We start from the raw sequence: 57,513 nt of genomic DNA on the forward strand, positions 1-57,513 counted from the left end.
GCGTTCACGATCAAATCGTCCAGGCTCGGCGCAGGGCGACGAAACAGATTCACAGCTCACCCCCAATAGCAACCGGGCCTTGGTCGACGCCCCGTACAAACACACCCTTGAGGTTTTTTGCCTTGCCTATGTAAATGCTATCAACATAAACGCTGTTCATTGCCCGATCCGGCCCTGTAAGCCCTGCGAATAGGCGCTAGACTAGGCGTCCGAGGGGCCATCGGCCATTTCGATTTTCCAGCTTTTTCGATAAGTAAGTCTTATGGATTTCAAGCAACTGCGTTATTTCGTCGCGGTGTATGAGGAAGGCCACGTGGGCCGTGCCGCCGAGCGTTTGTCGATCTCGCAACCGGCCTTGTCGCAACAGATTCGCCAGCTGGAGCAGAACCTGGATGTCAGCCTGTTCGAGCGCAGCAGCAAGCGCCTGTTGCCGACACTGGCGGCACACACCTTGTACAACCACGCCTTGCCGCTGATCGACGGCATGCAGCAAGCCGTCGAGGCCTTGCGCAACTTCAAGGGCCAGGCGATGCGCACCTTGGCCATTGGCGTGCTGCAAACCGTGCACACCAGCCTGGTCCCGCAGATGCTCGAGCGCGTGCGCAAAGCCCAACCGCATCTGGTGGTGCAGATCTATGAGTTGACCGGGATTGAAATTGAGCGGCGTTTGCTCAACGGTTCGCTGGATATCGGCATCAGCTACTTGCCTCCCCGTCAGCCGGGGTTAACCGGCGTGTTGCTGTACGAAGATGAACTGAAGGTCGTCATCCCCGAAGACCATCCATTGCGGGAATTCAAGAAAGTCTCGCTGAAACAGGCGGCGGAGTTGCCGATGCTGCTGTTGGGGGAAGAGTTTCAGGTGCGCCAGATCTGGCAAGGCCAGTTATCCAATTTAGGACGACGGCCACAAGTGCAGGCGGAGTTGAATACGATGGCAGGGATTCTCGACAGCCTGCCTCATACCCAGCTCGCCACCGTATTGCCGGGGCGCTCCCAGGATGAACACAACAGCAAGGCACTGCTGTGGAAGCCCTTGAGTGAACCCAGGGTGCCGCTGAAAGTGGGGTTGGTGTGCCGCGATGTGCAGCGCCAACAAGCGACGGTGGCGTTGTTGCGCACCCTGCTCGAAGACGTAATGAATGCCCCACAGGCAGGCGCCTGACTTTTTCGCGGGCAAAAGAAAACCCCGCCGAAGCGGGGCTTTGCAGACTGTTTCCCTGACATCCATTTCACTCCGCCATCCTGGCAGAATCCTACGTGTCCGTGTTGTTGCTTTGCGCTTCCTGCGCGACGTCCATGTGAAGTAGATTATCCGTGGATCCAATTTGGCGATAGAGGACGAATAGCAGCACGTCATGTAAGAGAATGCTTACACGCCCTCCAAGCCCTTAGAACAGTGCTTCATCCAGCAAAAACAATGATTCGCTACCGGCTTTTACCGACGCACTCAGTGAATGAATGCGCGGCAGCAGGCGGGCAAAGTAGAAGCGCGCGGTACCCAGCTTGCTGGCGTAGAAGTCTTCTTCAGCCTCTTTGCCCAGCGCGGCCTTGGCCATGCGCGCCCACATATAGGCATAGGCCATGTAGCCAAAGGCGTGCAGGTACTCAACCGACGCCGCGCCGATTTCATTCGGGTTGGTCTTGGCGCGGTCCAGCACCCAGGCGGTCAACTCATCCAGGTTATCCACGGCAGCGCTGAGCGGTTGGGTGAACTCGCTCAACTCGGCGCCTGAAGCCGCGATGAACTGGCGGATCTCGTCAGCGAACAAGGTGTAGAACGCCCCGCCGCTGCCAACGATCTTGCGCCCCATCAAGTCCAGCGCTTGAATGCCGTTGGTGCCTTCGTAGATCTGCGTGATGCGCACATCCCGCACCAACTGCTCCTGGCCCCACTCGCGGATGTAGCCGTGGCCGCCAAAGATCTGCTGGCCGAGCACGGTGGTTTCCAGGCCAAGGTCGCTGAGGAAGGCCTTGGCAACAGGTGTCAGCAGCGCCACCAGGTTGTCTGCACGTTCGCGAGCGGCGGCATCTTCACTGAACTTGGCGATGTCCAATTGCGTGGCCACATAGGTGGAGAACGCACGACCACCTTCGTTCGAGGCTTTCATGGTCAGCAACATGCGGCGCACATCCGGGTGCACGATGATCGGGTCGGCCACTTTGTCCTTGGCCTGGGCGCCGGTCGGCGAGCGGCTTTGCAGACGGTCGCGCGCGTATTCAATCGCGTTTTGATAAGAGCGCTCACCCGACGCCAGGCCCTGGATACCCACACCCAAACGCTCGTAGTTCATCATGGTGAACATCGCCGCCAACCCACGGTTCGGTTCGCCCACCAGGTAACCCACGGCTTCATCGAAGTTCATCACGCAGGTCGCGGATGCCTGGATGCCCATCTTGTGTTCGATGGAGCCGCAGCTCACCGGGTTGCGCGCGCCCAGGCTGCCGTCGGCATTGACCATGAACTTCGGCACCAGAAACAGCGAAATGCCCTTTGGCCCGGCCGGTGCATCCGGCAGTTTGGCCAGCACCAGGTGGATGATGTTGTCGGTGAGGTCATGCTCGCCGCCGGTGATAAAGATCTTGGTGCCACTGATGGTATAGGACCCGTCCGCCTGAGGCTCAGCCTTGGTGCGGATAATGCCCAGGTCAGTCCCGGCGTGCGCTTCCGTCAGGCACATGGAACCGGCCCACTCACCCGAATACATTTTCGGCAGGTAGGTAGCCTTGAGCGCTTCGCTGGCGTGGGTGTTGATGGAGACGCAGGCGCCGGAGGTCAGCATCGGGTACAGGCCAAACGCCAGGCTCGATGAGTTGATCATCTCTTCAACCTGCGCCGAGACGGCCTTGGGCATGCCCATGCCGCCGAAGATCGGGTCGCCGCCGACGCCCACCCAGCCACCTTCGGCGTAGGTCTTATAAGCCTGTGGGAAACCATCCGGCGTGCTGACGGCAGTGTCCGCCCAACGGCAACCTTGCTCGTCGCCATTACGGCTGAGCGGCGCGATGGATTTGGCCGTGACCTTGCCGGCTTCTTCAAGGATCGCCTCAACGGTTTCGGCATCTACGGTGTCTGCCAATGCCGGCAATTGGGCCCAGGTGTTGGCGACCTCAAAAACTTCGTTGAGGACGAAGCGCATATCACGCAGCGGCGCTTTGTAATCAGCCATGGCAAACCTCGTGAGAACAGGAAAAGTGATTCGATAGGATCGGTTTTACAGGCTTCGAGTGTAACCGAACAACATTTGAGACACATAGGGTCCGTTAGTGACCATTAGGTATTTAATGGTCACATCACGAATCCAATATGGACTTCTGTGGGAGCTGGCTTGCCTGCTATGCGGGCACCTCGGTTTATCAGTTACACCGAGTTGATGCCATCGCAGGCAAGCCAGCCCCACATTTTGACCGCAGTGAATCAATCGCGCCTAAAGCGCAAACAACTGCGCAGGCAAGCTCATCAGGCACTCACTGCCCGCCTCCACAGCGGCGCGGTGCGTTGCAGTACGCGGCAACAAGCGCTTGAAGTAGAAATCGCAGGTGGCCAATTTGGCTTGGGCGAACGCTGCGTCGTCATGCGATTGGGCCGCAATGGCCATGTGCAACCACAGGTACGCCAGAATGATGTAACCGCTGTACATCAAGTAATCCACCGCCGCCGCGCCCACTTCATCCGGGTTTTTCATGGCAGCCACGCCGACCTTCATCGTCAGCTCGCCCCATTGCTGGTTCAGTTGGTTGAGCTGCTCAACATGGGCCTTGAGCTGCGGGTGCTCGGCATTCGCTGCGCAGAACTTATGCACAAGTTTGGTAAACCCGCGCAGCAACTTGCCCTGGCTGCCCAGGACCTTACGGCCCAGCAAGTCGAGCGCCTGGATGCCATTAGTGCCTTCATAGATCGGCGCAATCCGCGCATCACGCGCCAGTTGCTCCATGCCCCATTCGCGAATGTAGCCATGGCCACCGAACACCTGCATACCGTGGTTGGTCACCTCCAGCCCGGTTTCGGTCATAAAGGCTTTGCAGATAGGTGTGAGGAACGCCAACAGATCTTCGGCCTCCTGGCGTTGGGCGGCGTCACTGCTCAAGTGCGCGGTGTCGAGCAGTTGGGCAGTGAAGTAGGTCAGCGCCCGATTGCCTTCATTGAAGGCCTTCATGGTCAGCAACATGCGCCGCACGTCGGCGTGCACGATGATCGGGTCAGCGGCTTTATCCGGGGCCTTGGCGCCGGTCAGCGAGCGCATTTGCAGGCGGTCGTTGGCGTATTTGATCGCGCCCTGGAAACTCGCCTCACCATTGCACAAACCCTGCATGCCAGTGCCCAGTCGCGCGTGGTTCATCATGGTGAACATGCAATTGAGGCCTTTGTTCGCCTCGCCAATCAAAAAGCCCTTGGCGCCGTCGAAGTTCAGCACGCAGGTGGCCGAGGCCTTGATGCCCATCTTGTGCTCGATGGAACCACAGTGCACCGCGTTGCGCTCGCCTGAATCGGCATGGAACTTGGGCACGATAAACAACGAGATACCTTTGGTGCCCGCCGGGGCGTCCGGCAGTTTGGCCAGCACCAAGTGAATGATATTGGCGCTCATGTCGTGCTCGCCGGCCGAGATAAAGATCTTGCTGCCGGTGACCGCGTAACTGCCGTCCGCCTGGGGCACGGCGCGGGTCTTGATCAAACCCAGGTCAGTGCCACAGTGGGCTTCGGTGAGGCACATGGTGCCGGTCCATTCGCCGGCGGTGAGTTTGGTCAGGTAGGTGGCTTTCTGTTCTTCAGTGCCGTGGGCGTGAATCGCCGACATTGCACCGTGGGTGAGACCCGGGTACATGCCCCAGGAGGTGTTGCTGGAGCCGATCATTTCGCTGAGCACCAGGCCCAGGGACAGCGGCAAGCCCTGGCCACCGTAGACCGGGTCCGCCGCCACGCCATGCCAGCCGCCTTCCACGTAGTGGGCGAAAGCTTCCTTGAAGCCCTTGGGCGTGGTGACCACGCCATTGTCGAAGTGGCAGCCTTCTTCATCGCCACTGCGATTGAGCGGCGACAGCACGTTTTCGCAGAATTTGGCGCCTTCTTCGAGAATCGCGCTGACCATATCCGGGCTCGCGTCGGTGGCGCCCAAGGCGGCGTAGTGGCCGTGAAAATCAAACACGTTGTCGATCAGAAAGCGCATGTCGCGCAGGGGAGCTTTGTACTCAGGCATGGCAATGTCTCCGGCAGCAGATACTTTCAACCTACTGCCGGTCATCGCCTCGAACAATCACTGTAGAACCGCTGAATACACCGCCATCACTCAACCGGCAGCGCTCTCCATGCGCACCGCGCCGCGCCGGGTTTGCCCGGCAGCGACCACGCAGTTACGCCCCGCGCCCTTGGCCGCGTAGAGCGCCTGATCGGCGGACTTGAGCACTTCTTCAGGCGTGCGCTGCTCGACCTGGCGCTCGGCCACGCCGATGCTGACCGTCACCGACACACTCGAGGCGCCACTGCCCACCCGGCGTTGGCGGCCCTGCTGGTCGTCGTGGGGACGGTCCGGGTTGCGCAGCTTGATGGCGTAGTTGGCGATGATCTCGCGAATCTCTTCCAGGTGCGGCATGCACTCGTCCAACGTCTTGCCGGCGAACACCACGGCAAACTCTTCCCCGCCATAACGATAGGCACGCCCACCGCCATTGACCTTCGACAATTTGCTGGCCACCAGCCGCAGCACTTGGTCACCGACATCGTGGCCGTGGGTGTCGTTAAAGCGCTTGAAGTGATCGACGTCGCTCATTGCCAACACATAATTGCGCCCCAACCGTTGCATGCGCTCATTGAGCGCGCGCCGCCCCGGCAAGCCGGTGAGTTCATCGCGAAAGGCCATCTGATAAGCCTCGTGCGCCACGCCGGCGGCAATCATCAGCATTACCTGGCTGCACATGATGTTCAGCGTGAACGGCAGGATAAAGGTTTGCGGCAACATCCAGAACAGCCCCAGCAAACCCACCAGTTGCGCCGCGTGCAAGGGCCGCGGCTGATACCAGTACTGCGCCGCCAGGGTGACAAAACCAATCAGGAACATCGGGTACGACAGCTGGATCAGGCTCATCCAACTGCCATGCAGCGCCGGCCAGCGAATCTCCGCCAGCCAGTTCAGCAAGGCTTGGGGGAAACTCTGCTCAAGCGCCAGGGCTACGCTGCCAAACGCAAAAAGCACGGCGCAGCGCGCCACAAAGTCGCGGAACAGGTGGGTTTTCTCCTGCCACAGCGCGTAAATGCTGAACAGCAACGGCAACAGCAAGCAACACAGATGGAACACCACCGCGGCGTCTTCACGGACGCGGCCGTTATCGCGGTAATAATCGGTCTGGGTGTCAAGCAGGAAGTAAACGACGTACACCGTGATCATCAGAAACAGCTCACGCTGGCGCCGATACACCGCGCAGTACGCGCCGCCGAGCAACAGCACCAAGGTCGGCAGCACATTGAACAGCGAGGTAAAGAACACGCTGAGGTCTTTGACATACGCAGCCGAGAGCCCGGCCAGCAACAGCAGCAACGAAGGGAGAAAATGACTGAACCGTACAGCGGACACGCGTGACAAGGGTAAAGCTCCGACCCGCCCAGAAAGATGGCACAGTGCCTTCACTGAGCACAGTTAAGCACATTCAATGTGACCTGTATCACATTGCCATCACTGTAACGGCAGCCAGGCGCAATCCCTGAGTGCTGTGCTGTGTTTTTTATCGCCGCACATAAAAAAACCGCCGCTTCCAAAAGAAGCGGCGGTTTTCAGGAGACCGGCAGGGCTTAGTAAGCCAGGCCGAAGTCTTCTTCTTTCATGTCCATCAGGTTGTTGGCGCCCGACAGCATGGTGACCTTATGGGTCTGGGTACGCGGCAGGATGCGCTGGAAGTAGAAGCGCGCCGTCTGCAGCTTGGCGGTGTAGAACGCCTCTTCGGTGGTGCCGGCAGCCAGTTTTTCAGCAGCCAGGCGTGCCATGTCGGCCCAGAAGTAAGCCAGGCACGCATAGCCGGAGTACATCAGGTAGTCCACCGAGGCGGCACCGACTTCTTCACGGTCTTTCATCGCGGCCATACCGACCTTCATGGTCAACTCGCCCCACTCTTTGTTCAGTGCCGCCAGCGGTGCAACGAATTCCTTAACGGCTTCGTTGCCTTCGTTGGCCTGGCAGAACTTGTGCACGATCTTGGTGAAGCCCTTGAGCGCTTCGCCTTGAGTCATCAGCACTTTACGGCCCAGCAAGTCGAGTGCCTGGATGCCGGTGGTGCCTTCGTACAGCATCGAAATGCGGCTGTCACGAACGTTCTGCTCCATGCCCCACTCGGCGATAAAGCCGTGGCCGCCGTAGATCTGCACGCCGTGGTTGGCCGATTCAAAACCGACTTCGGTCATGAACGCCTTGGCGATTGGGGTCATGAACGCCAGCAGGCCGTCGGCTTGCTTCTTGGCTTCGTCGTCGGTGCCGTACTTGACGATGTCCACTTGCTTGGCGGTGAAGTACACCATCGCACGGTTGCCTTCAGCGAAGGCTTTCATGGTCAGCAGCATGCGGCGCACGTCAGGGTGCACGATGATTGGGTCAGCGGCTTTGTCCGGCGCTTTCGGGCCAGTCAGCGAGCGCATTTGCAGGCGGTCGCGAGCGTATTTCAGGCCGCCCTGGAAGCCGATCTCGGCGTGGGACAAGCCTTGCAGCGCGGTGCCCAGGCGAGCGGTGTTCATAAAGGTGAACATGCAGTTCAGGCCTTTGTTCGCCGGGCCGATCAGGAAACCGGTGGCCGCGTCGAAGTTCATCACGCAGGTGGCGTTACCGTGGATGCCCATCTTGTGTTCCAGGGAACCACAGGTCACCGCATTGCGCTCGCCGATCGAGCCGTCTGCGTTCGGCAGGAATTTAGGCACGATGAACAGCGAAATACCCTTGGTGCCGGCCGGTGCGTCCGGCAGGCGGGCCAGTACGATATGGACGATGTTGTCGGCCATGTCGTGTTCACCGGCCGAGATGAAGATCTTGGTGCCGGAGACTTTGTAGGAACCATCAGCCTGAGGTTCGGCCTTGGTGCGCAGCATGCCCAGGTCGGTGCCGCAGTGCGGCTCGGTCAGGCACATGGTGCCGGTCCACTCACCCGAAACCAGCTTGGTCAGGTAAGCGTCTTGCTGTTGCGGGGTGCCGTGCTCGGAGATGGTGTTCATCGCACCGTGGGACAGGCCAGGGTACATGCCCCACGACCAGTTGGCGGCGCCGACCATCTCGCTCACGGCCAGGCCCAGGGATTCCGGCAGGCCTTGGCCACCGTGCTCCACGTCGTGGGCCAGGCTTGGCCAGCCGCCTTCGACGAACTGCTTGTAGGCTTCTTTGAAACCAGTAGGGGTTTTTACGCCTGACTCGCTCCAGGTACACCCTTCGATGTCACCCACGCGGTTCAACGGTGCCAGCACTTGCTCACAGAACTTGGCGCCTTCCTCAAGAATGGCGTCAACCATGTCCGGAGTAGCGTCCTGGCAAGCCGGCAGGCTCTGATAGTGCGCTTCATAACCGAGCAGTTCGTCACGAACGAAGCGAATATCACGCAAGGGGGCCTTGTAGTCAGGCATAGCGATAAACCTCTGCTGATGTATCTGGGATGAACAACCGCGTGGATTTGTTATGGCGGTCAAACAGGTGTTTGAAACATACGTTTACGACCTGAGGTTGTCAAGCATCGCGCCGAAGCCGTTTGTCATGACGCGCATCAATGCCACGCACGGCAAGGCCTGCGGCGGGATGCCACGCTTAAAAGGAGTTTAGAAGTTCAACGAGATGACACAGGACAATGTGGGAGCTGGCTTGTGTGGGAGCTGGCTTGCCTGCGATACAGGCGCCGCGGTATATCAGGAAGATTGAGTCGATGCTATCGCAGGCAAGCCAGCTCCCACAGAAGAGCCGGCGTGTGCCGATAGAAAGTTAAGCGTAGGTATCGATCAACGTGCCAAGCATTTCATCCGAAGCCTTGGCAACTTTCGCGCCCAGCTCCACTTGAAACTTGCCTTGGGCCATTTCGACCATGTTGCTCGCCGAGTTGGACGGCTGGGCGCGATCGTTGGCTTGTAGACGATCACTTTGTGCGTCCGAGGGCTGGGTCGTCGCGGCGCCGGCAATTTTGCCGGCGGCCTGGTCGACGCGGTTCTGCCCGGCCTGAATAGTGCTCAGCCCCGAATAAAACGCGCTGCTTCCAGAGATTTCCATGGCGTAAGCCTGCCTTTAGAGAATCGTGAACTTGAATTGAAGCAGACATCCTGGCAAAACGCCCGTCAAAAACACTAATGGCATAATGCCTTAGCGATAGCCAAAATCAGTCAAGCAGGTCCAACTCCAGGTACTCGGCCACCACTTTCGCGCTGGCCTGCTTGAGCTTTGGCACCCGCCCCAGGCACGGCGCAGGCAACCGCTCAGCCAGGGTGGCGAGGTTCTCTTCCAGACGAGAGGTCTTGGGGTCGATGATATTTGCCACCCAACCCGCCAACGGCAAACCGTCCCGCGCGATGGCTTCGGCGGTGAGCAGCGCATGGCTGATACAGCCCAGACGCACGCCCACCACCAGGATCACCGGCAGCTTGAGCGCCATGGCCAGGTCCGACAGGTTGTCCTGATCGGCCAACGGCACCCGCCAGCCGCCTGCGCCTTCGATCAAGGTGAAATCGGCGTGTTGCGCGAGTATGTGCTGCATCGGTTTCAACAGTGATTGCACCGTGAGCGCCACACCCGCCTCCCGCGCGGCCAGGTGCGGCGCAATCGCGGGTTCAAAGGCCACCGGGTTGACCTCGGCATAGGTCAACGGCAGCGAACATTCGGCCAGCAGTGCCAAGGCGTCGGCGTTGCGCAAACCTTTTGGGGTGAGCTGGCAGCCTGAGGCCACCGGTTTTCCGGCGGCGGTGCTTTTACCCGCCAGCCGCGCGGCATGCAGCAGCCCGGCGGCGATGGTGGTTTTGCCCACATCGGTGTCGGTGCCGGTGATGAAATAAGCGGCGCTCATAACGGTTTCTCCAGTACGGCATACACCACTTGGTACGTGGCGGGCAGGCCCTGGGCCTGGCGGAACTGCTCGTAAGCGTGCACCAGTGCAACAATCCGCGCGCGCCCCGTCAACCCTCCCGGGCGACCGGGGTTGAGGTTATGCGCGCCCAACGCCTTGAGTTCGTGGGTCAGGCTGCGCACATCCGGGTAGTGCAACACGTGAGGCTGGCGCTCCAGGCTCAGCACCCGCAAACCGCTGGCAGCACACAGCTGTTGGTAAGCCTCGAAGGTGCGGAAGCGGTTGACGTGAACCAGGCCATCCGCCGCACGCCAGCTTTGGCGCAACTCGTCCAGGGTGCCCACGCACAGGCTCGCAAATGCGAAGACGCCCCCGGGTTGCAGCACACGACAGGCCTCACTGAGCACCGCGTCGAAATTCGCGCACCACTGCACCGCCAGGCTGGAGAACAGCAGCTGGAAGCTCTCAGTTGCAAGCGGCAAGCGTTCTGCATCCCCCGCAATAAAGTGCTGCGCGCCCCCTAAAGGCCGCGCATGGTTGAGCATGCCCTCGGCAATATCCAGCGCTACGCCTTGGCTTGCTGGCAACAGTTCGCCCAGTGCACGGCTGAAATAACCCGTGCCGCAGCCCACATCCAGCCAGCGTCTGGCCGCGATGGCAGCTGGCAGGCGAGACAACAGCTCATGCCCGACTGCGCGCTGCAACTCGGCGACGCTGTCGTAGCTGGCTGCTGCGCGGGAAAACGAGGCCGCCACCTGGCGCTTGTCCGGCAAACCGCCCGGCAGTGGGGGCTGGGATAAATCAGTCATCAACACACTCATGCAAAAAAGCCTGGATGGCCCCCGCTACACCGTGAGGGTCTTCCAGAAGAAAAGCGTGACCGGCCTGTTCAATCAGGCCGATTTCTACATCGGGCAGCAGGGCCAATAGATCACTCGCGGCTTCAGCGGGCACTAAACCGTCCAACCCCGCAAACAGGTGCAGTTGCGGGCCACGAAACGCCTGCAAAGCGGCGCGGGTATCCAGTTGAGCAAGCAGTTCCAGGCCCGGCATCAACACACTCGACAACGTATTCGGCGCCCCACTGACCAACAGGCGCGACAGCCCGCGCGGGTCGGCAGCGCCCTTGGCACACAGCAGGCCAAAGCGTTTGAGCGTGACCTGAGAATCGGCATGGCAACCCGCGAGGAACGCATCGAACGTCTCGGCAGGCATCGCACTGGGCCAGCCTTGATGGGCGACAAAACACGGGTTGCTCGCCAATGTCAGCAGCCCGCAGCAGCGCTCGCCGCGCCGCGCCGCCAACTCGGAAGCGAGCATGCCGCCCAGGGACCAGCCGCCCAACCAGGCGTTGTCCGGCAGTGTGGCGTCGAGTTCGTCGAGCCATTCATCCAGATCGCTGGAAGCCAGCACCGGCAACGGTTCGATATGCACTTGCAGGTGTTCGTCCAAACCCTGCAAGGCGCCAGCCAAAGGCTCCAGCGGTGAAACGCCGAGCCCCCAACCGGGCAGTAATACCAGTCGATCACGCATGGTCGGGCTCCGTAATACTTAACAACCGGAAACACGCTTCCAATGCGCTTAACAATAGCTGCACCTGGGCCGCGCTGTGGGCCGCTGTCAGTGTCACGCGCAAACGCGCACTGCCGGCCGGCACGGTCGGTGGGCGGATGGCTGTCACCATCAGGCCGCGCTCGCGCAGCATCTGCGACAGGCGCATGGCGGTGGCGCTGTCGCCAATCAGGATCGGCTGGATCGGCGTGAAGCTGTCCATCAACCGCAGGCCAAGCTGCTCGGCGCCCTGGCGGAACTGGCGGATCAGGCCATTGAGGTGCTCACGCCGCCAGTGCTCGGTGCGCAGCAGCTCCAGGCTTTTCAAAGTGGCGCAGGCCAATGCCGGTGGCTGGCTGGTGGTGTAGATGTAGGGCCGGGCGAACTGGATCAGGCTTTCGATCAGCTCTTCACTGCCCGCCACAAACGCTCCGGCGGTGCCGAACGCTTTACCGAGGGTGCCGACCAATACCGGCACGTCTTCCTGGCTCAAGCCGAAATGCTCGACAATTCCGCCGCCCGTAGCACCTAACGGTCCGAAGCCATGGGCGTCATCGACCATCAACCAGGCGCCTTTGGCGCGTGCCTCACGGGCCAGCGCAGGCAGGTCGGCCAGATTACCGTCCATGCTGAACACACCATCGGTGACCACCAGCGTATTGCCGGTCGCCTTCTCCAGGCGTTTGGCCAGGCTGCTGGCGTCGTTATGCAGATAGCGGTTGAAACGCGCCCCGGACAACAGGCCGGCGTCCAGCAGCGAGGCGTGGTTGAGCCGGTCCTCCAGCACCGTATCGCCCTGCCCCACCAACGCGGTGACCGCGCCCAGGTTGGCCATATAGCCGGTGGTAAACAGCAGTGCACGCGGGCGTCCGGTGAGGTCGGCCAGTGCTTCTTCCAGCTCATGGTGCGGCGTGGCATGGCCGATCACCAGGTGCGAAGCGCCACCGCCCACGCCCCATCGGGAGGCCCCGGCGCGCCAGGCTTCGATCACTTGCGGGTGATTGGCCAGGCCCAGGTAGTCGTTATTGCAGAATGCCAGGAGCGGTTGGCCATCCACCACCACTTGCGGGCCTTGCGGGCTCTCAAGCAAAGGGCGTTGGCGATAAAGGTGTTCGGCCCGGCGGGCAGCGAGGCGCGCGGCGAGATCAAAAGACATGCAGGCCTCGGCAGTTCAGGTTGAACCCGATCCAATGTGGGAGCTGGCTTGCCTGCGATGACGGCAGCACATTCAGTATCAATGTGCCTGGAGGACCGCTATCGCAGGCAAGCCAGCTCCCACAGTTGGATTGCGTTTCAAATGTGGAGAGAGGCGTTAAACCACCGCGTTATAGAACTGCTCGCTGCTCTTTTGCTCCACCAACGCCTGCTCAATCGCTGCCTGATGCACTTCATCGGCGTGCTCTTCACGCGCCTCCGGCAAGATTCCCAGGCGCGAGAACAGTTGCATGTCCTTGTCGGCCTGCGGGTTGGCGGTGGTCAGCAACTTGTCGCCGTAGAAGATCGAGTTGGCACCGGCGAAAAACGCCAGGGCCTGCATCTGCTCGTTCATCGCTTCACGGCCGGCCGACAAGCGCACATGGGATTGCGGCATCAGGATGCGCGCCACGGCGAGCATGCGGATAAAGTCAAACGGGTCGATGTCTTCGGCGTTTTCCAGCGGCGTACCGGCGACCTTCACCAGCATGTTGATCGGCACCGACTCCGGATGTTCCGGCAGGTTGGCTAGTTGGATCAGCAGGTTGGCGCGGTCGTCGAGGGACTCGCCCATGCCGAGGATGCCGCCCGAGCAGATCTTCATCCCCGAATCACGCACATAGGCCAGGGTTTGCAGGCGCTCTCCGTAGGTGCGGGTGGTGATGATGCTGCCGTAGAACTCAGGCGAGGTGTCGAGGTTGTGGTTGTAGTAGTCCAGGCCGGCTTGGGCCAGGGCTTCGGTCTGGTCCTGGTCGAGACGGCCGAGGGTCATGCAGGTTTCCAGGCCCATGGCCTTCACGCCTTTGACCATCTGCAGCACGTAGGGCATGTCTTTGGCCGACGGGTGCTTCCAGGCGGCGCCCATGCAGAAGCGCGTCGAACCGATGGCTTTGGCGCGAGCGGCCTCTTCGAGGACCTTCTGCACCTCCATCAGCTTTTCTTTTTCCAGACCGGTGTTGTAGTGGCCCGACTGCGGACAATATTTGCAATCTTCCGGGCAGGCGCCGGTTTTGATCGACAGCAAGGTCGAGACCTGCACGCGGTTGGCGTCGAAATGCGCGCGGTGCACGGTCTGCGCCTGGAACAACAGGTCGTTGAAGGGTTGCACAAACAGCGCTTTGACTTCGGCTAAAGACCAATCGTGACGCAGGGTGGCAGAGGTGCTGGCGCTCATGGGCGATTCCTTGATTATGCTTGGGCTTACGCTGTGGGAAGGGCAATACCGGCAATACCCGCAATACCCACAGTCAGTCACGACACGGATGCTCGGCATATTTAAGGAAGATTCATGCACTGTCAACTCAGATACAAACATCAGGTTTACATCTGGTTAGAAAACAACCAAACCTGTTTAATTTGCGATGAAGCAACAAACTCCAACCACACTGTGTGCAACGCCTGCGAAACCGAGCTGCCCTGGCTGCTGGAGCATTGCGAGGTGTGCGCCCTGCCCCTGCCGATGGAGGGTTTGATTTGCGGCCCCTGTCAAAAAAAGCCGCCTGCCTATAAACAGGTGATCGCACCCTGGACCTACGGTTTCCCCGTCGACACCCTTATCAGCCGCTTCAAACACCAGTCGCGCTGGCCACTGGGTCATCTGCTCGCACACTTGCTGGGCCAGTATCTGCAACACCGTTTCGACAACACCGCACTCACCCGCCCCGACTGCCTGCTGCCGGTGCCCATGGCGCGCAAGCGTCTGCGTGAGCGCGGCTTCAACCAATCGTTGATGTTGGCCCGCTGGCTCAGCGAAGACCTCGACCTCCCACACGATGAACACCTGTTGTTACGCCCCCATGAAACCGTCGCGCAACAAGCCCTCGACGCCAAAACCCGCCAACGCAACCTGCTCACCGCGTTTGCGCTGGCACCCGGCGCCCGGGTGCAGGGCCGCCACTTTGCGCTGGTGGACGACGTACTCACCACCGGCGCCACCGCCCACAGCCTGGCCCGCCTATTGATGGACGCCGGCGCTCGTCAGGTCGATGTGTACTGTCTGGCCCGCACGCCAAAACCAGGCTCATGACTTGACTCGCGTGCGCCGCGCCTGCAACGTCCGCTGACCTTATCGAAGCGTATCCACATGTCTCTGCCGACCTCACTCAGCCAACACATCATCCGCCGCCCCCAGCGCATCGCCCTGTTGGCGCATATTGCCGAGCAGGGCTCGATTACCCGCGCGGCCAAGAGCGCTGGCCTGAGTTACAAGGCCGCGTGGGATGCGATCGACGAGTTGAACAACCTGGCGCAAAAGCCGCTGGTGGAGCGCAGCGTCGGCGGCAAAGGTGGCGGCGGCGCCAAGCTGACGGCCGAAGGTGAGCGCGTGCTGCGCCTGTACCAACGCCTGCAAGTGTTGCAGGCCGAGGTGCTGGGTTCGGATGAGGACGCGAGCGACTTCAACCTGCTCGGCCGCCTGATGTTGCGCACCAGCGCGCGCAACCAACTGCACGGCCAGGTCAGCGCCATCGAACACCAGGGCCGCAATGACTTGATTCGCCTGCAACTCTCGGGCGGCTTGAGCCTGAGTGCGCAGATCACTCACGACAGCACGCAGCGGCTGGAGCTGGAAACCGGCGTTGAAGTGGTCGCCTTGATCAAGGCCGGATGGCTGGAATTGCTCGCCATCGGGCAGGCTGCAACACCTGGACACAATTGCGTGAGCGGTGTGATCGAGACGATTCTCGACGCCGATGACGGCCCCAGCGAAGTGCGCATCACCCTGCCCAACGGCCAGGTTTTATGCGCCCTGGCGCAGCCCGCCGCGCTCCAGGTACTGGGTGTCGTCGAAGGCGGCCAAGTCCAGGTGCAATTCTCACCCAACAATGTGCTGCTCGGCACACCGGTTTAGGCGCCCGCCATCTTTAAGCTGCAACAAATTCGTCACGAGCGCTCCTTAAGGTGTCTGCAAAAACCGCAGGGAGCCTGAAATGAGCCTATTAGAAGAAAACCAAGCCACCGACCTTGAACAGATGGTCGGCCTCACCCGCCGCCGTTTTATCGGCGCCGGCGCCCTGTGCGGTGCCGCGATGTTCCTGGGTGGCAACCTGCTCACGCGCAGCGCAATGGCCGTGAACGCTGCCACCGCCAGCCCCTTGCTGGGCTTTGCCAGCATCGCTGCGGCCACCAGCGACGCCATCACCTTGCCGCCGGGTTACTCCGCCTCGGTACTGATCAGTTGGGGCCAGCCGCTGCACAAGAACGCGCCAGCCTTCGACCCGTCCGGCAATGGTACTGCCAAGGCTCAGGAACAGCAGTTCGGTGACAACAACGACGGCATGAGCCTGTTCGCCTTCCCCGGTGACAACAACCGTGCGCTGATGGCGATCAACAACGAATACACCAACTACCGCTACCTCTACGCCCATGGCGGCGCGCCGCAATCGGCTGAAGACGTGCGCAAGGCCCAGGCCAGCGAAGGTGTATCGGTGATTGAGGTACGGCGCAAGGGCGACACCTGGCAGTTCGTGCAGGACTCGCGCTACAACCGCCGCATCCACGGTAACTCGCCGATCCGCCTGGGTGGCCCCGCTGCCGGCCATGCCTGGCTGAAAACCAGCGCCGACAAAACCGGCAAAAAAGCCCTTGGCACCTTCCAGAACTGCGCCAACGGCAAGACGCCATGGGGCACTTACCTGACCTGCGAAGAGAACTTCACCGACTGCTTTGGCAGCAGCAACCCGCAACAAAGCTTCGACGCCGGGCAAAAACGCTACGGCGTGGTGGCCGCCAGCCGCGAGATCAATTGGCACCTGCACGACCCGCGCTTCGACATGGCCAAGAACCCCAACGAACTCAATCGCCACGGTTGGGTGGTGGAAATCGACCCGTTCGACCCGCAATCCACACCGGTCAAGCGCACTGCCCTGGGCCGCTTCAAACACGAAAACGCCGCACTGGCAGAAACCCGTGATGGCCGCGCCGTGGTGTACATGGGCGACGACGAGCGTGGCGAGTTCATCTACAAGTTCGTCAGCCGCGATCCGATCAACCACCACAACCCCAAAGCCAACAAGAACCTGCTCGACCACGGCACCCTGTACGTGGCGATTTTCGATGCCGGCGACGGCAATGCCGACCACCCCAAGGGCAAAGGCGAATGGGTCGAACTCACCCACGGCAAAAACGGCATCGACGCCAGCTCGGGTTTTGCCAGCCAGGCCGAAGTGCTGATCCACGCGCGCCTGGCCGCCAGTGTGGTGAAAGCCACACGCATGGACCGCCCGGAATGGATCGTGGTCAGCCCCACCGACGGCCAGGTGTATTGCACGCTCACCAACAACGCCAAGCGCGGTGAAGACGGCCAGCCGGTGGGCGGGCCGAATCCGCGTGAGAAAAACGTGTATGGCCAGATCCTGCGCTGGAAAGCCGACGCGGATAACCACGGCGCCAACACCTTCACCTGGGATTTGTTTGTGGTGGCCGGCAACCCAGGTGTGCATGCCGGCACGCCAAAAGGCGGCTCGTCCAACATCAACCCGCAAAACATGTTCAACAGTCCCGACGGCCTGGGGTTCGACAAGGCCGGGCGCTTGTGGATCCTCACCGACGGCGACTACAGCAACAAGGGCGACTTCGCCGGCATGGGCAATAACCAGATGCTGTGCGCCGACCCCAACACCGGGGAAATCCGCCGCTTCATGGTCGGGCCAGTGGCGTGCGAGGTCACGGGTATCAGCTTTTCGCCGGACCAGAAGACTCTGTTTGTGGGGATTCAGCATCCGGGGGAAACCGGGGGTTCGACCTGGCCGGAGCATCTGCCAAACGGCAAGCCGCGCTCGTCGGTGATGGCGATTCGGCGGGATGATGGTGGGATAGTCGGCGCCTGACAGGGCCTCATCGCAGGCAAGCCAGCTCCCACCTTTGAGCGCATTCCACGCTCAAGTGTGGGAGCTGGCTTGCCTGCGATGGCAATGGCACAGTCGCCACCTATCTCAGCGTTGGTGCGTTACCATACCCGGCCGGACGCGGCGCCCTGCTGCGCGCAGGAGTTCGCATGGCCCACCCGTTTGAAACACTCACCCCCGATTTAGTACTCGACGCCGTCGAAAGCATCGGCTTTCTCAGCGACGCGCGCGTGTTGGCGCTTAACAGCTACGAAAACCGCGTGTATCAGGTGGGCATCGAAGACTCCGAGCCGCTGATCGCCAAGTTCTACCGCCCGCAGCGCTGGACCAACGAAGCGATCCTGGAAGAACACCGCTTCACCTTCGAACTGGCCGAGTGCGAAGTACCGGTGGTTGCGCCGATGATCCACAACGGCGAAAGCCTGTTCGAACACGCGGGCTTTCGCTTCACCCTGTTCCCACGCCGTGGCGGCCGGGCGCCGGAGCCGGGCAACCTGGATCAGCTGTATCGCCTCGGGCAATTGCTTGGCCGTTTGCACGCGGTGGGTTCCACCCGCCCGTTCGAGCACCGCGAAGCCCTGGGTGTGAAGAACTTCGGTCACGATTCCCTCAACACCTTGCTTGAAGGCAATTTCATTCCCAAAAGCCTGCTGCCCGCTTACGAGTCTGTCGCGCGCGACCTGCTCAAGCGCGTGGAAGAGGTGTACAAGGCCACACCACACAAGAACATCCGCATGCACGGCGACTGCCACCCCGGCAACATGATGTGCCGCGACGAGATGTTCCACATCGTCGACCTGGACGACTGCCGCATGGGCCCGGCCGTGCAGGACCTGTGGATGATGCTCGCGGGCGACCGTCAGGAATGCCTGGGCCAGCTGTCGGAATTGATGGACGGCTACCAGGAGTTCCACGACTTCGACCCACGCGAACTGGCCTTGATCGAACCCCTGCGCGCCTTGCGCCTGATGCACTACAGCGCCTGGCTGGCCCGGCGCTGGGATGACCCGGCATTCCCCCACAGCTTTCCGTGGTTTGGCAGCGAGCGGTATTGGGGCGACCAGGTGTTGGCGTTGCGTGAGCAACTGTCGGCGCTCAATGAAGAGCCCCTCAAACTCTTCTAAAGAGCAGTACACCACCGGTGTGGGAGCTGGCTTGCCTGCGATTCAGACAACTCGGTGTATCAGTGGTACTAAGGTGATTTCATCGCAGGCAAGCCAGCTCCCACAGAAAAGCCCCTACCTTGCCTGACAAAAATCCTTACAATCTCGCTTTGTAAGCTGCCTGAGCAAGGATTCTGCAATGCACGCCGCCAACCCCCGCAAAGGGTACATCCTGGGCCTGAGTGCCTATGTCATCTGGGGTCTTTTCCCACTTTATTTCAAAGCCATCGCCAGTGTTCCCGCCGCCGAAATCATCGTGCACCGCGTCTTGTGGTCGGCGCTGTTCGGCGGTTTGCTGTTGATGGTGTGGAAGCACCCCGGCTGGTTCCGTGAACTGCGCGACAACCCCAAGCGCCTGGCGATTCTGGCACTCAGCGGTTCGTTGATTGCGGCCAACTGGCTGACCTATGTGTGGTCGGTGAACAGCGGGCGCATGCTGGAAGCGAGCCTGGGTTACTACATCAACCCGTTGGTGAATGTACTGCTGGGCATGCTGATCCTGGGCGAGCGCCTGCGCCGCCTGCAATGGATCGCCGTCGGGCTGGCGGCGGTGGGTGTGGCGCAGCAAGTGTGGCAAGTCGGCAGTCTGCCGTGGGTGTCGCTGGTGCTGGCGTTGACCTTCGGCTTTTACGGTTTGATCCGCAAACAGGCGCCGGTCAAGGCGCTGCCAGGGCTGGTGGTGGAAACCTGGATGCTGGTGCCGATCGCCGTCGCCTGGTTGTTGTTCAACCCGTCGGCCCATAGTGCGCAGCTTGAATTTTGGAGCACCTCCGAAGCCTGGTGGCTGGTGGCCGCAGGCCCGGTTACGCTGATTCCGCTGGTGTGTTTCAACGCCGCCGCACGGCATTTGCCCTACACCGCACTGGGCTTTTTGCAATACGTGGCGCCGACGCTGGTGCTGTTGGAAGCGGTGCTGCTGTTCGGTGAACACCTGGCGACCAGCACGCTGATTGCTTTCGCATTTATCTGGGCGGGCCTGGTGGTCTACAGCCTGGATGCCTGGCTGACGGTGCGCAAACGCTGATCAAATAACGTACAAATCTCTGCAAGCCACAGTGCACGTGGCTTGCAGGCATTCACCCCAAGGTTATCCACACCCTGATCCCCGCCATTTGTGCACAAGCCATTGAAACTGCTCGTTTTTTGCTCAATCGACGAAGAAGCCCGGCCGGCATGGCTTGGCGCCGGGTCTCTACAGGTTATCCACAGGCCCATGCAAGATTTCCATGCATAACCTTGTGGACCGATTACTCCTCGTGGTGCAGTTCCACCATCAAATCATCGGCCAAGGTTTCCAGGGACAGCTGCAAGGTATCCAGGGACAACGCGGCCGGCACCTGCAACAACGCTTCGGCGCTAAACAAGGGATCACCGCTCATGGGCGCCGGACGCACATCCGTGCTCAGGCTCGCCAGGTTCACGCCTTGTTTGCTCAATAGCGCCGTGATTTCGCGAACGATGCCTGCACGGTCATTGCCCACCAACGTCATCATGATCGATTTGGACGCCGAGGCCTGCCCGCTGCTGCCCTCGCCCACCAGCACACGAATGCCATGTGTGGATAAGTCCTCCAGCGCGCCGACCAGGGCTTGACGCTGTTCTGTCGGCACACTGACCCGCAAGATCCCGGCAAACTGCCCGGCCATGTGCGCCATGCGGCTTTCCAGCCAGTTACCGCCGTGGGCGGCAATGTTCTGCGCAATGCGTTCAACCAGGCCGGGTTTGTCGGCGGCGATAATAGTGAGTACAAGATGGTCCATGGCGAAGCCCTCGGTGGGTTGATCATCGATTATAGGCACACACCCTGTGGGAGCGGGCTTGCCCGCGATGGGGGGCGTGTCAGTTACACATCCGTGGGCGATGTATTGCTATCGCGGGCAAGCCCGCTCCCACACAAAGCCAATTCCTACAGAAGTGGTCAAAAACAAATCGTGTACCATTTTTATATTTATCTGGAACAATCCAATAGTTTTTTGAGAACATCCGATTCTCCGCTGTGACCGTACGACCAAAATGAGTCGCTAAACGACGTATTTAGTCTAATTTTCACAACCGCAAGTCATCATGTAGTATGCCCAACCGTGCACTACATAATGAAAATCTGAAACAGCGCATAAGCTCCGCAGAGTGAGGCAAGCAATGACTGAACACGTTCAAGTCGGTGGCCTGCAGGTCGCCAAAGTCCTGTTCGACTTCGTGAACAACGAAGCCATTCCCGGCACCGGCATCACTGCCGACCAGTTCTGGGCCGGCGCCGACAAGGTCATCCACGACCTGGCACCGAAGAACAAAGCCCTACTCGCCAAACGCGATGATTTCCAGGCGCGGATCGACACCTGGCACCAGACCCACGCAGGCAAAGCCCACGACCCAGTGGCCTACAAAGCCTTCCTGCAAGATATCGGCTACCTGCTGCCAGAAGCCGCAGATTTCCAGGCCTCGACCCAAAATGTCGATGACGAAATTGCCCGCATGGCCGGCCCGCAGCTGGTGGTGCCGGTCATGAATGCCCGCTTCGCCCTCAACGCCTCCAATGCACGCTGGGGCTCGCTGTACGACGCGCTGTATGGCACCGATGCCATCAGCGAAGCCGACGGCGCCGAGAAGGGCAAGGGTTACAACAAAGTGCGTGGCGACAAGGTAATTGCCTTCGCCCGTGCTTTCCTCGACGAAGCCGCGCCGCTCACCGCCGGCAGCCACGTCGATTCCACCGGTTACAAGATGGTGGATGGCAAGCTCATCGTCAGCCTCAAGGGCGGCAGCAACAGTGGCCTGCGCGACGACGCACAACTGATCGGTTTCCAGGGCCCTGCGGCCGAGCCGATTGCGATCCTGCTTAAACACAACGGCCTGCACTTCGAAATCCAGATCGACGCCAGCACCCCGGTCGGCCAGACCGACGCCGCCGGCGTCAAAGACGTGCTGATGGAAGCCGCGCTGACCACCATCATGGACTGCGAAGACTCCGTCGCCGCCGTCGATGCCGATGACAAAGTGGTGATCTACCGCAACTGGCTCGGCCTGATGAAAGGCGACCTGGCCGAAGAAGTGGCCAAGGGCGGCAAGACCTTCACCCGCACCATGAACGCCGACCGCGTCTACACCGGCGTGGATGGCCAGGACGTGACCCTGCACGGCCGTTCGCTGCTGTTTGTGCGTAACGTTGGCCACTTGATGACCATCGACGCGATCCTGGATAAAGACGGCAACGAAGTACCGGAAGGTATTCTCGACGGTCTGCTCACCAGCCTGGCGGCGATCCACAGCCTCAACGGCAACAGCAGCCGCAAGAACAGCCGCACCGGTTCTGTGTACATCGTTAAACCGAAGATGCACGGCCCCGAAGAAGCCGCGTTCACCAATGAGCTGTTTGGCCGCATCGAAGACGTGCTGAACTTGCCACGCAACACCCTCAAAGTCGGGATCATGGACGAGGAGCGCCGCACCACGGTCAACCTCAAGGCCTGCATCAAGGCGGCCAGCGAGCGCGTGGTGTTTATCAACACCGGCTTCCTCGACCGCACCGGCGATGAAATCCACACCTCCATGGAAGCTGGCGCGATGGTGCGCAAGGCCGCCATGAAGGCGGAAAAATGGATCGGTGCCTACGAAAACTGGAACGTCGATATCGGCTTGAGCACCGGCCTGCAAGGTCGTGCACAGATCGGTAAAGGCATGTGGGCCATGCCCGACCTGATGGCGGCGATGCTCGAACAGAAAATCGCTCACCCACTGGCCGGCGCCAACACCGCCTGGGTGCCATCGCCGACGGCGGCTGCGCTGCATGCGCTGCACTACCACAAGGTTGATGTGTTCGCCCGCCAGGCCGAACTGGCCAAGCGCGAGCGCGCCTCGGTGGACGATATCCTGACCATTCCTCTGGCCAGCAACACCGATTGGTCCGAAGAAGAAATCCGCAACGAACTGGACAACAATGCCCAGGGCATCCTCGGCTATGTCGTCCGTTGGATCGACCAGGGCGTCGGCTGCTCGAAAGTGCCGGACATCAACGATGTGGGCCTGATGGAAGACCGCGCCACCCTGCGCATCTCCAGCCAGCACATCGCCAACTGGCTGCGCCACGGCATCGTCAACGAAGCCCAGGTGATGGAAAGCCTCAAGCGCATGGCGCCGGTGGTGGACCGTCAGAATGCCGGGGATGCGCTGTATCGGCCGCTGGCACCGGATTTCGACAGCAACATCGCGTTTCAAGCGGCGGTGGAGTTGGTGATTGAAGGGACTAAACAGCCGAATGGGTATACGGAGCCGGTGTTGCATCGTCGGCGTCGTGAGTTCAAGGCTAAAAACGGCCTGTAAATGAAAAAAGCCCTGATCGCAAGATCAGGGCTTTACTGTTTTAACCATTGCACTTCATGCAATGAGCTAAACAATAGGACTGCCGCTCGAAAAAACATAACTATCTGACATTTATCTTCATCAAGGCTCATTAATCAACCGTCACAATGAGCACCCTCTCGCGCACTTACAAAGCGCTGCCTATAGCAGTAAAACTTCAAATGCCTGCACTCCAAAAACCAGGAATGCTTACAGAACAACTCAATTAATTACAAATCATCATTCCACTCAGCAGCACCTACCACTTTATATTCGACCCCCTTATCTGCAAACATCCCATTCAGCTCATACGCCCGTTTGCTCGCGGAGTGGGTGACAGTTTCCTTCAAAGTACCGCTCATAAAAGAATATTTATTGCTAATACCGTCCTTCAAGGTCCAAATAAATTTTTCATCCTTGCTTTCAAATTTATAAGTAGCGACCCCATCCTCAGTTTGAGGCTTAAAAAACACAGAGAAGGTATCAGCCCCCCGATAGCTGTAGAGCCCGGAGTCTTCGCCCGCAATTTCAACATTAACATCGTGAGAATCAAAACTTTTATAAAAGCTGCCTTTCTTGGTGATTTCCAGCTTCATAAAATTGGCAGTGGTGTAACTTCCATTTGTGCTCATGACTGGCCTCTGTTCTCTAGTAAGTTGAGGCGGTGATTCCGACCGCCCTCAAACCAAGTGAACAGCGATGCTCACACCACCGCTACTGTCAAAGTTGACAGTTCTTACAGAAGTCCGACCAGCGGTAGCTACTGCGCCATCCCCAATTCCCGCTTGACCATCTTCGCCAACTTCACGCTATCAATCGGCTTGAGCAAAAAATCCACCACGCTCAAATGCATCGCATCAATCACATCCGGCGCTTCCGCGTCCCCCGACATGATGATGATCGGCAACGCCGCACGGGTTGACTCGCGCACTTTGCGAATCAATTGCAGGCCGTTGCTCGGCGCCATGCGCAAATCGGTGATCAGCAAACCGATGGAACTGCTGGAGCTCAACAAATCCCACGCTGTCTCGCCACTGTCGGCGGTCATGCAGCGAATGCCGTCCAGACCCAGGATTTCTGCCAGCAGTTCACGTGCGTCCTTGTCGTCGTCGACAATTAACACCCGTTGTGGCGGCAGATCGGGCTCCAGCATCACGGCGCTCAGCGCCTCGCGCTCGGCATCACTCAAAATATCGTGGTCGGACATACGTTTCTCAGCAGTTCTATTCAATCTCCCAGCACACTCGTCAGACATCTGCGGAAGGGCGAACAATGTGCACTTCGTCGGAAAGTTTGCCTAGTGGGCGTTCTACGGGGTTTGGACGATAGTCATGTAAGGTTTTTCCCTAGTCGTGAATGGTTTTGCCCAGACCTAGACTTACGTCCAATGGGCACCCGCCGCGCGGGAGTCGACCATGCAGGACGATAACGACAAAAAAACTGCGGTCACTGTTATGAGTAAAGCTGATGCTTTCACGCACGCGGGAAAAACCGCCGTGTTGCAGAACATCCACGGCACCCTGCAATTCCTGCAACGCTTCCCACCGTTCAACCAGATGGAAAACGCCCACCTGGCGTTCTTGGTCGAACAGTGCCAGCTGCGTTTCTACGGCCCCGGCGACAGCATTCTCAAACCGTCCGGCGGGCCGGTGGAGCACTTCTATATCGTCAAGCAGGGCCGCGTAGTCGGCGAGCGGCCGGACTCGACGCAAGCCACCTTCGAGATCACCACCGGCGAGTGCTTCCCTCTTGCCGCGTTGCTGGGTGAGCGTGCGACACGCACCGAGCACAAAGCCGCCGAAGACACCTTCTGCCTGCAACTGAACAAGCCGGCGTTTATCAAGCTGTTCGCCCTTTCCAGCCCGTTTCGCGATTTTGCCCTGCGCGGAGTCAGCAGCCTGTTGGATCAGGTCAACCAGCAGGTGCAGCAAAAGGCCGTGGAAACCCTCGGCACCCAGTATTCGCTGAACACCCGCCTGGGTGAATTGGCCATGCGCCACCCGGTCACCTGCAGCCCGACCACGCCGCTGCGCGAAGCGGTGACGCTGATGCATGAGCAACAAGTGGGCAGCATCGTGATCGTCGACGAGCACAAGGCGCCGCTGGGGATTTTCACCTTGCGCGATCTGCGCCAGGTGGTCGCCGATGGCACCGGCGATTTCAATCAAGCCATCGCCGGCCATATGACCCAGGCGCCGTTCTTTTTAAGCCCGGACCACAGCGCCTTCGACGCCGCCATCGCCATGACCGAGCGACACATCGCCCATGTGTGCCTGGTAAAAGACCAGCGCCTGTGTGGCGTGGTGTCCGAGCGCGACCTGTTTTCCCTGCAACGGGTCGACCTGGTACACCTGGCCCGCACCATCCGCAACGCGCCCCGGGTGGAAAACCTGGTGGCGATTCGCGGTGAAATCGGCCAACTGGTCGAACGCATGCTGGCCCATGGTGCCTCCTCGACTCAGATCACCCACATTATTACCCTGCTCAACGACCACACTGTGTGCCGGGTGATCGAGCTGACTCTGGCCGAGAAAGGTGACCCTGACGTGCCCTTCAGCTGGCTGTGTTTCGGCAGCGAAGGGCGCCGCGAGCAAACACTGTTTACCGACCAGGACAACGGCATCCTGTTTGAAGCCAAGGACGCCGCCGAAGCCGCCGAGATCCGCGGCCGCCTGCTGCCCCTGGCGCAGCAGATCAACCAAAGCCTGGCGTTGTGCGGCTTCAGCCTGTGCAAGGGCAATATCATGGCCGGCAACCCCGAGCTGTGCCTGTCACGGGCCGAATGGGCGCGGCGCTTTGGTGCCTTTATCCGCGAAGCCACGCCGGAGAACCTGCTCGGGTCGAGCATCTATTTCGATATGCGCGTGGTGTGGGGCGACGAGCGCGGTTGCGAGCAACTGCGCCAGGGCATTCTGGATCAGGTGGCCGATAACCGCTTATTCCAACGCATGCTGGCCGAGAACGCCTTGCGCCAGCGCCCGCCGGTCGGGCGTTTCCGCGACTTTGTGCTGACGCGCAAAGGCACCGAAAAGGCCACGCTCGACCTCAAGGTGCAGGGCCTTACGCCCTTTGTCGATGGTGCGCGCCTGTTGGCCCTGGCCAACGGTATCCACGCCAACAATACCTTGGAGCGCCTGCGCCAACTGGTGGTCAAGGAGGTCATTGAGCCGCTGGATGGCGCCGCCTATGAGGAGGCCTATCACTTTATCCAGCAAACCCGCATGCAGCAGCATCAGCTGCAAACCCGCGAGAACCTGCCGTATTCCAACCGCGTCGACCCCGACAGCCTCAACCACCTGGACCGGCGCATCCTGCGTGAATCCCTGCGCCAGGCCCAACGCCTGCAAAGCAGCCTGACGCTGCGGTATCAGCTGTGAGCCTGTTCAGTTGGCTGCGCAAGAACAAGCCCGGGCTCGACGCGGCTCAGCAGCAGCGACTGGCACAATTGCCCAAGCCCGCATTGCTGGGCGACGGGTCGTTACGCAGCCAGCGTTGGGTGGTGGTCGACCTGGAAACCAGCGGCCTGAACCTCAACCGCGACCAAGTGCTGTCCATCGGCGCGGTGGTGATCGAGGATGGCGCGGTGGATTTTTCGCAGATGTTCGAACGCACCCTGCAACAGCCCAACACCAAGCTCAGCCCCAGCGTGCTGATCCATGGCCTCGGCCCCAGTGCAATTGCCGCCGGCAGCGACCCGGCGCAAGCCTTGCTGGATTTTATGGCCTTTGTCGGCGACAGCCCGTTGCTGGCGTTCCATGCGCCGTTCGACCAACACATGCTGTGCCGGGAGCTTAAGAGCAGCCTGGGCTATCGGCTGGCCCATCCGTTCCTCGATGTAGCCGACATCGCCCCGCTGTTGTGCCCCGACGCGAATATTCGCGAGGCCGGGCTCGACGACTGGATCAACCACTTCAAGTTGCACGTGGGCGAACGCCATCACGCCAGCGCCGATGCGCTGGCCACGGCAGAGCTGATGCTCATCCTGTTCAGCCGTGCGCGCCAACAGGGAATCGACAGCCCACAGGTGCTGCAAGAGCGCTTGAGCCAATGGACACGTCGCAAACAAGCGCCCTCTTTCTAGGGGACGCTGAGCGTCCCAGGAGGCATTACCACGCAGAGCGTGGGAACGATCGCCCGACAGACGCCAATTGCGCCCACTCCCTGCCTCTGACACAATCGCGAATAATTCTCGTTAGTTTAAACCCCTTGTTTATTCGGTGATGCCTTGTCGTCGGTCCAAACCCCACACAGTGAGCTTGTTGGCGCGTTGTATCGCGACCATCGTGGCTGGCTGTTGGCGTGGCTGCGACGCAATGTGGCCTGCCCGAGCCGCGCCGAAGACTTGAGCCAGGACACGTTCATACGCCTGCTGGGCCGGGACGAGCTGCGCGAACCGCGCGAGCCACGTGCGTTCCTGGTGGCCATCGCCAAAGGCTTGCTGTTCGACTACTTCCGCCGCGCGGCGCTGGAGCAGGCGTACCTCAGCGAGCTGATGCTGATCCCGGAAAGCGAACACCCCTCGCCCGAAGCACAGCAACTGATCCTCGAAGACCTCAAGGCCATCGACCGCCTGCTCGGCAAGCTGTCGAGCAAGGCCCGCGCTGCCTTCCTCTATAACCGCCTCGACGGCCTGGGCCACGCCGAAATCGCCCAGCGCCTGGGTGTGTCGGTGCCACGTGTGCGCCAGTACCTGGCCCAAGGCATTCGCCAGTGCTACATCGCACTGTATGGCGAGCCGCTGTGACAGGCTCCAAACCGGTCACGGCCCGTGTGCTGGATGCGGCGATTGCCTGGCAACTGTCGCTGGGCTCAGGCGACGGCAGCCTGGTTGCACAGGAAGAGTTCGCCAAATGGCTGGCCAGTGATGAAGAACACGCACGCGCCTGGCGTCAGCTGGGCATGCTCGACCAGCGCTTCAGCGTAGCTTCTGGCCCGGCGCGCGCGGCGCTGTTGCAGTCACGCCAAGGCATTCGCCAGCGCGTGCGCAAGTTGGGCGGCGGTTTGGCCAGCATCGCGCTGGTGATCGGCCTGGCGCTGTTTGCCGGTGAACGTTACGTGCCGATCCATTATTGGCTGGCGGACCAACGCACAGCGACCGGCGAACAACGCACGCTGAAGCTGGCCGACGGCACACTGATCAACCTCAACACCCACAGCGCCATCGACGTGCGCTTTGATGAAAAACGCCGATTGATCGTGTTGCAGGAAGGCGAAATCCAAGTCGAAACCGGCCACAACGATGCGCGGCCGTTCTACGTGCAAACCCGCGACGGCAGCCTGCGCGCCCTGGGCACGCGGTTTATCGTCAGGCGCGAAGACGACGCCACGCGCCTGAGCGTGCTGCAGTCTGCCGTGGCCGCCCAGCCTGAGGCGCTGCATCAGGAGCAGATTTTCAAGCAAGGCCAGCAAGTGCTGATGCGCAGCGACGGCCTCGGCCCTGCGCGGGTGCTCACACCCGCCGCAGACGCCTGGACGCGCGGCATGCTGGTGGTCGACAACACCCGCCTGGGCGATGTGGTTGCAGAGCTGAGTCGTTACCGCACCGGCTACCTGGGCGTGGATAAAACCGTGGCCGACCTGCGCATCACCGGCAGCTTCCCGCTGCACGACACCACCCTGGCGCTGAATGCCCTGCTGCCGACCTTGCCGGTGCAGATCGAGCAGCACACGCCGTGGTGGGTGACCGTGAAGGCTAAGCCTTAGGTTTTTCAGTGCCTGGCCGATCGCCTTCGCAGGCAAGCCAGCTACCACCTTTGGAATTGTGAACACCGTTAAAGGTGGGAGCTGGCTTGCCTGCGATGAGGCCCTCAAAGCCACCTCAAAAAAATATTTTCACCCAGCCCTATCACTTTCTGATTCTCATCCGGCACCTAGGCAATTGAGAAATATTTTCATTCAGGAGCCGCCCCATGTCCCGCACGCTAGACACCTTGTTGCGCCCCAGCCTGTTAGCCATGGCCATTGCCCTCAGCGCCCCGCTGACGAGCACCGCGCTGATCGCCGCCGAACAGGCTAGCAACGTGCGCGCCTACAACCTGCCGGCTGCGCCATTGGCGAGCACCCTGAACCAGATCGCCAGCCAGTCGGGCCTGGCCCTGACGCTGAACCCTTCGCTGGCAGCGGGCAAGACCTCAGCACCGGTCAAAGGCCAATTCGATGCCCAGGGCGCGTTGCGCGAGGCGTTGCGTGGCACCGGGTTGCAATTGGAGCAAAGCAGTGCCGGGACGTTTACGCTGGTGCCTGTCCCGGAAGGTGTCGTGGCGTTGCCAGAGACCAGCATCATTGGCGCAGGCAGCTATGAAAGTGCGTGGGGACCGGTGGATGGCTATGTCGCGACTCGCACCGCGGCAGGCACCAAAACGGATACGCCGATCATTGAGGCACCGCGCTCCATGTCTGTGGTTACCCGTGCTCAGATGGAAGACCGTGGCGTGCAGAACCTGGATGACGCCGTACGCTACATGCCCGGTGTGATCGCAAGCAGTTATGGCAGCGACTCCCGTGCCGACTGGCTGCGGGTACGTGGTTTCGAACCCACTCAGTTCCTGGACGGCCTGCCACTGCCAAAAGGCTCCTATGCCAACCCAAAACAGGAAACCTGGAACCTGGACCGCATTACTCTACTGCGCGGCCCTGCTTCTTCGGTATATGGTCAAACGCCACCGGGCGGGATGCTAGACATGGTCAGCCGCCGCCCACAAGCGGAAAGCAGCAACGCTGTACGCGCCGAAGTCGGCAGCAACAACCGTAAGCAAATCAGCTTCGACAGCACCGGCAAGATCGATGATCAAGGCCAATTTCTGTACCGCGTCGACGGTGTGGTGCGTGATAGCGGCACGCCCATCGACCATATCGAAGACAAGCGCTATAACATCGCGCCGAGCCTGACCTGGAATATCAACGACGACACCCACCTTACCCTGCTCTCGCAATTTACCCGCGACGATACCGGTATCAGTGGCCAGTTCCTGCCGTTGCAAGGCACTAAACTGGGATCGCCAGCAGGCAAGATTTCGCATCACAAAAACCTTGGCGAGCCGGATCAGGACTACTACGACCGCACCTACTACGCCCTCGGTTATGCCTTCGACCATCGTTTCAACGATACCTGGCAGTTCAAGCAAAACCTGCGTTACACCAAAAGCGAACTAGCCTTCAACACTACCTACTCCAGCTACGGCGACACTGCCGTAGGTGCAGATGGCATGCTGAAACGTATCTACGACAAAGTGGATGAAGACATCGCCCAACTGGCCGTAGACAACAACTTCCAAGCCGATTTCCAAACCGGGGCCCTAAGCCACACACTGCTGCTGGGCCTGGACCACCAGCGCTCCAACACCGACTACCACTGGGTCGAAGGTAGTGCGGCGAGCATTAATCCGAACCGCCCGATCTATAACCAGCCACGCCCGGCTGGCGCTCCGTTCACGTTCTACGATTACAACCAGAAAACCGTGCAGACAGGGCTCTACGTACAGGACCAGATCGCTTTGGAAAAATGGCGCCTGACCTTGGGCGGCCGTGAAGACTGGATTCACACCGGCACCACTTTCTTCAACCTGAATGACGCCACCAACACGCAACGCGACAAGGCCTTCAGTGGCAACGCAGGTCTGAGCTATGTGTTCGACTCAGGCATCACGCCCTATATCTCCTATACCGAGTCGTTCCAGCCCACTGCTGGCGCCAGTGCGAGCGCTACGGAATCGTTCAAGCCGACCCAGGGCAAACAGACTGAAGTGGGTGTGAAGTACCAGCCAGTAGGCAGCAAAACCCTGCTGACCGCAGCCGTGTTTGACCTGCGCCAGCAAAACGTTTCGGTGACACAAAACAACATCACCAGCCAGATCGGCGAAATCAGCGTGCGTGGCCTGGAGCTGGAGGCCACATCTGAAGTAACCGACAACCTGAAACTGGTGGGCTCGTACACGTACACCGACACCGAAATCCTCAAGGGGGACGACAAGGGCAACCGCATGAAGTTGGTGCCACGTAATCAGGCGTCGCTGTGGTCTGATTACACTTGGCATTCGGGTGTATTGGATGGTTTCGGCGTTGGTGCTGGCGTGCGCTATGTGGGCGACACCTACGGCAACACTGCGAACACAGCCAACGGCCACGTAGGTTCGTACACCGTGTATGACGCTGCAGTGCATTACGACTTGAGCCGCCTTAACCCAGTACTTGCTGGTGTCTCGGTGGATGTCACCGCCAAGAACATCTTCAACAAGGACTACTTGTCGACCTGCGACGGCGCTTGGTGCTACTACGGTGATGAACGCAATGTCGTGGCGGCTGTGAACTACAAGTGGTAAACCACTGACACGGTCACCCAAGGGTCACGGCAACGCCGTGGCCCTTTTGCATTTGGATGAACCATGAAAAGCAAAACCATCCGCCGCTGGTCCTTCATCCACACCTGGACCAGCCTGATCTGCACGGTATTTCTGCTGCTGCTCGCCCTCACCGGCCTGCCGTTGGTGTTTCACCACGAGATCGACCACCTGCTGGGCAACGAGCCGGAACTGGCACAGATGCCCGCCGACACGCCGCAGCTGAACCTTGAGCAGTTGGTGGCCAAAGCCCAGGCCCATCGCCCCGGCGAGGCCATGCAGTACCTGGCGTGGGACGAAGACGACAAAAACGGTGTGATCGCGATCATGGCTGCCACGGCCGGCACCGAGCCCAACTCGTCCCACACCTTCATGCTGGATGCGCGCACCGGTGAGGCCGTGGAAACCCCGGCGGCCAATGGCGGGTTGACCCTGTTCCTGCTGCGCTTGCACGTGGATATGTTCGCCGGGCTGCCAGGCAAGTTGCTGCTGGCGTTCATGGGCATTCTGTTTGTGGTGGCAATTGTCTCGGGTACGGTGCTGTACCTGCCGTTTATGCGCCGGTTGAAGTTCGCCACCGTGCGTAATGACAAATCCACCCGTCTGCGCTGGCTCGACCTGCACAACCTGATCGGCGTGGTCACGCTGACCTGGGCGCTGGTGGTGGGCGTCACCGGCGTGATCAGCGCCTGCGCCGATTTGATCATCGCCGCCTGGCGCCAGGACAGCCTCAGCGCCATGATCGAGCCGTACAAAAACGCGCCGCCGCTGACCCAACGCGCACCGGCCACCGAACTGCTGAGCATCGCCGCCAAGGCCGCGCCCGGCATGGAGCCGGACTTTATCGCCTTCCCCGGTACGCGCTTTTCCAGCGAACACCACTACGCGGTGTTCATGAAGGGCAGCACGCATCTGACCTCACACCTGCTCACGCCGGTGCTGATCGACGCCAGCACCCTGGCCGTCACCGCCATCGCCGAACGGCCGTGGTACATGGACGCCATGGGCATGTCCCAGCCGCTGCACTTTGGCGACTATGGCGGCATGCCGATGAAGATCCTCTGGGCGGTGCTGGACGTACTGACCATCATCGTGTTGGGCAGCGGTGTTTACCTGTGGATTGTGCGGCGTAAGGCGGCCAAGTCATGAAGCCGCGCCAATCGAGTTTCTGGAAGGTGTTTGGCATTCCGCTGGGGATTGGCCTGCTCAGCGCTGCCGGGTTGTTTGCGGCGCTGTTGGGTGACGGGCTGTGGGATTCGTTGAGTTGGGTGGGGTTGGGTATTCCTGCTGGCATTGGGGCTTGGGCCTTGCTTAAGCGGCGTGGCTGAAGGCCTCATCGCAGGCAAGCCAGCTCCCACAGGTTGATGTGTGTACGCAGTCAAGTGTGGGAGCTGGCTTGTCGAGTCGTCGCACCGCTGCGATAGGGCCTTCAAAAACAACCACAATCCTACTAGGCTAGCCCTGCCATTTCCGAGGAATGCCCATGTCCGCGCCCAGCATGACCTTGTTTCACAACCCCGCTTCACCCTTTGTTCGCAAAGTCCGCGTGCTGCTGATCGAGACCGGCCAGCAGCACCGCGTGGCCTTGCATGGCTGCATGCCGACGCCGGTCAACCCCGACGCACAGGTGGTGCAGGACAACCCCGTGGGCAAGATCCCGGCCCTGCGCCTGGCCGATGGTTCGGTGCTGCACGACAGCCGGGTGATCCTCGATTACTTCGACCACCAGCACGTCGGCAACCCGCTGATCCCGCGTGACGGCTCGGCCCGCTGGCGCCGCCTCACCCTCGCCTCGATGGCCGACGGCATCATGGATGCCGCCGTGCTGGTGCGTTACGAGACCGCCATGCGCCCGGCAGAAAAACACTGGGACCAATGGCTGGAGGAGCAGCGCAACAAGATCCACCGCACCCTCGCCGAGCTGGAAAGCGATGCGATTGCCGAACTGGCCAGCCACTTCGACATCGCCGCCATCAGCGTGGCCTGCGCCCTGGGTTACCTGGACTTTCGCCACCCCGACCTGCAATGGCGCGCCAGCAACCCCAAGCTTGCCGACTGGTATGCCGGGGTCAGCCAACGGCCTTCGATGCTTGAGACCCAGCCACCGGTGTGACATTCACACCCATCCAGTGTGGGAGCGGGCTTGCCCGCGATGGCGGCATGTCATTCAGCACATTGGTTTCTGACCCACCGCATTCGCGGGCAAGCCCGCTCCCACATTGAAGAGTGGTGTTGCTGAGGAAGGTGGCAATCCCGGCCACCAATTGCGCGCGCACCTGCTGATCTTCACGCAACCCAATCATTGCGCCACCTCCCGACCTTTGCGCTTGCCCACGCCATACCAATCCAGTTTGCGCGTCAGCACCATCACCGTACCCAGCAGCCCGAACAGCAGCAGCGAGCCCATCAGCAGCGCGTAATCTTCAGCGCTCAGCAGCCCGTACAACAAGCCATACAACGCCGCCAACCCCGCCGAAAAGCCCAGGCCATGCACAACACTGCGCAGCACATGGCACACGTAAAAACCGATCAACAATACACAGGCACTCGCCGAGATCAGGTAGGCCAACGCAAAGCCCAGGTGCTCGGACAACGACAACAGCAGCAGGTAAAAGAACGCCAACGCGAAGCCCACCAACGCGTACTGAATCGGGTGTACCGCGAGGTTCTTCAGTACTTCGAAGAGGAAGAAACCGGCAAACGTCAGGGCGATAAACAGCAGCGCGTATTTGATCGCGCGGTCGCTCTTGAGGTACTGGTCCACCGGGTCGATGAAGTTCACGCCAAAGCTGCGGTTGGTGAAGTCTTCACAGCCCTGGCGGTCCAGGCAGGTTTGCAGGGCTTGTTCGAGGTTGGTGGAGAAAAACGAAGTCTGCCAATTGGCGCTGAAGCCCTTGTCAGTGACCTCTCGCTGCGCCGGCAGGAAGTTGCCGATAAAACTGGGGTGCGGCCAGTTGGACGCGAGTGACACCTGGCTGGTCTTGCCCACCGGCACCACTTGCAACTGTTCGGTGCCCTGCAGGCGCAGGTCAAAAGCGAAGTCCACCACGCTCGGTTGTTTGCTGTCCTGCGCGGGCAGCGTCACATGCACGCCCTCACCCAACCAGTCCACTTGCGAGCCTGGCGAGAACGCCAGGCGCTGGCTGCCCAGCTCAAGCTTCAGGGCGTTTTCGATGCCACGAATATCGCTGATACCCACCGCCAGAAACGCAGGCTCAAAACGGTAATCGGCAAAGTTTTCTGTAATGCCCAACTGCGCTGGCAACTCGAAACGCCCACTGATGCGGTTGTCTGCATGGAACAGTCGCGCCTGGTAGATGCCACGCGAGCGCAGTTCGGTTTGCACCTTGCCGTCGAGTTCAAAGCGGTCCGGCAAAAAATACAGACGGCCGCGCTCTTCACGGGTTTCCTCGTAGCGTTTGTTGAGCTTTTCATTGAGTTTCCACTCGCGCACGGTCTTGCGATACGGCACCACCATGACCGGGCCGGTAATGCGTTGGCTGTAGCTGGAGCTGCGGGCGATGTCCATCAATACGCCGTCGCGCAGTTGCTGGCGGTCGCTGATGATGCCGTTGATCATCAGCAGTGGAATCAGCAACAGCAGCATCAGCAGCGCAATGGCGCCAAGTTTGAACAGCAGGCTTCGGTTCATGGGGCTCTCCCTGTTTTGATGGGCAGAGCGTGAACCGCGCCTGTGGGAGATTTATGTGGGCACTGTGGAGACTGTGTGGAGATGCAGCACCACCTGCACGCCGCCTTGCACATTGCCGATCTGCAATGCGCCGCCGTGCAGCTTCATCACTTCTTCGACAAAGTTGAGGCCCAGGCCGGTGCTTTTGCGCCCACTGACCGGGCGCGGCAACGAGTAGAAGCGCTCGCTCAGACGTGGCAAGGCGTAGTCGGGAATCGGCGCAGCCTGATTGAACAGGCTGACCTGCACGTCGTTATGCTGCGCCTGTGCGCTGAATCGCAAGGTGCCGCCGGGCGGTGTGAAGTCCAAGGCGTTATCGAGCAGGTTGCCCAGCGCCTGGCGCAACAGGAAAGGCTCACCGAACACCTTCACATCCGCCGCTATCGTCTGTTCGACCTGCAGGCCGGCGCCTTCGATTCGCGCACATTGCGCCTTGAGTACCTCGTCGACCAAGGCCGCCAACGGCATGCGGGTCTGTTCTTCCAAACCCTGGCGTTGCTCCACCTGGGCCAGGTTGAGCAGCCGCTCGATCAACTGCTGCAAGCGCGCACTTTCGCTGTCGATATTGCCGATAAAACGCTGCTGCTGCTCGCGGCTCATATCGCCCTGCAACAATTCCGCCGCGCCGCGAATGGCGGCCAGCGGGCTTTTCAATTCGTGGGTCAGGGTATGCACGTAATGCTCGACGTAGGCCTTGCCTTCCAGCTGCGTGCGCATGTGCTCCACAGCGGTGGACAGCTGTTTGAGTTCGCCGCCACGGTAATGCGGCAACTCGGCCCGGCGCCCTTCGCTCACCGCCTGCGCATAGGCCGTGAGCCGATGCAGCGCCACACTCAGCCACCACGACAGCAATGCGCCCAACAGCAGGCCCAACACCACCAACCCGGCGCCGTACCAGAGCAAGCGGTTCTCGGTGCGATCCACATAAGGCTGCAACGAGCTGTTGGGCTTGGCCACCGTTACCACGCCGATGATTTGCCCGTTGTCGCGGATCGGCGCGCCCACGTGCATCACCGACGAAGTGGGATCGTCCAGCTCGCTGCGGGTGGAACGGGCGCCGTACTCACCCCGCAAGGTGAGGTATACGTCGTTCCACCGTGAATAGTCCTGCCCCACCGCTTCGCCCGTGGAATCGAGCAGCACGATGCCGTTGGCGTCGGTCACGTAGATGCGGTGGTTAACCTGGTTTTTCGGCAGGCCCCAGATGGTCGCGCCGGGCTGGCGATTGCCGTAGGCCTTGAGCAACTCAGGCCAGTGGCTTTGGCCGAGGGTATGATTTTTTACGTCATCGCGCAGGATCTCAGCCAGCAGGTTCGCCGTGTCCACCAAAGTTTCTTCGGTGGACTGGCGCACGCCGGGGCGGATTTCCTTCATCACCGTGTTGAGCACAAAGTAACCGGTGAGGCCGATAAACAGCGCATACACCAGGAAGATCCGCAGCCCCAGGCGCATCAGCTGTGGCTCGGGCTGTAGCTGTAGCCGAGGCCACGATGGGTCTGGATCGGCTCGGCATCCGCCGCAATGCCCCGCAGTTTGCTGCGCAGGCTTTTGATATGGCTGTCGATATTGCGCTCGTAGCCGGCATCGGCCGACACGCCCACCGCGTCGAGCAATTGCTCGCGGCTGAACACCCGCTCGGGCTGCTCCAGCAAGCTTTGCAGCAGGCGAAATTCATGCCGCGTAAGGCTCAAAGCCTGGCCGCGATAACTGATCTGCATGCGCTCCAGATCGACCTGAAACACGGCCGGCGCGGCACCTGGGCTGACGCGTTTGAGAATCGCCCGAACCCGCGCCGCCACTTCCCGTGGGCTGAACGGCTTGACCACATAATCGTCGGCGCCGATCTCCAGGCCCACCACCCGGTCAATCTCGCCGTCGCGCGCACTGAGGAACATCACCGGCACTTCACTGAAGCGGCGCAGTTGCTTGCACGTCTCAAAGCCGGTGATGTCCGGCAGGCCGATGTCGAGGATGATCAGGTCGGCAGGCGTCTGGCGTTGATGCGCCAGCGCCTCCTGGCCAAGGCTCAGCCAGGTAGTGGTGAACCCCTCGCCTTGCAGGGCAAAGATCAGCGTGTCGGCTATCGCCGCTTCGTCTTCGACAATCAGGATGTGCGGCATAGGCTCGATCAGCAGTCCGGTTTGTCGGCAGTGTAACGACGGGCCGGGTTAACCGCCGCACCGAACTCACGCAGGGCCTTGGCGCCGATCAGCAACGGGTAGTTGAAACTGCTGCGGTCAGTGAGGTTGACCTCGACGGTGCGCTTGACGTTGCCCAGGCACATTTCCAGGTCGATCACCGGGCGCTTGGCCACGGTGGCTTCGTCCTTGTCCTCGTCTTCATCGGCGCGGCTTTTGATTTTGCTGATGCGCGAGACTTTGTGTTCAAAAACCTTGTCGCTGGCGTCCTTGCCGCCGAGGCGGAAGCGCACCCAGTCGTCGCCATCGCGCTGGAAGGTTTCGATATCGCGGGCCGACAGCGAAGCGGTCAGCGCGCCGGTGTCCATCTTGGCCTTGAAGGTTTGGCCGATCTCCGGCAGTTGGATGTATTCGTAGCGACCGTAGAGGGTCGGTTCGGCGGCCATGACAGGCACGGCAGCCAGGGCGAGTAAGGCAAGGAGCAGTTTCACGAAGTGATTTCCTTGGAAAGAAGTAGGCGGATTCTAGACCGCAAAAGCGTTGTTTAGTTAGATCGTTCCCACGCTCTGCGTGGCAATGCAGCTCTGGACGCTCCGCGCCAGCTCACATTCGTGCGGCAATTTGCGATTTGGCCTCTAGACTCAGCTTGCTTATCATGGCCCGTCCACCCGACTCCAAGAGTTACTTATGCGCCGCCTGCTCACCGGCTGTTTTGTCACACTGCTGTTATTGCTCAACACCCTGGTGCTGTTCGGCCCGTTGATGGTGTTTGCCCTGCTCAAGCTGGTAGCGCCCGGCCGCTTTCGCGACTACGCCTCTTGGGCCGTGATGTGGATCGCCGAGACCTGGGCCGAGATCGACAAACTGATTTTCGCGCTGTGCATCCCCACCCAATGGGACATTCGTGGCGGCGACGAACTGCGCGGCGATACGTCTTACCTGGTGATCAGCAATCACCAATCCTGGGTCGATATTCCCGCACTGATCCAGGCGCTCAACCGGCGTACGCCGTTCTTCAAATTCTTCCTGAAAAAAGAGCTGATCTGGGTGCCCTTCCTGGGCCTCGCCTGGTGGGCGCTGGATTACCCGTTCATGAAGCGCTACACCAAGGCCTTTCTGGCCAAACACCCGGAACTGGCGGGCCAGGATTTGAAGATCACCAAGCAGGCGTGCGAGCTGTTCAAGCGCCAACCGGTGACGGTGGTCAATTATCTGGAGGGCACACGGTTCAGCGAGGCCAAGCGCAAGCAGCAGGATTCGCCATTTGCCCGCTTACTCAAGCCCAAAGCGGGTGGCGTGGCGTTTGTGCTGGCGGCCATGGGTGAGCAATTGGACGCGGTCCTCGACGTGACGGTGGTCTACCCGCAGCAGAAGATCCCGGGGTTCTGGGACTTGATCTGCGGCACAGTGCCCAAGGTGATCATTGATATCCGCACCCGTGAGCTGGACCCGGCGTTGTGGCAAGGGGATTACGAGAATGACCCGGCGTTTCGCCAGACCGTCCAGAACTGGGTGAACCAGCTCTGGATGGAGAAGGATGCGCGCATCGCACAACTGCGCGCAGAGTCGCTTTAGCTGCCAGTACCCCAGGCCGAGGCCAGCTTGCCCAGCACCGATTCGCTGGCGCCCTGGCCGCCCAGGTACTTGAGGATCACCGGGGCAAATTGGCTGACCATGCCGCTGTCCATGCCCAACGCGCTGAAGGCGGTGTTCAGGTCGTTGGTGCTCTTCACGTTACCCAACAACCCGTCCAGGCCGCTGGTCTTGCTGCCGCCGCTCTGGCCGAGCATCCCGCTCAACGCGCCGAGGCTACCCAGGGAGTTGCTGCCCGAGAGTTGATCCAGGCCCGGCACACTCTTGCCCAGTTGCGAGTAGTCGGTACCGCTCAGTTTGTTCTTGGCCAGGCCCAGCATGGCGCCAGTACCGCCCACGGCTTGTTCGGGGGTGATGTTCAGTTGCGAGGTCAAGGCGCTCAGCAGGCCGGCGGTCTCAGAGCTAGGCGCCGCAGCCGCCGCCTTGTTGTTGCTGCCCTGGGCACCGGAGACGGCATTGGCCACGTCACCGAGGCTGAAACCTGCGGCAAACACCGGGCTGGCGGCCACGGTCAACAGGCAGGACAGGGCAAAACCGCGTGAAATCTTCATCAAGACAACCTCTGAATGTAGGAGCTAAAAGCAGGCGTTTGACTGACAGTCCCGAAGGAATGTTCCCACCTGCAGATTAGTTCAGAAAAATCTGCATCCAAATGTTCCCCGCGCGCGTATATCCCACAAGCGCCGCCCGGAGTCGGATGGAATGAATGCTCAAGCTGGACTACCCTCTGCCTACCGTGCGCAGTCCCGTCGCCCTCGAACGAGAGCCTGGAGAAGCCCTATTTCCATTCATGATGCTGACCCGTTGCAGCCCTTGCTGGCCCAATGTGCCCTGGGCAACCGACAGGCGTTCGAGACCCTTTACCGCAGTGTTTCGCCACGGCTGCACGGTGTCGCGTTTCGTTTCATGGGGCGCGCAGACCTGGCCGAAGAAGTGCTGCAGGAGGCCTTTGTGCGTATCTGGTACAACGCTTCGCGCTACGAGGCCCATTTGGCCGCGCCGATGACCTGGATGGTCAACATCACCCGCAACCTGGCCATCGACCAATTGCGCAAACACCGCGAACAGCCATTAGCTGAGGGCCAGCAAGACGCCATGCTCGACGACAGCCCCAGCGCCTACGAACAGCTCGACAGTGAGCGCGAAGCCCGCGCCCTCAACCGCTGCCTCGACACCCTCGACGGTATGCAACGCCAATCGATTACCGTGGCTTACTTCCAGGGCCTGTCGTGCTCGGAACTGGCCGACCACTTGGCGGCGCCCCTGGGCTCGGTCAAATCCTGGATTCGCCGCGGCATGGAGCGCCTGCGCAGGTGCCTTGAATCATGAACTACCAAACCACCACCCTGCGCCGCGCCCTCGCTGCCGATTACGCCATCGGTTTGATGCCCGCCACTGCCCGTCGGCGCTTTGAAAACCTGCTGCTGGACGATGCCGCGCTGCGCGTCGAACTCGGCCATTGGCAGGATGCCCTCGCCAGCCTGACTGGCGCCGTGCCCGAACGGCCGGTGCCGGATCATGTGTGGGCAGGCATCAAGGCCAGAATTGAACCGCAAGTGCTGCACGTGCCGGCGAAGAAACCATTCTGGATGAGTTTTCGCCTGCTGGCCGCTGCCTGTGCGGTAGTTGTCGCAGTGCTGGTGGGCGTGCTGTATCAGCGGGACATCGGCGCCGAATACAACGCCACGTTGGTCGCGGCCAACCAGCAGCCGGCGTTGCAGGTGCAGGCGTTTGGCGATCACCTGCAAGTCGAGCCACTCACATTGGCCGCCGTAGAGCCGACGCGTGCCCTGGAACTGTGGGTCATTGCGGCCGGTGGCAAACCCGTCTCCCTGGGCCTGGTGCCGAGCTCGGGTAAAGGCCGAATCCAGCTGAGCAAGGAACAGCAGGCGCTGTTGACTGCACCCGCGACCCTCGCCGTCAGCCTGGAGCCACAAGGCGGCTCACCCACCGGACAACCCACCGGCCCCGTGCTGTACCAAGGTGCCCTGGCCACTCGCTGACACAACTCAATCAATGTGGGAGCTGGCTTGCCTGCGATGGCGGTGGCTCAGCCAAGGATAAGTTGACTGGCCCGCCGCTATCGCAGGCAAGCCAGCTCCCACATTTGAGCTTCATTGGCCGGGCGACTTGCTCCCGGCGGAGGATGGCGCTTATAGTTCGGCGGTCGTCCATATGGCGACACGGGTTTGGCGACTCGGGTGAATGGTGCAAAAGCTTCTGCTTTTTTGCAGGTTCTTTTGCGTCCGCAATAGCTGCTTTCATGGTGGCTGTGCGCGGGAGACCTTCGGGTCTGCCGGTTCCATTCCCGGTTCGCCAACCTGCGTACAGCTGCCACCCATTCGTTTGGCGACGAATAAGTGTGTAGCCCACTTCTACTTGAATGGGTTTTAAAACATGAACCGATACATGCCGCTCACCGGCCACGACGCCACCACGCCCTCCCTGCTCATCGACACCCAAGTCCCGCTCGACGTGCTCCACGACGCCGCCGTCTACCGCATCCGCGCCGTCACCCAAGTCATGGAAAACCTGGCGTTTCGCGAAGGCCTGAACACCGACAACCTCGTCCTCCAGGACTTCGCCCTGCTCTGCGCCATTCCATTGCGCGATGGCTGTGATCTGCTGGATGTGATCAGCCGGCGCTTGCAGGCTTAAACACCCGATGCAAAGAAGGGCAGCGCCCTGTTGCCCTTTCCTACACGTGAAGCAACCTTTAACTCGGAACCCAACCATCGCTACAGCTCACCCAAGGCTACCCCTATCGGGCATCCCTACTCAGGAGCTGTAACCACCATGATCGGATTGGTCCCCATCTTCACTGTTTTCAACACGCCGCAATCACCGGCGCCGGCCGCCGACATTGGCCAGTGTCCCGCCACTGCCGATATCAACTCCACACCCTACACAGACCCCGACCTCCCTGCGCCGTATGGCGAAGGTTATCAATACACCGCGCCGGCCAACGGCAAGACATGGACCGGGCAAACCGCCGGTACCAACGATGACTATCTGGCCCCGGAGTACGAACTCAAACCGCAGGAAATCAATGAGCGCAACGGTAAAACTCACTGCGACTACGGCGGCAAGCGGGTGATAAAAAACGGCGAAGTGGCCGACCCGTACCTGCGACTTACAAAGCTCAAATGAATCAAACATGTCAGCGTCTGCCGGGACTCGCGTAGTCCCTTTCTGAAACGTCAAAAACGCCCCTGCACGCGTCTTACCTCGCCTGTAGCGCCTTCTTATAGTCGTGCGCCTCAGTCACTTGGAGGTGCACGCTATGCAGGGACCCTACGCATTTATTAATGAACGACCGCAGCCTTATCCGCTGCTTAAACTCGACCTTTCACTCAACCCTCACATTCAAACCAAGTTCGACATCCTCAACCAACACATTCGCAACGTCGTGGTATTGCCAGGGCAGTTGGTGATCATTCCCGATGCGCGTACCGCGTCTTGCACGACGGAAGAAGCCCAACTGATGCGCTCGGCGCAGAACATCAAACAGGCGTTGTTCGCACACTCCGCGACGGATCAACTCCTGATCAAAAACTACGATCAGTTGCAGGCCATCATGGCTCATGCGTCCTTGGGCATTGGCAGTGCCAGTAGCGCCTGGAGCAAACATCTGGCGCAAGTCGAGGCCACCCTCAAGGAAGTCGATGAGCTGCATAGGCAGTACCTGAGGAAGGGCACCGCGAGTGCGAGGAATGACTTTCTGGTTAAACGCAGGGCGTTGTTTGCGAGGCTCGATACCCAACTCTCGGGGATGGCGCGCTTTGGTACGGGGTTGAAGAGTGAAGGTTCAATCAAGAAAATGCTGGGAATTTCCACTAAGAGCTATTGGCATCATGGAGAGATTCGCAAGTACGAGGAGACCGTCAAGCGTGTAGCCAAGGCCTCCCAGCTATTGAAGAAAGGTACTTACATTGGCATCGCGCTGGATGTAGGGGCGGCAGCGCTGGAAATAACGGAGGCATGCTCCACTGGGCGTGAACAGGAGTGCACGAAAGCGAAATATGTTGACGGCGCCAAACTGGTGGGTGCCATGGGTGGCTCATATTGGGGGGGTAAAGCAGGGGCAGCTATCGGGATTGGCTCCTGCATGATTGTTTTTGGTATACCGACGGCAGGCGCCGGAGCCTTGGCATGTGCCATCATCGGTGGTGCCGCAGGCGGGCTTGCCGGGGGCGCGCTGGGGAGCGGGCTAGCCGAAGACGCAGGCAACTTTATCTATAAGACTGTGAGTAATTAAATGTTCTGGGACTACCTTGGCATGGGCTCACTCCTCTTGATGTTTCTCAGTTTTCCACTCACCTTTTGCGCCATGTACACAAGGCTCGACGCAGCAGAAAGTTACCTGCAGTACAGCAGCTTTATCGTCGGATGCAGGCACACGTTTCGGAATACTCATTTTGAAGGAAGGCCTCAACGCGTATTTTCCATGGGCCTTGTCATCCTTATCCCAAAAGTGGTTCAGTGGCGAGGGATGGTGCTTGTTGAGGACGTTGAAAAAATCCCCCTGCACCTCAAGTGCTGGATGGTCGTACCGACACTCGTTACCTACCTATCCTTTGCCGGTATGTTTATCAGCTGGTTATTTATCACAGACTGATTCGCGATAAAAAAAGGGCGACCCCAGGGTCGCCCTTATCTATCGCCTTACGCCGCGCTAAACATCTTATGCGGATCAATCACAAACTTCTTCGGCACACCCGCATCAAACTCGCCGTACCCACGCGGCGCGTCATCCAGGCTGATCACCTGCACACCGACGATTTCCGCAATGTTGATGCGATCCCACATGATCGCCTGCATCAGTGCGCGGTTGTACTTCATCACCGGCGTTTGCCCGGTGTGGAAGCTGTGGGATTTGGCCCAGCCCAGCCCAAAGCGAATGCTCAGGCTGCCCATTTTCGCGGCAGCATCAACAGCACCTGGGTCTTCGGTAACGTACAGCCCAGGGATACCGATTTTGCCCGCCACACGCACCACGCCCATCAGCGAGTTGAGCACGGTGGCCGGTGCTTCGGCCTTGGCGCCTTCATGGCCGTGGCCACGGGCTTCGAAGCCTACGGCGTCTACCGCGCAGTCCACTTCCGGCTCGCCCAGCAAGGCGGCGATTTGTTCGTGCAGTGGGGTGTCTTTGGACAGGTCGGCAATTTCAAAACCCTGGGCCTTGGCGTGGGCCAGGCGGATCGGGTTGACGTCTCCGATGATCACTACCGCTGCGCCGAGCAGGCGGGCGGAGGCGGCAGCGGCCAGGCCAACAGGGCCGGCGCCTGCGATGTAGACGGTGCTGCCTGGGCCAACGCCGGCAGTGACGGCGCCGTGGTAGCCGGTCGGCAGGATGTCGGAGAGGCAGGTCAGGTCACGGATTTTCTCCATGGCCTTGTCGCGGTCCGGCAGTTTCAGCAGGTTGAAGTCGGCATACGGCACCAGCACGTATTCGGCCTGGCCGCCGGTCCAGTCGCCCATGTCGACGTAGCCGTAAGCGCCACCGGCACGGGCCGGGTTGACGGTGAGGCACACGCCGGTGTGTTGTTCTTTGCACGAGCGGCAGCGGCCGCACGCCACGTTGAATGGCACCGACACCAGGTCACCGATCTTCAGGTTCTCGACGTCGCTGCCCTTCTCGATCACTTCGCCGGTGATTTCATGCCCCAGTACCAGGCCGGTCTGGGCAGTGGTGCGGCCGCGCACCATGTGTTGGTCGGAGCCGCAGATGTTGGTAGAGACCACGCGCAGGATGACGCCGTGCTCAATCTTCCTGCCACGGGGGTCCTGCATTTTGGGATAGTCGATTTTCTGTACTTCGACCTTGCCGTTGCCGAGATACACGACACCACGATTACCAGACATGCTTTCACCTCGCTGTTGTTTTTATGGAACCGCGTCGCCCAGGCAGGCGGCGCGTTTAAGTGCTCGGGTACAGATGCTGTTTCCTTGTGTTGTTGCTGATGGCCTCATCGCAGGCAAGCCAGCTCCCACATTCAAAGGTATTCACACATCAAATGTGGGAGCGGGCTTGCCCGCGATAGCAATCTAAAGAACGACAGTTCGGTTGGCGTTCAAAAACACCCGCCGCTCAATGTGATACCCCACTGCACGCGCCAACGTCAGCCCTTCAATATCACGCCCCTTGGCAATCAAGTCCTCGGGATAGTGGCTGTGATCCACCACCTCCACACCCTGGGCGATGATCGGGCCTTCATCCAGATCGTTGTTGATGTAATGCGCCGTGGCGCCCACCAGTTTCACGCCCTTGTTGTAGGCCTGGTGATACGGCTTGGCGCCTTTGAAACCGGGCAGCAACGAGTGGTGAATGTTGATGGCCTTGCCATCGAGCTTGCGGCACAGCTCCGGCGACAGCACTTGCATATAGCGCGCAAGAATCACCAGTTCGGCGCCGGTCTCTTCAATCACTTGCCACACCTGGCGCTCCTGGGACGGTTTGTCGTTGGGGTCGAGGGGGAAATGGTAGTAGGGAATCTGGTGCCAGTCGGCCAAAGGTTTTAAATCAGGGTGGTTGGACACCACCGCGACCACGTCCATCGACAGCTGGCCGATGCGTTGGCGGTAGAGCAAATCGTTCAGGCAGTGATCGGCCTTGGACACCATGATCACTACTTTTGGCCGATAGTTCGGCGCCGTCAGCTCGAAGATCATGCCAAAGGCTTCACCGCGCGTGGCCAAGCCATCGCGGAAGGCTTGCTCGTCAAAACCCTCAGGTTGACGAAATTCCACGCGGATAAAAAACCGGCCCGAGAGACGGTCATCGAACGAATGGTGCTCGGTGACGTAGCAGCCCTGCTCAAACAGGTAGCGGGTGACCGCGTCCACCGTGCCGAGCACGCTTGGGCAGTCGGCGGTCAAAATCCATGTGTCGGGTGCGCGGCTCATTGTGCGTGACTCCTTGATCGTTCCCACGCTCTGCGTGGGAATGCCGCCATGGACGCTCTGCGTCCCCTCTTGGGACGCGGAGCGTCCCGGGATGCATTCCCACGCAGAGCGTGGGAACGATCGTTATGCAACGACATTCAGGCCAAATTCGGCGGACGCATCCTGCAGCCACAGCCACCAGTAATCCGAGAAGCTGCGACGAATCAGCAGCTCCCAGGTGTCTTCAGCCGTGTGGCGGATCACCAGCTGCGACTTGGCGAACACCGTGCCCACCGCCTTGCCCACCGGGAAGTTATTAGGGTGCACGTCGTAGCTGGTGGACTTCATCAGCACGTCGCGCACGTTCGGGCCGCTGAGTTCGAGGATCTGCTGGCCGCCGCTGACGTTGACGATCTGGATATGCAGCTCACCCAGGGCAGCGCGCAGGTTTTGTTCGGCGGCAAACTCTTCACCGCTTGGCACGATCAACAGCCACTCATCCGGGCCGAGCCATTGCAGGCTGGTTTCACCTTTGACGATCACTTGCAAGGCACCAGGCAGTTCGATGCCGAGGGCTTTGTGCACACCGGCGGCGAACGCGGCGTCATGGCCATCGCCACGAATCGTCAGGTGGCCGAGGAGTTTCTTTTCACGCACGGTCACGCCGGCGTTCTTGCGGCCCTTGCCGACCAGGCTGGCGAGGTCGGCATGGTGCAGCGACGACTCGGCCTTGGCGCCGGTGGTGGGGCGTTGTTGGTAAACATTGGCTGCTGTCATAAAGCACCTGTTCTGAATTCTGTGGTGACTGCTCTGGCCTCATCGCGGGCAAGCCCGGCTCCCACACTTGGAACGCATTCCCCTGTGGGAGCTGGCTTGCCTGCGATGCAGGCGCCTCGGTCTGTCAGATGTTCTGCCGCTCGCCTTTCGGGTCGAAGAACACCGAGGACACAATCTCTGCCTCGATCACGCTGCCATCCGCCTGCGGTGAGAACACTCGCTCACCCATGCGCTTCAAGCCGCCCTTGACCACCGCCATCGCAAACGAATAACCCAGCGAGTTATGCGCGTAGCTTGAGGTCACGTGGCCGACCATCTTCATCGGGATCGACTGCTTAGGGTCGAACACCAACTGCGCGCCTTCCGGCAGCCATACATTCGGGTCAATCGGCTTCAAGCCCACCAACTGCTTACGTTCTTCACGCACGCAGTCTTCACGGTTCATCCCGCGCCAGCCGATCCACGAGAACGGTTTGGTACGGCCTACGCACCAGCCCATGTTCAGGTCGTCCGGGGTCATCGAGCCGTCGGTGTCTTGCCCGACGATGATGAAACCCTTCTCGGCGCGCAGTACGTGCATGGTCTCGGTGCCGTAAGGCGTCAGGTTGTACTTCTTGCCGGCCGCAACGATCTGTTCGAGCACGCCCATGGCGTAGTCGGCCTGCACGTTGACTTCGTACGACAGCTCGCCGGTAAACGAGATACGGAACACCCGCGCCGGTACGCCGCCAACCAGGCCTTCCTTCCAGGTCATGAACGGGAAACCGTCCTTATCCAGGTCGATGTCGGTGACTTCGGCCAGCAGTTTGCGGCTGTTGGGGCCGGACAAGGTCATGGTCGCCCAGTGGTCGGTGACCGAGGTGAAGTACACCTTGAGGTCTGGCCACTCGGTCTGCTGGTAGATTTCCAGCCACTGCAGCACGCGGGCGGCGCCGCCGGTGGTGGTGGTCATCAGGAAGTGGTTGTCGGCGAGACAGGCGGTGACGCCGTCGTCGAAGACCATGCCGTCTTCCTTGCACATCAGGCCGTAGCGGGCCTTGCCCACGTCGAGCTTGGTCCAGGCGTTGCTGTAGATGCGGTTGAGGAACTCGCGGGCATCCGGGCCTTGAATATCGATCTTGCCGAGGGTGGACGCATCCAGCAGGCCGACGCTGTCGCGTACCGCCAGGCATTCGCGCTTCACGGCGGCGTGCAGGTCTTCACCGTTACGCGGGAAGTACCAAGGGCGTTTCCATTGGCCGACATCTTCAAACTCGGCGCCGTTTTTAACGTGCCAGGCTTGCAGCGCGGTGTAGCGCACCGGCTCAAAAATGTGCCCACAGTGACGGCCCGCCACGGCGCCGAAGGTCACCGGCGTGTAGTTGGGGCGGAACATCGTGGTGCCCATCTGCGGGATGGTCACGTTCAGCGAGCGGGCCGCAATGGCCAGGCCGTTGACGTTGCCGAGCTTGCCCTGATCGGTGCCGAAGCCCAGCGCGGTGTAGCGCTTGACGTGCTCGACCGACTCGAACCCTTCGCGGGTCGCCAGCTCAATGGCGGCAGCGGTGACGTCGTTTTGCAGGTCGACAAATTGCTTCGGCGCCCGTGCGGTCGGCTTGTCATGGGGCACCTGGTAAATGCCCAGGGTTGGCTCTTCCAGACGGCTCAAGGCTTTTGGCAGCGTGCCTTCCACCGGTGCAAACCCGGCTTCGCTGGCTGCGCGCACGCCGCCTTCAAAACCATCGGCCAGGGAATCGCCGAGGCCGTAGACGCCATTGATACCGCCGACGCACACACGTTTTTGCGGGGCTTCGCCTGGCACAAAACCGAGGATGTCTTCACGCCAGGTCGGCTTGCCGCCCAGGTGCGAAGCCAGGTGAACCACTGGGCTGTAGCCGCCGGAGCTGGCCACCAGGTCGCAGTCCAGCCACTCGCCGGGGCTGGTGACTTTGTGTGCTTTGACGTCAATCGCCGCCACGCGTGCAGCGGTCACGTGCTTGCTGCCACGGGCTTCGATCACGGCGCTGCCGGTGAGGATGCGAATACCTTTGGCGCGGGCTTCTTCCACCAGGGCGCCGCGTGGGTTGTGACGCACATCAGCCACGGCGACCACTTGCAGGCCCGCATCAAGCCAGTCCAGCGCGACGCGGTAGGCGTGGTCGTTGTTGGTCGACAGCACCAGTTTTTTGCCGGGTGCCACGCCGTAGCGGCGCACGTAGGTAGAGACTGCACCGGCGAGCATATTGCCCGGCACGTCGTTGTTGCCGTACACCAACGGACGCTCGCACGCACCGGTCGCCAGCACCACGCGCTTGGCACGCACACGGTGGATGCGCTGGCGCACCTGGCCAATCGGCGCACGGTCACCGAGGTGGTCGGTGAGGCGTTCGTGAATGGTCAGGAAGTTGTGGTCGTGGTAGCCATTGACGGTGGCACGCGGCAGCAACACCACGTCCGGCAGGGCTTTGAGTTCCGCGATCACGCTGGCAACCCATTCGGTCGCCGGCTTGCCGTCGAGGCTTTCGCGTGAGTCCAGCAAGGAGCCGCCGAATTCTTCCTGTTCGTCAGCAATAATCACGCGGGCACCGCTGCGCGCAGCGGCCAATGCCGCGGCCAGGCCAGCAGGGCCGGCACCCACAATCAGCACGTCGCAATGACGGTTGAAGTTGTCGTAGGTGTCCGGGTCATTCTCGGTCGGCGAGCGGCCAAGGCCCGCAGCCTTACGAATGTACTTCTCGTAAGTCATCCAGAACGATTGCGGGTACATGAAGGTTTTGTAGTAGAACCCCGGCGGCATCAGCTTGCCGCCGACCTTGCCGAGAATGCCCATCACGTCATTGTTAACGTTCGGCCAGCCGTTGGTGCTGGTGGCGACCAAACCCTGGTACAGCGCCTGTTGCGTGGCGCGCACGTTGGGAATCTGGGTGGCTTCGGTGGCGCCGATCTGCAGCACCGCGTTCGGTTCTTCGGCGCCCGCTGCAAAGATGCCGCGCGGGCGCGAGTACTTGAAGCTACGGCCGATGATGTCGACGCCGTTGGCCAGCAGGGCTGCGGCCAGGGTGTCGCCCTCAAAGCCCTTGTAGCTCTGGCCGTTGAAGGTAAACGTCAGGGCTTTGTTGCGGTCGATGCGGCCACCGTTGGACAGGCGATTGATCTGGCTCATACCTTCTCTCCAGCAGCCTTGGCGGTGAATTGCGGCTTGGTGCCGATCTTGTAGGTTTCAAGAATTTCGTAGGTCAGGGTGTCGCGGGTGGCGTTGAAGTACTGACGGCAACCGGCGGCATGGATCCACAGCTCGTGATGCAGCCCGCGTGGGTTGTCACGGAAGAACATGTAGTCGCCCCACTCTTCATCGGTGCAGGCGTTCGGGTCCAGCGGGCGCGGGATGTGCGCTTGGCCGGACGCGTGGAATTCCTCTTCGGAGCGCAGTTCGCCACAGTGAGGACAGAAGATATGCAACATAGGGAATTTCTCCTGTTAGTGGGCGACGGCCGCAGCGCCGTGTTCGTCGATCAACGCACCGTTGTGGAAACGGTCGATGGAGAATGGCGCTGCCAATGGGTGCATTTCACCCTTGGCGAGGCTGGCGGCAAACACGTTGCCTGAGCCTGGAGTGGCTTTAAAACCGCCGGTGCCCCAGCCGCAGTTGAAGAACATGTTCGGCACCGGGGTTTTGGAGATGATCGGGCAGGCGTCCGGCGTGGTGTCGACGATGCCGCCCCACTGGCGGTTCATGCGCACCCGCGACAGCACCGGGAACATCTCGACGATGGCCTGGATGGTGTGTTCGATTACCGGGTAAGAACCACGCTGGCCGTAGCCGTTGTAGCCGTCGATACCGGCGCCGATCACCAGGTCGCCCTTGTCGGACTGGCTGATGTAACCGTGCACGGCGTTGGACATGATCACGCTGTCGATAATCGGCTTGATCGGCTCGGACACCAGCGCTTGCAGCGGGTGGGATTCGATTGGCAGGCGGAAGCCGGCGAGCGAGGCCATGTGCCCGGAGTTACCGGCAGTGACCACACCCACGCGCTTGGCGCCAATAAAACCCTTGTTGGTTTCGACGCCGATGCACACGCCGTTTTCCTTGCGAAAGCCGATCACTTCGGTCTGCTGGATCAGGTCCACGCCGAGTGCGTCAGCGGCGCGCGCGAAGCCCCAGGCCACGGCATCGTGGCGGGCTACGCCGCCGCGCCGTTGCACGGTGGCGCCGAGTACCGGGTAGCGGGTGTTTTTTGAGCAGTCGAGGTACGGGATCTCGTCGGCCACTTGTTTGGCGTTGAGCAACTCGCCGTCCACGCCATTGAGGCGGTTGGCGCTCACGCGACGCTCGGAGTCCCGGATGTCTTGCAGGGTGTGGCACAGGTTGTAGACGCCACGCTGGGAGAACATCACGTTGTAGTTCAGGTCCTGGGACAGGCCTTCCCACAGTTTCATCGCGTGTTCGTACAGGTGCGCCGACTCGTCCCACAGGTAGTTGGAACGCACGATGGTGGTGTTGCGCGCGGTGTTACCGCCGCCCAGCCAGCCTTTCTCGACCACGGCCACGTTGGTGATGCCGTGCTCTTTGGCCAAATAGTAAGCCGTCGCCAGACCATGCCCGCCGCCGCCGACGATAACCACGTCGTAGACCTTTTTCGGTGTGGGCGTGCGCCACATCTTCTGCCAGTTTTCGTGGTGGCTGAGTGAGTGCTTGAAGAGGCCGAAGCCCGAGTAGCGTTGCATAGTCATTACTCCAAAACCGCGCTCAGCGATAAACCGGGAAATCAGCGCACAGGGCAGACACGTGCTTGGCCACGTTGGCCTCGACATCGGCGTCGCCGAGGTTGTCGAGGATGTCGCAGATCCAGCCGGCCAGCTCGATGCATTGCGGCACCTTGAAACCCCGCGTGGTCACCGCCGGGGTGCCGATGCGCAGGCCCGAGGTCACGAACGGCGACTGCGGGTCGTTCGGTACGGCGTTCTTGTTAACGGTGATGTGGGCGCGGCCGAGGGCAGCGTCCGCGTCTTTGCCGGTGAGGCCCTGGCGGATCAGGCTGACCAGGAACAGGTGGTTATCGGTGCCGCCGGACACCACGTCGTAGCCGCGCTTGATAAACACGTCTGCCATGGCCTGGGCGTTGTCGATCACCTGTTGTTGGTAAGCCTTGAAACCGGGCTCCAGCGCTTCCTTGAAGCACACGGCCTTGCCGGCGATAACGTGCATCAGCGGGCCGCCCTGGGCGCCGGGGAACACGGCAGCGTTGAGTTTCTTCTCGATGGCTTCGTTGGCCTTGGCCAGGATCAAACCGCCACGTGGGCCGCGCAGGGTTTTGTGGGTGGTGGTGGTGACCACATCGGCGTAAGGCAGCGGGTTCGGGTACAGGCCCGCGGCAACCAGGCCGGCGACGTGGGCCATGTCGACGAACAGCAGTGCGCCAACCTTGTCGGCGATCTGACGGAAGCGCGGGAAATCGAGGGTCTTGGAGTAAGCCGAGAAACCGGCCACGATCATTTTCGGCTGGCATTCGACGGCCAGGCGCTCAACTTCGTCGTAGTCGATCAAACCGGTATCGGTGTTGATGCCGTACTGCACGGCGTTGTACAGCTTGCCCGAGGACGACACTTTGGCGCCGTGGGTCAAGTGGCCGCCGTGGGCCAGGCTCATGCCCAGGATGGTGTCACCGGCATTGATCAGCGCCAGGTACACCGCGCTGTTGGCGGACGAACCGGAGTGTGGCTGCACGTTGGCGTAATCAGCGCCGAACAGTTGTTTGGCGCGCTCGATGGCCAGGGCTTCAACCTTGTCCACATGCTCGCAGCCGCCGTAGTAGCGCTTGCCTGGGTAGCCTTCGGCGTATTTGTTGGTCAGGCCGCTGCCCTGGGCTTCCATGACGCGTTTGCTGGTGTAGTTCTCTGACGCGATCAGCTCGATATGGTCTTCCTGACGCTGCTCCTCGGCATTCATCGCCGCCAGCAATGCGTCGTCATACCCTTGGATCTGGTCTTTTTTGCTGAACATCGCGTCTCTCCCAGCCTTTCGTATTGTTGAGGCCCTCGCAGGGCCCTTTGATGCGATGGTAGGGCTGGCGCAGCGAGGTCAAATGCCTACGCACGCCACGCAAAGGTGCGTTTACGACATGGCTTCGCGGGTGGGCGATAAAACACGCAGATGGCTCGGGCCGCCTGAAGATTTAGAAACAGAAACCTGACACTTTAAGCCTCACACGCCTGAAAACTTGGCTACGCTTGCCACTCAAACAGCGCCAGCTCATGTATTCGACGCTTTCACTGTTCAGTCCAACAGATTGGACGCCCTACACCGTTGAGGAACGCGGGCATGGCGCTCGACTCTTCGCCCAACCTGGCCACGCCGCTGACGCAAAGCGTTACACCTGCACGGTGCGCGTGGTGCCTTCCCCGATGCGAGCGCAGGGATATTCGCGCCAGGCTGGGATGTTGGCCTTGTGACGACTGACCCCGAATTGGGCAGCGTGGCGCACCTGGCAGCGTACAGGCTGGGCAGCCCATTCCCCGAGGATGCCAAGCTCTGCGCAGCGTTGAGTTCATTCTGGCCTGCAGTTGCATCAGACTCAGCACAAGCCTATCCACCAAACGTCTGGGCGGGTCCGACCGTAAAACCAATGCTGGATCAGGAGATCGGCAAAAGTGCCGGTTTCCCGTGGGATGGCGTACCCGCTCCGAAAAAATACGTCGCCAATTACGCGCCCCATAGAGCGTACGAAACTTACTTCTATACCGACTACACAGAGAACGCGCTGAACGGGAAGTTCTCATTGGCACTCACAGGCAAAGTCGACTCGCAGGAATATCAACGGCGAATCGATGCTTTCCGGCGCGTCAAACTGTCATTGAGCACCACACCTGGAAATTGGTTTATCGACACATTCAGCATGGCAACGCCCGACAGCGCAGGCCGCTATGACGTGATCATAATAGGTGCCGGCCCGGCGGGTTGCTCGGCGGCCATTTGCTGCGCTCAACAGGGCTTGAAAGTGGCACTGATTGAGCGCCTGTCTTTTCCGCGCCACCGCCCGGGTGAAACCCTGCACCCCGGCATAGAGCCTCTGCTTCAGCAACTGGGTGTGGCTGAAAAAATCCGCGGCGACGCCTTCGTCCGGCCTGCGGGTACTTGGGTGAGGTGGGACACTGAACGACACTTTGTGCCTTTCGGGCAAGACCAAAACGGACCTTGGCGGGGGTTTCAGATTCCCCGAGCAATGCTGGACGGGTTGCTGCTGGATCGAGCAGCCGCGTCAGGTGTCCACGTCCTGCAACCCTGCCAGGCAAAGACCGTGTTGCAGATAAAAGATCTAGTGGTGGGCCTCCAGACCCAGGCCGGGCAACTGTTTTGCAGGCACCTTATTGATGCCAGTGGCGCTCACGGCTGGCTTGCACGCCAATTAAGGCTGACATCGCGTCGCTGCTCGCCCCCGCTGACTGCCGCGTATGGCTATAAGCGAGGAACAGTCGAAGACAGCGCACTGGGCATCTTCGCAGACCCATCGGGCTGGTATTGGACGGCTCACATCGGCCAGCAGCTTTATCACTGGACGAGACTGCACTTTGTGCAAGATAAATCACCGAAGATGGCGGCTGTTCCAGCCTGTTTTGAACACTTACCGTGTGAAGGAAAGATCCGGGGGGCAGATGTCACTTGGTCAATCTGTGATCAGGCAGCGGGTAAAGGCTATTTCATCATCGGAGACGCAGCCAGCAGGTTGGACCCGGGCGCCTCTCATGGCGTACTCAAGGCGCTGATGTCAGGAATGATGGCCGCGCAATGTATTGCCGACGAAAGCCTCAACCCAATGCACAGGCAGGCTATTTCACTTCAATATTGCCAGTGGCTGCGAGATTGGTTCGAGCGAGACGTACAAAAAATGCGCGATTTCTATGCGGCTCATCCGTTCCCACCTTGTTGGCTCGAGTCGATGTCAGCCAATGGCCTTTCGAACCCCCAACAAAAGTAAAAAATGTAACGGATACAGCGCGTAAGCCCAGCGGCGCATCGCCGGTGGCGAGACGTTTTTGCCGTATCGCAACAAGACCAAACCCGCCAATGGCGCAATCAGGCAAGCGGCCAACCCCATCAGCGCCACAGGCGTGCCGCTATTGAGCAGAATCTGCCATTGATTGGCGGCCACGCAGACCAAACCCGGCAACACGCTGAAATACCATGGCCGGTTAAACACCAGCAGCATCGCCAGCGGCAGTAACACACCGAAAAACCCGAACATCAGCTGGGCAGAAAACAGCGCCGCGATGACTAGGGCAATCAGCGCCAATCCTCGATCAAAAAGCACCTTCTGCTGCCATCCTCGGGCAACCAGCAACCCCAGCGCCAACGTCGGCAAGACGTTCAATGTATCGGCATCCTCGATAAACATCCGGTAGGGCACTTCACTGATCACACTGAACAGCAACAGCCAGCCCAGGTAGCGCCACTGGCCCGTGACGGGAGCATTGGCGACCCGGTGCAAATTGGCTGCAATCGCCAGGCAAAACCACGGAAACGCCAGGCGCCCCGGCACGTACAGGCCGTCCAGGCTCAAACCGACATAACGCAAGTGGTCGAGCACCATGCTCAGCAGCGCCAGCCACTTGAGCAGATCCAGTGCGCCATCGCGGACGCGTCCGACAGCCAACGTGTGTGTACCGTGCATAATTCCCCAGTGACTTTGCATTTACAGTGCGTGCGCACCCGCGACAATCTTGGTTACAGTGCGCACCAACATCGACCACAGGAATGGGCCATGACCGACAATAGCCAACAATTCGCCAGCGACAACTATTCCGGCATCTGCCCGGAAGCCTGGGCCGCCATGGAACAAGCCAACCAGGGCCATCAACGCGCCTACGGCGACGATGAGTGGACCCACCGTGCCGCCGACGGTTTCCGCAATTTGTTCGAAACCGACTGTGAAGTGTTCTTCGCCTTCAACGGCACCGCGGCCAACTCCCTGGCGCTGTCTTCGCTGTGCCAGAGCTACCATAGCGTGATTTGCTCGGAAACCGCCCACGTCGAAACCGACGAATGTGGTGCGCCGGAGTTCTTCTCCAACGGCTCCAAGCTGCTCACCGCCCGCACCGAAAACGGCAAGCTGACGCCCGAATCGATCCGCGAGATCGCCCTCAAGCGCCAGGACATCCACTACCCCAAACCGCGCGTGGTCACCCTCACCCAAGCCACGGAAGTGGGCAGCGTGTATACCCCGGAAGAAATCCGCGCCATCAGCGTCACCTGCAAAGAGCTGGGCCTGAACCTGCACATGGACGGCGCGCGCTTCTCCAACGCCTGCGCGTTCCTGGGCTGCTCGCCGGCCGACCTGACCTGGAAAGCCGGTGTGGATGTACTGTGTTTCGGCGGCACCAAAAACGGCATGGCAGTAGGCGAAGCCATCCTGTTCTTCAACCACAAACTGGCTGAAGACTTCGATTACCGCTGCAAACAGGCCGGCCAGTTGGCCTCGAAAATGCGCTTCCTCTCCGCCCCATGGGTGGGCCTGCTGGAAAACGATGCCTGGCTCAAACACGCCCGCCACGCCAACCAATGCGCCCAATTGCTCAGCAGCCTGGTGGCGGACATTCCCGGCGTGGAACTGATGTTCCCGGTACAGGCCAACGGCGTGTTCCTGCAACTCTCGGAACCGGCCATCGCAGCGCTGACGGCCAAGGGCTGGCGCTTCTACACCTTCATTGGCAAAGGTGGCGCACGGTTCATGTGTGCGTGGGATACCGAAGAAGAACGCGTAAGAGAATTAGCCGCAGACATTAGGGAAGTGATGAACGCTTAAGCCTCACGAATACTGGCGCATTGCCGAGACTGTTATTTGGTATTTCTGACAGCATCACAGTCCACTTTCATCGTCTAGCCTCTTGGAACCCGAAAGGAAAACGCCGCTGCAGCGGCCACCTTTCGGGCACAACTGCCTGCCGAATAATCGGTCGGAAACGGAAATCCAGCAGAGGGTTAGACCATGGAAGTTCAATGCTACAACACTAAAGCGTTGCAGGAAGGCAGTCTCAGCACCACGTTTGTGAGCTGGGATGAGTTCAGGAAACTGGCGAAAGTCGGTGACACCATCAGGGAGCCTTCAAGAACCCTGGTCATCACCGAAAAAACCTTTGAACTGACAGCATCAGGTGAGCAGTTCGCCATACAGATATACGCACGCTAACCAAGCTGACCCGATCGCTCCCACGCTCGCGCGGGCGCGATTAACTGAATGTACATGATCGTTCCCACGCTATGCGTGGGAATGCATCCCCGGACGCTCTGCGTCCAAGCCGCACCCAGATTCAAGGACGAATCCATGGGCAGAAGCCGCTACGTCATCACCGAACCCGAAAAGCCGCACTTCCTCACCTGCACCGTCATGGAGTGGCTACCGCTGTTCACCCGTGACTACATCGTTGGTCATCTTTTGGACTGCTGGCGATATCAACAAAACCACCACGCCCTGAATCTCTTCGGCTACGTCGTTCTCGAAAACCACTTGCACTTCGTCGCTCAGGCTCCCGACCTTGGCAAATGCGTGAGCCAATTCAAATCCTTTACCGCCCGTACCATCATTGATGATTTGCAGCGCCGAGGCGCAGAGCGTTTATTACAACGCCTGCGGTTCAGCAAACGGGCGCACAAGGTAGACCGGGCTTATCAACTTTGGCAGGAAGGCGCACACGCTGAGTTGGTGTACAGCGAGGGGGTGATGCACCAGAAACTTGATTACATTCACCACAACCCGGTGAAACGAGGATATGTGGACCTAGCCGAACACTGGCGGTATTCCAGTGCGCGCAATTACGCAGGGCAGGAAGGGCTCATCGAAATTCAACAGTGGCACTAGTGCCCGCCGCCCCCTCTCTGCGTGAGAATGCCTCCAGGGACGCTCCGCGTCCCGCCCTATGTGCATGGCTTGAATACTGGGCACTTTGTGACGCGGAGCGTCACGGGCTGCATTCCCACGCGGAGCGTGGGAATGATCGGGGGGTGGACACTCAACCAGCTCGTTCCCA

53 protein-coding genes (1 of these 53 cut by a window edge) are annotated in these 57,513 nt (G+C 60.4%); 26 read left to right on the forward strand and 27 right to left on the reverse strand.

Annotated elements, in window-relative coordinates; translation table 11 throughout:
• Positions 1–53 carry the beginning of an aminotransferase class III-fold pyridoxal phosphate-dependent enzyme gene (locus HX790_RS12020; RefSeq protein ID WP_176991591.1) on the reverse strand. It extends 1,207 nt beyond the left edge of the window, so only the first 53 of its 1,260 coding nucleotides appear in the window; it begins with the start codon at positions 51–53; its stop codon lies beyond the left edge, outside the window.
• Between the two features lie 209 nt (positions 54–262).
• Here HX790_RS12020 and HX790_RS12025 point away from each other — a divergent pair, with 209 nt between their 5' ends.
• On the forward strand, positions 263–1,162 hold the full coding sequence (locus tag HX790_RS12025) for a LysR family transcriptional regulator (protein WP_017138036.1): 900 nt from the start codon (positions 263–265) through the stop codon (positions 1,160–1,162).
• 226 nt (positions 1,163–1,388) lie between these two features.
• Here HX790_RS12025 and HX790_RS12030 read toward each other — a convergent pair whose 3' ends face one another.
• The 10 genes from HX790_RS12030 to bioB form a co-directional block, all read right to left on the reverse strand.
• Positions 1,389–3,167: an acyl-CoA dehydrogenase C-terminal domain-containing protein gene (locus HX790_RS12030; RefSeq protein ID WP_176991592.1), complete on the reverse strand. Its 1,779-nt coding sequence runs from the start codon at positions 3,165–3,167 to the stop codon at positions 1,389–1,391.
• Positions 3,168–3,425: 258 nt separating this feature from the next.
• Positions 3,426–5,195 carry an acyl-CoA dehydrogenase C-terminal domain-containing protein gene (locus tag HX790_RS12035; protein WP_176991593.1) on the reverse strand — a complete coding sequence of 590 codons (1,770 nt, stop codon included), beginning with the start codon at positions 5,193–5,195 and terminating at the stop codon, positions 3,426–3,428.
• A 90-nt stretch (positions 5,196–5,285) separates the two neighbouring features.
• Complete coding sequence (locus tag HX790_RS12040) at positions 5,286–6,575, reverse strand: diguanylate cyclase (RefSeq protein ID WP_017138033.1); 1,290 nt, start codon at positions 6,573–6,575, stop codon at positions 5,286–5,288.
• 206 nt (positions 6,576–6,781) lie between these two features.
• On the reverse strand, positions 6,782–8,587 hold the full coding sequence (locus HX790_RS12045; RefSeq protein ID WP_017138032.1) for a phenylacyl-CoA dehydrogenase: 1,806 nt from the start codon (positions 8,585–8,587) through the stop codon (positions 6,782–6,784).
• Positions 8,588–8,936: 349 nt separating this feature from the next.
• Entirely contained in the window at positions 8,937–9,218 is a 282-nt protein-coding gene (locus HX790_RS12050) for a hypothetical protein (RefSeq protein WP_017138029.1), read from the reverse strand.
• A gap of 106 nt (positions 9,219–9,324) precedes the next feature.
• A complete protein-coding gene (gene bioD, locus HX790_RS12055; protein ID WP_017138028.1) occupies positions 9,325–10,005 on the reverse strand; it encodes a dethiobiotin synthase in 681 nt (226 codons plus the stop codon).
• A complete protein-coding gene (bioC, locus tag HX790_RS12060; protein ID WP_017138027.1) occupies positions 10,002–10,814 on the reverse strand; it encodes a malonyl-ACP O-methyltransferase BioC in 813 nt (270 codons plus the stop codon). Before bioC ends, bioD begins: the two co-directional genes overlap by 4 nt.
• Positions 10,807–11,538 (reverse strand): alpha/beta fold hydrolase, encoded by a 732-nt coding sequence (locus HX790_RS12065; protein WP_176991594.1) that lies wholly within the window; start codon positions 11,536–11,538, stop codon positions 10,807–10,809. Before HX790_RS12065 ends, bioC begins: the two co-directional genes overlap by 8 nt.
• A complete protein-coding gene (gene bioF, locus HX790_RS12070) occupies positions 11,531–12,712 on the reverse strand; it encodes an 8-amino-7-oxononanoate synthase (RefSeq protein ID WP_176991595.1) in 1,182 nt (393 codons plus the stop codon). The genes HX790_RS12065 and bioF overlap by 8 nt, the downstream gene beginning before the upstream one ends.
• A 156-nt stretch (positions 12,713–12,868) precedes the next feature.
• Positions 12,869–13,924, reverse strand: coding sequence for a biotin synthase BioB (gene bioB, locus HX790_RS12075; protein WP_017138024.1), 1,056 nt, complete (start codon positions 13,922–13,924; stop codon positions 12,869–12,871).
• Positions 13,925–14,038: 114 nt separating this feature from the next.
• On the opposite strand from bioB, the gene HX790_RS12080 reads away from it, so the two are divergent.
• The 5 genes from HX790_RS12080 to rarD all read left to right on the forward strand — a co-directional run bounded on the left by HX790_RS12080 (position 14,039) and on the right by rarD (position 19,781).
• Positions 14,039–14,776 (forward strand): ComF family protein, encoded by a 738-nt coding sequence (locus HX790_RS12080; protein WP_017138023.1) that lies wholly within the window; start codon positions 14,039–14,041, stop codon positions 14,774–14,776.
• Between the two features lie 57 nt (positions 14,777–14,833).
• The gene (locus HX790_RS12085; RefSeq protein ID WP_017138022.1) at positions 14,834–15,598 is read left to right on the forward strand and encodes a TOBE domain-containing protein; all 765 of its coding nucleotides are present in this window, start codon (positions 14,834–14,836) and stop codon (positions 15,596–15,598) included.
• A gap of 79 nt (positions 15,599–15,677) precedes the next feature.
• Positions 15,678–17,576 (forward strand): PhoX family phosphatase, encoded by a 1,899-nt coding sequence (locus tag HX790_RS12090; RefSeq protein WP_017138021.1) that lies wholly within the window; start codon positions 15,678–15,680, stop codon positions 17,574–17,576.
• A gap of 167 nt (positions 17,577–17,743) precedes the next feature.
• Positions 17,744–18,718, forward strand: coding sequence for a serine/threonine protein kinase (locus tag HX790_RS12095; protein ID WP_017138020.1), 975 nt, complete (start codon positions 17,744–17,746; stop codon positions 18,716–18,718).
• A gap of 178 nt (positions 18,719–18,896) precedes the next feature.
• On the forward strand, positions 18,897–19,781 hold the full coding sequence (gene rarD / locus HX790_RS12100; RefSeq protein ID WP_017138019.1) for an EamA family transporter RarD: 885 nt from the start codon (positions 18,897–18,899) through the stop codon (positions 19,779–19,781).
• Between the two features lie 223 nt (positions 19,782–20,004).
• Here the strand turns inward: rarD and HX790_RS12105 are convergent, their stop codons facing one another.
• On the reverse strand, positions 20,005–20,517 hold the full coding sequence (locus tag HX790_RS12105; protein WP_017138018.1) for a glycine cleavage system protein R: 513 nt from the start codon (positions 20,515–20,517) through the stop codon (positions 20,005–20,007).
• 379 nt (positions 20,518–20,896) lie between these two features.
• On the opposite strand from HX790_RS12105, the gene HX790_RS12110 reads away from it, so the two are divergent.
• Positions 20,897–23,074, forward strand: coding sequence for a malate synthase G (locus HX790_RS12110; protein ID WP_017138017.1), 2,178 nt, complete (start codon positions 20,897–20,899; stop codon positions 23,072–23,074).
• Between the two features lie 248 nt (positions 23,075–23,322).
• On the opposite strand, the gene HX790_RS12115 is transcribed toward HX790_RS12110, so the two are convergent.
• Both HX790_RS12115 and HX790_RS12120 read right to left on the reverse strand, forming a co-directional pair.
• Entirely contained in the window at positions 23,323–23,724 is a 402-nt protein-coding gene (locus HX790_RS12115) for a hypothetical protein (protein ID WP_176991596.1), read from the reverse strand.
• Between the two features lie 128 nt (positions 23,725–23,852).
• Positions 23,853–24,299, reverse strand: coding sequence for a response regulator (locus tag HX790_RS12120; protein WP_017138015.1), 447 nt, complete (start codon positions 24,297–24,299; stop codon positions 23,853–23,855).
• 247 nt (positions 24,300–24,546) lie between these two features.
• On the opposite strand from HX790_RS12120, the gene HX790_RS12125 reads away from it, so the two are divergent.
• The 8 genes from HX790_RS12125 (at position 24,547) to HX790_RS12160 (ending at position 33,541) form a co-directional block, all read left to right on the forward strand.
• The gene (locus tag HX790_RS12125; RefSeq protein WP_176991597.1) at positions 24,547–26,469 is read left to right on the forward strand and encodes a putative nucleotidyltransferase substrate binding domain-containing protein; all 1,923 of its coding nucleotides are present in this window, start codon (positions 24,547–24,549) and stop codon (positions 26,467–26,469) included.
• Complete coding sequence (locus tag HX790_RS12130; protein WP_176991598.1) at positions 26,466–27,173, forward strand: 3'-5' exonuclease; 708 nt, start codon at positions 26,466–26,468, stop codon at positions 27,171–27,173. The genes HX790_RS12125 and HX790_RS12130 overlap by 4 nt, the downstream gene beginning before the upstream one ends.
• A gap of 144 nt (positions 27,174–27,317) precedes the next feature.
• Positions 27,318–27,836, forward strand: a complete 519-nt coding sequence (locus HX790_RS12135) for an RNA polymerase sigma factor (RefSeq protein WP_017138011.1) — start codon at positions 27,318–27,320, stop codon at positions 27,834–27,836.
• A complete protein-coding gene (locus tag HX790_RS12140) occupies positions 27,833–28,795 on the forward strand; it encodes a FecR family protein (RefSeq protein WP_176991599.1) in 963 nt (320 codons plus the stop codon). Before HX790_RS12135 ends, HX790_RS12140 begins: the two co-directional genes overlap by 4 nt.
• Before the next feature lie 206 nt (positions 28,796–29,001).
• Positions 29,002–31,410, forward strand: coding sequence for a TonB-dependent siderophore receptor (locus HX790_RS12145; protein WP_176991600.1), 2,409 nt, complete (start codon positions 29,002–29,004; stop codon positions 31,408–31,410).
• Positions 31,411–31,473: 63 nt separating this feature from the next.
• Positions 31,474–32,577 carry a PepSY domain-containing protein gene (locus HX790_RS12150; RefSeq protein WP_176991601.1) on the forward strand — a complete coding sequence of 368 codons (1,104 nt, stop codon included), beginning with the start codon at positions 31,474–31,476 and terminating at the stop codon, positions 32,575–32,577.
• Complete coding sequence (locus HX790_RS12155; protein WP_176991602.1) at positions 32,574–32,756, forward strand: hypothetical protein; 183 nt, start codon at positions 32,574–32,576, stop codon at positions 32,754–32,756. Before HX790_RS12150 ends, HX790_RS12155 begins: the two co-directional genes overlap by 4 nt.
• Before the next feature lie 155 nt (positions 32,757–32,911).
• Complete coding sequence (locus HX790_RS12160; RefSeq protein ID WP_099550395.1) at positions 32,912–33,541, forward strand: glutathione S-transferase family protein; 630 nt, start codon at positions 32,912–32,914, stop codon at positions 33,539–33,541.
• A 186-nt stretch (positions 33,542–33,727) separates the two neighbouring features.
• On the opposite strand, the gene creD is transcribed toward HX790_RS12160, so the two are convergent.
• The 4 genes from creD to HX790_RS12180 are packed head-to-tail and all read right to left on the reverse strand — an operon-like array spanning position 33,728 to position 37,748.
• Positions 33,728–35,080 (reverse strand): cell envelope integrity protein CreD, encoded by a 1,353-nt coding sequence (gene creD, locus HX790_RS12165; protein ID WP_099550394.1) that lies wholly within the window; start codon positions 35,078–35,080, stop codon positions 33,728–33,730.
• A gap of 51 nt (positions 35,081–35,131) precedes the next feature.
• Positions 35,132–36,571 carry a two-component system sensor histidine kinase CreC gene (creC, locus tag HX790_RS12170; RefSeq protein ID WP_017138004.1) on the reverse strand — a complete coding sequence of 480 codons (1,440 nt, stop codon included), beginning with the start codon at positions 36,569–36,571 and terminating at the stop codon, positions 35,132–35,134.
• Positions 36,571–37,239, reverse strand: coding sequence for a two-component system response regulator CreB (gene creB / locus HX790_RS12175; RefSeq protein WP_176991603.1), 669 nt, complete (start codon positions 37,237–37,239; stop codon positions 36,571–36,573). Before creB ends, creC begins: the two co-directional genes overlap by 1 nt.
• 8 nt (positions 37,240–37,247) lie before the next feature.
• Entirely contained in the window at positions 37,248–37,748 is a 501-nt protein-coding gene (locus HX790_RS12180) for an ATP-dependent zinc protease (protein WP_017138002.1), read from the reverse strand.
• Between the two features lie 196 nt (positions 37,749–37,944).
• Between HX790_RS12180 and HX790_RS12185 the strand changes: the two genes are divergently transcribed.
• Positions 37,945–38,832: an acyltransferase gene (locus HX790_RS12185; protein WP_017138001.1), complete on the forward strand. Its 888-nt coding sequence runs from the start codon at positions 37,945–37,947 to the stop codon at positions 38,830–38,832.
• Here HX790_RS12185 and HX790_RS12190 read toward each other — a convergent pair.
• Positions 38,829–39,401, reverse strand: coding sequence for a DUF2780 domain-containing protein (locus HX790_RS12190; RefSeq protein WP_017138000.1), 573 nt, complete (start codon positions 39,399–39,401; stop codon positions 38,829–38,831). The two genes, HX790_RS12185 and HX790_RS12190, sit on opposite strands and share 4 nt — an antisense overlap.
• Before the next feature lie 151 nt (positions 39,402–39,552).
• Here HX790_RS12190 and HX790_RS12195 point away from each other — a divergent pair, with 151 nt between their 5' ends.
• The 6 genes from HX790_RS12195 (at position 39,553) to HX790_RS12220 (ending at position 43,468) form a co-directional block, all read left to right on the forward strand.
• Entirely contained in the window at positions 39,553–40,179 is a 627-nt protein-coding gene (locus tag HX790_RS12195) for a sigma-70 family RNA polymerase sigma factor (protein WP_017137999.1), read from the forward strand.
• The gene (locus tag HX790_RS12200) at positions 40,176–40,853 is read left to right on the forward strand and encodes an anti-sigma factor domain-containing protein (protein ID WP_017137998.1); all 678 of its coding nucleotides are present in this window, start codon (positions 40,176–40,178) and stop codon (positions 40,851–40,853) included. Before HX790_RS12195 ends, HX790_RS12200 begins: the two co-directional genes overlap by 4 nt.
• 394 nt (positions 40,854–41,247) lie before the next feature.
• The gene (locus HX790_RS12205; RefSeq protein WP_017137997.1) at positions 41,248–41,508 is read left to right on the forward strand and encodes a hypothetical protein; all 261 of its coding nucleotides are present in this window, start codon (positions 41,248–41,250) and stop codon (positions 41,506–41,508) included.
• Between the two features lie 138 nt (positions 41,509–41,646).
• On the forward strand, positions 41,647–42,000 hold the full coding sequence (locus tag HX790_RS12210; protein ID WP_017137996.1) for a hypothetical protein: 354 nt from the start codon (positions 41,647–41,649) through the stop codon (positions 41,998–42,000).
• A 133-nt stretch (positions 42,001–42,133) separates the two neighbouring features.
• Entirely contained in the window at positions 42,134–43,108 is a 975-nt protein-coding gene (locus HX790_RS12215) for a hypothetical protein (RefSeq protein ID WP_017137995.1), read from the forward strand.
• Positions 43,109–43,468, forward strand: a complete 360-nt coding sequence (locus HX790_RS12220; RefSeq protein WP_017137994.1) for a hypothetical protein — start codon at positions 43,109–43,111, stop codon at positions 43,466–43,468.
• A gap of 47 nt (positions 43,469–43,515) precedes the next feature.
• Here HX790_RS12220 and fdhA read toward each other — a convergent pair whose 3' ends face one another.
• From fdhA to glyA, 7 genes are all read right to left on the reverse strand, one after another.
• Complete coding sequence (gene fdhA / locus HX790_RS12225) at positions 43,516–44,715, reverse strand: formaldehyde dehydrogenase, glutathione-independent (RefSeq protein ID WP_017137993.1); 1,200 nt, start codon at positions 44,713–44,715, stop codon at positions 43,516–43,518.
• A 183-nt stretch (positions 44,716–44,898) separates the two neighbouring features.
• Positions 44,899–45,756: a formyltetrahydrofolate deformylase gene (gene purU / locus HX790_RS12230; RefSeq protein ID WP_056857793.1), complete on the reverse strand. Its 858-nt coding sequence runs from the start codon at positions 45,754–45,756 to the stop codon at positions 44,899–44,901.
• A 123-nt stretch (positions 45,757–45,879) separates the two neighbouring features.
• Positions 45,880–46,512 (reverse strand): sarcosine oxidase subunit gamma, encoded by a 633-nt coding sequence (locus tag HX790_RS12235; RefSeq protein ID WP_099550387.1) that lies wholly within the window; start codon positions 46,510–46,512, stop codon positions 45,880–45,882.
• A gap of 124 nt (positions 46,513–46,636) precedes the next feature.
• Positions 46,637–49,654 (reverse strand): sarcosine oxidase subunit alpha, encoded by a 3,018-nt coding sequence (locus HX790_RS12240; protein WP_099550386.1) that lies wholly within the window; start codon positions 49,652–49,654, stop codon positions 46,637–46,639.
• Positions 49,651–49,953, reverse strand: a complete 303-nt coding sequence (locus HX790_RS12245; protein ID WP_015886243.1) for a sarcosine oxidase subunit delta — start codon at positions 49,951–49,953, stop codon at positions 49,651–49,653. The genes HX790_RS12240 and HX790_RS12245 overlap by 4 nt, the downstream gene beginning before the upstream one ends.
• A gap of 15 nt (positions 49,954–49,968) precedes the next feature.
• Positions 49,969–51,219, reverse strand: coding sequence for a sarcosine oxidase subunit beta (locus tag HX790_RS12250; protein WP_010207084.1), 1,251 nt, complete (start codon positions 51,217–51,219; stop codon positions 49,969–49,971).
• A 22-nt stretch (positions 51,220–51,241) separates the two neighbouring features.
• Complete coding sequence (gene glyA, locus HX790_RS12255) at positions 51,242–52,495, reverse strand: serine hydroxymethyltransferase (RefSeq protein ID WP_099550385.1); 1,254 nt, start codon at positions 52,493–52,495, stop codon at positions 51,242–51,244.
• A gap of 445 nt (positions 52,496–52,940) precedes the next feature.
• Between glyA and HX790_RS12260 the strand changes: the two genes are divergently transcribed.
• A complete protein-coding gene (locus HX790_RS12260) occupies positions 52,941–54,467 on the forward strand; it encodes an FAD-dependent oxidoreductase (RefSeq protein ID WP_369683565.1) in 1,527 nt (508 codons plus the stop codon).
• Here HX790_RS12260 and HX790_RS12265 read toward each other — a convergent pair.
• On the reverse strand, positions 54,432–55,160 hold the full coding sequence (locus HX790_RS12265) for a TraX family protein (RefSeq protein ID WP_176991604.1): 729 nt from the start codon (positions 55,158–55,160) through the stop codon (positions 54,432–54,434). The two genes, HX790_RS12260 and HX790_RS12265, sit on opposite strands and share 36 nt — an antisense overlap.
• A gap of 90 nt (positions 55,161–55,250) precedes the next feature.
• Between HX790_RS12265 and HX790_RS12270 the strand changes: the two genes are divergently transcribed.
• The 3 genes from HX790_RS12270 to HX790_RS12280 all read left to right on the forward strand — a co-directional run bounded on the left by HX790_RS12270 (position 55,251) and on the right by HX790_RS12280 (position 57,344).
• Positions 55,251–56,291 carry a low specificity L-threonine aldolase gene (locus HX790_RS12270; RefSeq protein WP_017137986.1) on the forward strand — a complete coding sequence of 347 codons (1,041 nt, stop codon included), beginning with the start codon at positions 55,251–55,253 and terminating at the stop codon, positions 56,289–56,291.
• A 183-nt stretch (positions 56,292–56,474) separates the two neighbouring features.
• Positions 56,475–56,675 carry a hypothetical protein gene (locus HX790_RS12275; protein WP_017137985.1) on the forward strand — a complete coding sequence of 67 codons (201 nt, stop codon included), beginning with the start codon at positions 56,475–56,477 and terminating at the stop codon, positions 56,673–56,675.
• 135 nt (positions 56,676–56,810) lie between these two features.
• Positions 56,811–57,344: a hypothetical protein gene (locus HX790_RS12280; protein WP_026013773.1), complete on the forward strand. Its 534-nt coding sequence runs from the start codon at positions 56,811–56,813 to the stop codon at positions 57,342–57,344.
• Positions 57,345–57,513: the final 169 nt, after the last annotated feature.

It is taken from the genome of Pseudomonas sp. IPO3747, from assembly GCF_013385245.1.
Lineage (GTDB): Bacteria > Pseudomonadota > Gammaproteobacteria > Pseudomonadales > Pseudomonadaceae > Aquipseudomonas > Aquipseudomonas edaphica.

Coding starts and splice junctions, on each gene's coding strand:
- HX790_RS12235 (WP_099550387.1), bottom strand. CDS start 46,512: ATGACAGCAGCCAATGTTTACCAACAACGCCCCACCACCGGCGCCAAG.
- HX790_RS12190 (WP_017138000.1), bottom strand. CDS start 39,401: ATGAAGATTTCACGCGGTTTTGCCCTGTCCTGCCTGTTGACCGTGGCC.
- creC (WP_017138004.1), bottom strand. CDS start 36,571: ATGCGCCTGGGGCTGCGGATCTTCCTGGTGTATGCGCTGTTTATCGGC.
- fdhA (WP_017137993.1), bottom strand. CDS start 44,715: ATGTCTGGTAATCGTGGTGTCGTGTATCTCGGCAACGGCAAGGTCGAA.
- HX790_RS12215 (WP_017137995.1), top strand. CDS start 42,134: ATGCAGGGACCCTACGCATTTATTAATGAACGACCGCAGCCTTATCCG.
- HX790_RS12195 (WP_017137999.1), top strand. CDS start 39,553: ATGAATGCTCAAGCTGGACTACCCTCTGCCTACCGTGCGCAGTCCCGT.
- HX790_RS12120 (WP_017138015.1), bottom strand. CDS start 24,299: ATGTCCGACCACGATATTTTGAGTGATGCCGAGCGCGAGGCGCTGAGC.
- HX790_RS12045 (WP_017138032.1), bottom strand. CDS start 8,587: ATGCCTGACTACAAGGCCCCCTTGCGTGATATTCGCTTCGTTCGTGAC.
- HX790_RS12115 (WP_176991596.1), bottom strand. CDS start 23,724: ATGAGCACAAATGGAAGTTACACCACTGCCAATTTTATGAAGCTGGAA.
- HX790_RS12145 (WP_176991600.1), top strand. CDS start 29,002: ATGTCCCGCACGCTAGACACCTTGTTGCGCCCCAGCCTGTTAGCCATG.
- HX790_RS12280 (WP_026013773.1), top strand. CDS start 56,811: ATGGGCAGAAGCCGCTACGTCATCACCGAACCCGAAAAGCCGCACTTC.
- HX790_RS12105 (WP_017138018.1), bottom strand. CDS start 20,517: ATGGACCATCTTGTACTCACTATTATCGCCGCCGACAAACCCGGCCTG.
- HX790_RS12090 (WP_017138021.1), top strand. CDS start 15,678: ATGAGCCTATTAGAAGAAAACCAAGCCACCGACCTTGAACAGATGGTC.
- HX790_RS12085 (WP_017138022.1), top strand. CDS start 14,834: ATGTCTCTGCCGACCTCACTCAGCCAACACATCATCCGCCGCCCCCAG.
- HX790_RS12205 (WP_017137997.1), top strand. CDS start 41,248: ATGAACCGATACATGCCGCTCACCGGCCACGACGCCACCACGCCCTCC.
- HX790_RS12065 (WP_176991594.1), bottom strand. CDS start 11,538: ATGCGTGATCGACTGGTATTACTGCCCGGTTGGGGGCTCGGCGTTTCA.
- HX790_RS12035 (WP_176991593.1), bottom strand. CDS start 5,195: ATGCCTGAGTACAAAGCTCCCCTGCGCGACATGCGCTTTCTGATCGAC.
- HX790_RS12050 (WP_017138029.1), bottom strand. CDS start 9,218: ATGGAAATCTCTGGAAGCAGCGCGTTTTATTCGGGGCTGAGCACTATT.
- creD (WP_099550394.1), bottom strand. CDS start 35,080: ATGAACCGAAGCCTGCTGTTCAAACTTGGCGCCATTGCGCTGCTGATG.
- HX790_RS12270 (WP_017137986.1), top strand. CDS start 55,251: ATGACCGACAATAGCCAACAATTCGCCAGCGACAACTATTCCGGCATC.
- bioC (WP_017138027.1), bottom strand. CDS start 10,814: ATGACTGATTTATCCCAGCCCCCACTGCCGGGCGGTTTGCCGGACAAG.
- bioD (WP_017138028.1), bottom strand. CDS start 10,005: ATGAGCGCCGCTTATTTCATCACCGGCACCGACACCGATGTGGGCAAA.
- HX790_RS12220 (WP_017137994.1), top strand. CDS start 43,109: ATGTTCTGGGACTACCTTGGCATGGGCTCACTCCTCTTGATGTTTCTC.
- HX790_RS12245 (WP_015886243.1), bottom strand. CDS start 49,953: ATGTTGCATATCTTCTGTCCTCACTGTGGCGAACTGCGCTCCGAAGAG.
- HX790_RS12275 (WP_017137985.1), top strand. CDS start 56,475: ATGGAAGTTCAATGCTACAACACTAAAGCGTTGCAGGAAGGCAGTCTC.
- HX790_RS12160 (WP_099550395.1), top strand. CDS start 32,912: ATGTCCGCGCCCAGCATGACCTTGTTTCACAACCCCGCTTCACCCTTT.
- HX790_RS12150 (WP_176991601.1), top strand. CDS start 31,474: ATGAAAAGCAAAACCATCCGCCGCTGGTCCTTCATCCACACCTGGACC.
- glyA (WP_099550385.1), bottom strand. CDS start 52,495: ATGTTCAGCAAAAAAGACCAGATCCAAGGGTATGACGACGCATTGCTG.
- HX790_RS12030 (WP_176991592.1), bottom strand. CDS start 3,167: ATGGCTGATTACAAAGCGCCGCTGCGTGATATGCGCTTCGTCCTCAAC.
- HX790_RS12265 (WP_176991604.1), bottom strand. CDS start 55,160: ATGCACGGTACACACACGTTGGCTGTCGGACGCGTCCGCGATGGCGCA.
- HX790_RS12210 (WP_017137996.1), top strand. CDS start 41,647: ATGATCGGATTGGTCCCCATCTTCACTGTTTTCAACACGCCGCAATCA.
- purU (WP_056857793.1), bottom strand. CDS start 45,756: ATGAGCCGCGCACCCGACACATGGATTTTGACCGCCGACTGCCCAAGC.
- HX790_RS12110 (WP_017138017.1), top strand. CDS start 20,897: ATGACTGAACACGTTCAAGTCGGTGGCCTGCAGGTCGCCAAAGTCCTG.
- HX790_RS12025 (WP_017138036.1), top strand. CDS start 263: ATGGATTTCAAGCAACTGCGTTATTTCGTCGCGGTGTATGAGGAAGGC.
- bioF (WP_176991595.1), bottom strand. CDS start 12,712: ATGTCTTTTGATCTCGCCGCGCGCCTCGCTGCCCGCCGGGCCGAACAC.
- HX790_RS12095 (WP_017138020.1), top strand. CDS start 17,744: ATGGCCCACCCGTTTGAAACACTCACCCCCGATTTAGTACTCGACGCC.
- HX790_RS12155 (WP_176991602.1), top strand. CDS start 32,574: ATGAAGCCGCGCCAATCGAGTTTCTGGAAGGTGTTTGGCATTCCGCTG.
- HX790_RS12240 (WP_099550386.1), bottom strand. CDS start 49,654: ATGAGCCAGATCAATCGCCTGTCCAACGGTGGCCGCATCGACCGCAAC.
- HX790_RS12250 (WP_010207084.1), bottom strand. CDS start 51,219: ATGCAACGCTACTCGGGCTTCGGCCTCTTCAAGCACTCACTCAGCCAC.
- HX790_RS12125 (WP_176991597.1), top strand. CDS start 24,547: ATGAGTAAAGCTGATGCTTTCACGCACGCGGGAAAAACCGCCGTGTTG.
- creB (WP_176991603.1), bottom strand. CDS start 37,239: ATGCCGCACATCCTGATTGTCGAAGACGAAGCGGCGATAGCCGACACG.
- HX790_RS12080 (WP_017138023.1), top strand. CDS start 14,039: ATGCACTGTCAACTCAGATACAAACATCAGGTTTACATCTGGTTAGAA.
- HX790_RS12185 (WP_017138001.1), top strand. CDS start 37,945: ATGCGCCGCCTGCTCACCGGCTGTTTTGTCACACTGCTGTTATTGCTC.
- HX790_RS12200 (WP_017137998.1), top strand. CDS start 40,176: ATGAACTACCAAACCACCACCCTGCGCCGCGCCCTCGCTGCCGATTAC.
- bioB (WP_017138024.1), bottom strand. CDS start 13,924: ATGAGCGCCAGCACCTCTGCCACCCTGCGTCACGATTGGTCTTTAGCC.
- rarD (WP_017138019.1), top strand. CDS start 18,897: ATGCACGCCGCCAACCCCCGCAAAGGGTACATCCTGGGCCTGAGTGCC.